This window comes from Litchfieldella anticariensis FP35 = DSM 16096 (genome assembly GCF_000409775.1).
In the GTDB taxonomy this organism is placed as follows: Bacteria; Pseudomonadota; Gammaproteobacteria; order Pseudomonadales; family Halomonadaceae; genus Litchfieldella; species Litchfieldella anticariensis.
Window position 1 is genome coordinate 574,810 of sequence record NZ_KE332377.1, and the last position, 57,671, is coordinate 632,480.

General features: G+C 58.1%; 51 protein-coding genes and 1 tRNA gene (2 of these 52 only partly in view). 38 read left to right on the top strand and 14 right to left on the bottom strand.

Translation table 11 applies throughout. The features are described 5' to 3' along the window. From motA to L861_RS25260, 16 genes are all read left to right on the top strand, one after another. Positions 1-528, top strand: partial view of a flagellar motor stator protein MotA gene (gene motA, locus L861_RS02635; protein ID WP_016415003.1) — the 3' portion only. 348 nt of this gene lie to the left of the window's left edge; only the last 528 of its 876 coding nucleotides appear in the window; the start codon falls outside the window, past its left edge; its stop codon occupies positions 526-528. After that, complete coding sequence (gene motB, locus L861_RS02640; RefSeq protein ID WP_016415004.1) at positions 525-1,466, top strand: flagellar motor protein MotB; 942 nt, start codon at positions 525-527, stop codon at positions 1,464-1,466. Before motA ends, motB begins: the two co-directional genes overlap by 4 nt. A gap of 57 nt (positions 1,467-1,523) precedes the next feature. Beyond that, on the top strand, positions 1,524-3,665 hold the full coding sequence (gene cheA / locus L861_RS02645; protein WP_016415005.1) for a chemotaxis protein CheA: 2,142 nt from the start codon (positions 1,524-1,526) through the stop codon (positions 3,663-3,665). Further along, positions 3,662-4,156, top strand: a complete 495-nt coding sequence (cheW, locus tag L861_RS02650) for a chemotaxis protein CheW (RefSeq protein WP_016415006.1) — start codon at positions 3,662-3,664, stop codon at positions 4,154-4,156. Before cheA ends, cheW begins: the two co-directional genes overlap by 4 nt. A gap of 253 nt (positions 4,157-4,409) precedes the next feature. Next, the gene (locus tag L861_RS02655; protein WP_016415007.1) at positions 4,410-5,735 is read left to right on the top strand and encodes a methyl-accepting chemotaxis protein; all 1,326 of its coding nucleotides are present in this window, start codon (positions 4,410-4,412) and stop codon (positions 5,733-5,735) included. 66 nt (positions 5,736-5,801) lie between these two features. Then, a complete protein-coding gene (locus L861_RS02660; RefSeq protein WP_016415008.1) occupies positions 5,802-8,006 on the top strand; it encodes a methyl-accepting chemotaxis protein in 2,205 nt (734 codons plus the stop codon). Next, on the top strand, positions 8,003-8,878 hold the full coding sequence (locus L861_RS02665) for a CheR family methyltransferase (protein WP_016415009.1): 876 nt from the start codon (positions 8,003-8,005) through the stop codon (positions 8,876-8,878). The genes L861_RS02660 and L861_RS02665 overlap by 4 nt, the downstream gene beginning before the upstream one ends. A gap of 101 nt (positions 8,879-8,979) precedes the next feature. After that, positions 8,980-10,041 carry a protein-glutamate methylesterase/protein-glutamine glutaminase gene (locus tag L861_RS02670; protein ID WP_016415010.1) on the top strand — a complete coding sequence of 354 codons (1,062 nt, stop codon included), beginning with the start codon at positions 8,980-8,982 and terminating at the stop codon, positions 10,039-10,041. Positions 10,042-10,096: 55 nt separating this feature from the next. Next, the gene (locus tag L861_RS02675; RefSeq protein WP_144062947.1) at positions 10,097-10,423 is read left to right on the top strand and encodes a hypothetical protein; all 327 of its coding nucleotides are present in this window, start codon (positions 10,097-10,099) and stop codon (positions 10,421-10,423) included. A gap of 63 nt (positions 10,424-10,486) precedes the next feature. Further along, positions 10,487-10,876: a chemotaxis response regulator CheY gene (gene cheY, locus L861_RS02680; protein ID WP_016415012.1), complete on the top strand. Its 390-nt coding sequence runs from the start codon at positions 10,487-10,489 to the stop codon at positions 10,874-10,876. Positions 10,877-10,913: 37 nt separating this feature from the next. Further along, complete coding sequence (cheZ, locus tag L861_RS02685) at positions 10,914-11,597, top strand: protein phosphatase CheZ (RefSeq protein WP_016415013.1); 684 nt, start codon at positions 10,914-10,916, stop codon at positions 11,595-11,597. 158 nt (positions 11,598-11,755) lie between these two features. Beyond that, positions 11,756-12,928, top strand: coding sequence for a flagellar biosynthesis protein FlhB (flhB, locus tag L861_RS02690; protein ID WP_016415014.1), 1,173 nt, complete (start codon positions 11,756-11,758; stop codon positions 12,926-12,928). Positions 12,929-12,936: 8 nt separating this feature from the next. Then, the gene (gene flhA, locus L861_RS02695) at positions 12,937-15,021 is read left to right on the top strand and encodes a flagellar biosynthesis protein FlhA (protein WP_016415015.1); all 2,085 of its coding nucleotides are present in this window, start codon (positions 12,937-12,939) and stop codon (positions 15,019-15,021) included. Next, the gene (gene flhF, locus L861_RS02700; protein WP_016415016.1) at positions 15,018-17,312 is read left to right on the top strand and encodes a flagellar biosynthesis GTPase FlhF; all 2,295 of its coding nucleotides are present in this window, start codon (positions 15,018-15,020) and stop codon (positions 17,310-17,312) included. The genes flhA and flhF overlap by 4 nt, the downstream gene beginning before the upstream one ends. 1 nt (position 17,313) lies before the next feature. Then, on the top strand, positions 17,314-17,859 hold the full coding sequence (locus L861_RS02705; protein ID WP_016415017.1) for a hypothetical protein: 546 nt from the start codon (positions 17,314-17,316) through the stop codon (positions 17,857-17,859). Continuing rightward, positions 17,856-18,257 carry a flagellar protein FlhE gene (locus L861_RS25260; RefSeq protein ID WP_081645761.1) on the top strand — a complete coding sequence of 134 codons (402 nt, stop codon included), beginning with the start codon at positions 17,856-17,858 and terminating at the stop codon, positions 18,255-18,257. Before L861_RS02705 ends, L861_RS25260 begins: the two co-directional genes overlap by 4 nt. Here the strand turns inward: L861_RS25260 and L861_RS02710 are convergent. Further along, positions 18,251-18,829 (bottom strand): histidine phosphatase family protein, encoded by a 579-nt coding sequence (locus L861_RS02710; RefSeq protein ID WP_016415018.1) that lies wholly within the window; start codon positions 18,827-18,829, stop codon positions 18,251-18,253. The two genes, L861_RS25260 and L861_RS02710, sit on opposite strands and share 7 nt — an antisense overlap. 168 nt (positions 18,830-18,997) lie before the next feature. On the opposite strand from L861_RS02710, the gene L861_RS02715 reads away from it, so the two are divergent. Next, positions 18,998-19,696, top strand: coding sequence for an RNA polymerase sigma factor FliA (locus L861_RS02715; protein WP_016415019.1), 699 nt, complete (start codon positions 18,998-19,000; stop codon positions 19,694-19,696). A 27-nt stretch (positions 19,697-19,723) separates the two neighbouring features. On the opposite strand, the gene L861_RS02720 is transcribed toward L861_RS02715, so the two are convergent. The 5 genes from L861_RS02720 to L861_RS02740 all read right to left on the bottom strand — a co-directional run bounded on the left by L861_RS02720 (position 19,724) and on the right by L861_RS02740 (position 26,126). After that, the gene (locus tag L861_RS02720) at positions 19,724-20,947 is read right to left on the bottom strand and encodes an EAL and HDOD domain-containing protein (protein WP_016415020.1); all 1,224 of its coding nucleotides are present in this window, start codon (positions 20,945-20,947) and stop codon (positions 19,724-19,726) included. A 132-nt stretch (positions 20,948-21,079) separates the two neighbouring features. After that, complete coding sequence (locus L861_RS02725; protein WP_016415021.1) at positions 21,080-22,360, bottom strand: DEAD/DEAH box helicase; 1,281 nt, start codon at positions 22,358-22,360, stop codon at positions 21,080-21,082. Positions 22,361-22,540: 180 nt separating this feature from the next. After that, on the bottom strand, positions 22,541-23,140 hold the full coding sequence (locus L861_RS02730) for a PqiC family protein (RefSeq protein WP_016415022.1): 600 nt from the start codon (positions 23,138-23,140) through the stop codon (positions 22,541-22,543). A 23-nt stretch (positions 23,141-23,163) separates the two neighbouring features. Next, on the bottom strand, positions 23,164-24,825 hold the full coding sequence (pqiB, locus tag L861_RS02735) for an intermembrane transport protein PqiB (RefSeq protein WP_016415023.1): 1,662 nt from the start codon (positions 24,823-24,825) through the stop codon (positions 23,164-23,166). Next, positions 24,822-26,126 carry a paraquat-inducible protein A gene (locus L861_RS02740; protein ID WP_016415024.1) on the bottom strand — a complete coding sequence of 435 codons (1,305 nt, stop codon included), beginning with the start codon at positions 26,124-26,126 and terminating at the stop codon, positions 24,822-24,824. The genes pqiB and L861_RS02740 overlap by 4 nt, the downstream gene beginning before the upstream one ends. Positions 26,127-26,331: 205 nt before the next feature. Here L861_RS02740 and L861_RS02745 point away from each other — a divergent pair, with 205 nt between their 5' ends. From L861_RS02745 to L861_RS02770, 6 genes are all read left to right on the top strand, one after another. After that, the gene (locus tag L861_RS02745; RefSeq protein WP_016415025.1) at positions 26,332-27,321 is read left to right on the top strand and encodes a calcium/sodium antiporter; all 990 of its coding nucleotides are present in this window, start codon (positions 26,332-26,334) and stop codon (positions 27,319-27,321) included. 269 nt (positions 27,322-27,590) lie between these two features. Beyond that, positions 27,591-29,000 (top strand): cytochrome ubiquinol oxidase subunit I, encoded by a 1,410-nt coding sequence (locus L861_RS02750; RefSeq protein ID WP_016415026.1) that lies wholly within the window; start codon positions 27,591-27,593, stop codon positions 28,998-29,000. Positions 29,001-29,011: 11 nt separating this feature from the next. Beyond that, positions 29,012-30,013, top strand: a complete 1,002-nt coding sequence (gene cydB, locus L861_RS02755; protein ID WP_016415027.1) for a cytochrome d ubiquinol oxidase subunit II — start codon at positions 29,012-29,014, stop codon at positions 30,011-30,013. After that, positions 30,010-31,704 (top strand): thiol reductant ABC exporter subunit CydD, encoded by a 1,695-nt coding sequence (gene cydD, locus L861_RS02760; RefSeq protein ID WP_021029091.1) that lies wholly within the window; start codon positions 30,010-30,012, stop codon positions 31,702-31,704. The genes cydB and cydD overlap by 4 nt, the downstream gene beginning before the upstream one ends. Then, entirely contained in the window at positions 31,701-33,455 is a 1,755-nt protein-coding gene (gene cydC, locus L861_RS02765) for a thiol reductant ABC exporter subunit CydC (RefSeq protein WP_016415029.1), read from the top strand. Before cydD ends, cydC begins: the two co-directional genes overlap by 4 nt. Positions 33,456-33,544: 89 nt before the next feature. Beyond that, positions 33,545-34,549, top strand: a complete 1,005-nt coding sequence (locus tag L861_RS02770; protein WP_016415030.1) for an adenosine deaminase — start codon at positions 33,545-33,547, stop codon at positions 34,547-34,549. A 27-nt stretch (positions 34,550-34,576) separates the two neighbouring features. Here the strand turns inward: L861_RS02770 and L861_RS02775 are convergent, their stop codons facing one another. The 5 genes from L861_RS02775 to xdhA all read right to left on the bottom strand — a co-directional run bounded on the left by L861_RS02775 (position 34,577) and on the right by xdhA (position 41,489). After that, entirely contained in the window at positions 34,577-35,200 is a 624-nt protein-coding gene (locus tag L861_RS02775) for a hypothetical protein (protein ID WP_016415031.1), read from the bottom strand. Positions 35,201-35,361: 161 nt separating this feature from the next. Next, positions 35,362-36,693 (bottom strand): guanine deaminase, encoded by a 1,332-nt coding sequence (guaD, locus tag L861_RS02780; protein WP_016415032.1) that lies wholly within the window; start codon positions 36,691-36,693, stop codon positions 35,362-35,364. Positions 36,694-36,729: 36 nt separating this feature from the next. Continuing rightward, positions 36,730-37,617 carry a xanthine dehydrogenase accessory protein XdhC gene (gene xdhC, locus L861_RS02785; RefSeq protein WP_016415033.1) on the bottom strand — a complete coding sequence of 296 codons (888 nt, stop codon included), beginning with the start codon at positions 37,615-37,617 and terminating at the stop codon, positions 36,730-36,732. Continuing rightward, entirely contained in the window at positions 37,604-40,030 is a 2,427-nt protein-coding gene (gene xdhB / locus L861_RS02790) for a xanthine dehydrogenase molybdopterin binding subunit (protein ID WP_016415034.1), read from the bottom strand. Before xdhB ends, xdhC begins: the two co-directional genes overlap by 14 nt. Beyond that, positions 40,014-41,489, bottom strand: a complete 1,476-nt coding sequence (gene xdhA, locus L861_RS02795) for a xanthine dehydrogenase small subunit (protein ID WP_016415035.1) — start codon at positions 41,487-41,489, stop codon at positions 40,014-40,016. Before xdhA ends, xdhB begins: the two co-directional genes overlap by 17 nt. Before the next feature lie 228 nt (positions 41,490-41,717). Between xdhA and L861_RS02800 the strand changes: the two genes are divergently transcribed. The 8 genes from L861_RS02800 to L861_RS02835 all read left to right on the top strand — a co-directional run bounded on the left by L861_RS02800 (position 41,718) and on the right by L861_RS02835 (position 50,739). Next, a complete protein-coding gene (locus L861_RS02800) occupies positions 41,718-42,365 on the top strand; it encodes a TetR/AcrR family transcriptional regulator (RefSeq protein WP_027947484.1) in 648 nt (215 codons plus the stop codon). Between the two features lie 117 nt (positions 42,366-42,482). Beyond that, positions 42,483-43,205 (top strand): GntR family transcriptional regulator, encoded by a 723-nt coding sequence (locus L861_RS02805; protein ID WP_016415037.1) that lies wholly within the window; start codon positions 42,483-42,485, stop codon positions 43,203-43,205. A 35-nt stretch (positions 43,206-43,240) separates the two neighbouring features. Then, entirely contained in the window at positions 43,241-45,682 is a 2,442-nt protein-coding gene (hrpB, locus tag L861_RS02810; protein WP_035567723.1) for an ATP-dependent helicase HrpB, read from the top strand. A 134-nt stretch (positions 45,683-45,816) separates the two neighbouring features. After that, the gene (locus tag L861_RS02815; RefSeq protein WP_016415039.1) at positions 45,817-47,217 is read left to right on the top strand and encodes a c-type cytochrome; all 1,401 of its coding nucleotides are present in this window, start codon (positions 45,817-45,819) and stop codon (positions 47,215-47,217) included. A 3-nt stretch (positions 47,218-47,220) separates the two neighbouring features. After that, positions 47,221-48,981, top strand: coding sequence for a cbb3-type cytochrome c oxidase subunit I (locus tag L861_RS02820; RefSeq protein ID WP_016415040.1), 1,761 nt, complete (start codon positions 47,221-47,223; stop codon positions 48,979-48,981). Then, positions 48,978-49,646, top strand: coding sequence for a cytochrome c oxidase subunit 3 (locus L861_RS02825; protein WP_016415041.1), 669 nt, complete (start codon positions 48,978-48,980; stop codon positions 49,644-49,646). The genes L861_RS02820 and L861_RS02825 overlap by 4 nt, the downstream gene beginning before the upstream one ends. A 15-nt stretch (positions 49,647-49,661) precedes the next feature. Continuing rightward, a complete protein-coding gene (locus L861_RS02830; RefSeq protein ID WP_016415042.1) occupies positions 49,662-50,372 on the top strand; it encodes a heme-copper oxidase subunit III family protein in 711 nt (236 codons plus the stop codon). Between the two features lie 49 nt (positions 50,373-50,421). Further along, positions 50,422-50,739, top strand: coding sequence for a cytochrome C oxidase subunit IV family protein (locus L861_RS02835; RefSeq protein WP_016415043.1), 318 nt, complete (start codon positions 50,422-50,424; stop codon positions 50,737-50,739). A gap of 109 nt (positions 50,740-50,848) precedes the next feature. On the opposite strand, the gene L861_RS02840 is transcribed toward L861_RS02835, so the two are convergent. Further along, positions 50,849-50,925: transfer RNA gene (locus L861_RS02840), tRNA-Pro, on the bottom strand. 294 nt (positions 50,926-51,219) lie between these two features. Continuing rightward, on the bottom strand, positions 51,220-51,588 hold the full coding sequence (locus tag L861_RS02845; RefSeq protein WP_016415044.1) for a hypothetical protein: 369 nt from the start codon (positions 51,586-51,588) through the stop codon (positions 51,220-51,222). A 170-nt stretch (positions 51,589-51,758) separates the two neighbouring features. Between L861_RS02845 and L861_RS24000 the strand changes: the two genes are divergently transcribed. The 5 genes from L861_RS24000 (at position 51,759) to L861_RS02865 (ending at position 56,363) form a co-directional block, all read left to right on the top strand. After that, the gene (locus L861_RS24000; protein ID WP_016415045.1) at positions 51,759-51,932 is read left to right on the top strand and encodes a DUF2970 domain-containing protein; all 174 of its coding nucleotides are present in this window, start codon (positions 51,759-51,761) and stop codon (positions 51,930-51,932) included. Between the two features lie 151 nt (positions 51,933-52,083). Next, complete coding sequence (coxB, locus tag L861_RS02850) at positions 52,084-53,202, top strand: cytochrome c oxidase subunit II (protein WP_016415046.1); 1,119 nt, start codon at positions 52,084-52,086, stop codon at positions 53,200-53,202. Between the two features lie 51 nt (positions 53,203-53,253). Continuing rightward, positions 53,254-54,885 (top strand): cytochrome c oxidase subunit I, encoded by a 1,632-nt coding sequence (ctaD, locus tag L861_RS02855; RefSeq protein WP_016415047.1) that lies wholly within the window; start codon positions 53,254-53,256, stop codon positions 54,883-54,885. 54 nt (positions 54,886-54,939) lie between these two features. Then, the gene (locus L861_RS02860) at positions 54,940-55,506 is read left to right on the top strand and encodes a cytochrome c oxidase assembly protein (protein ID WP_016415048.1); all 567 of its coding nucleotides are present in this window, start codon (positions 54,940-54,942) and stop codon (positions 55,504-55,506) included. Next, positions 55,503-56,363 carry a cytochrome c oxidase subunit 3 gene (locus L861_RS02865; protein WP_016415049.1) on the top strand — a complete coding sequence of 287 codons (861 nt, stop codon included), beginning with the start codon at positions 55,503-55,505 and terminating at the stop codon, positions 56,361-56,363. Before L861_RS02860 ends, L861_RS02865 begins: the two co-directional genes overlap by 4 nt. Before the next feature lie 9 nt (positions 56,364-56,372). On the opposite strand, the gene L861_RS02870 is transcribed toward L861_RS02865, so the two are convergent. Then, entirely contained in the window at positions 56,373-56,564 is a 192-nt protein-coding gene (locus L861_RS02870; protein WP_016415050.1) for a DUF2909 family protein, read from the bottom strand. A 10-nt stretch (positions 56,565-56,574) separates the two neighbouring features. Between L861_RS02870 and L861_RS02875 the strand changes: the two genes are divergently transcribed. Both L861_RS02875 and L861_RS02880 read left to right on the top strand, forming a co-directional pair. Further along, a complete protein-coding gene (locus tag L861_RS02875; RefSeq protein WP_016415051.1) occupies positions 56,575-57,321 on the top strand; it encodes an SURF1 family protein in 747 nt (248 codons plus the stop codon). Further along, positions 57,318-57,671, top strand: partial view of a redox-active disulfide-containing membrane protein gene (locus tag L861_RS02880; protein ID WP_016415052.1) — the 5' portion only. The gene runs 180 nt beyond the window's last position; the window shows 354 of its 534 coding nt (coding positions 1-354); it begins with the start codon at positions 57,318-57,320; its stop codon lies off the right edge, out of view. The genes L861_RS02875 and L861_RS02880 overlap by 4 nt, the downstream gene beginning before the upstream one ends.

Below are 57,671 nucleotides of genomic sequence, written 5' to 3' on the forward strand. Positions count from 1 at the left end.
CAGAACGATCCCATGATCATGAATTTTCTGACCGACTATCTGCGTCTGATGATCAGCGGCAATATGGATCCGCATCAGATAGACGAGCTCATGATGCATGAGATCGAGGCCTTCGAGCATGAGGCCCATATCCCAGCCGATGCGTTGGCCAAGGTCGGCGACGCCCTGCCTGCATTTGGCATCGTGGCGGCCGTGATGGGGGTCATCAAGGCATTGGGCTCTGCCGATCAGGGGGCCGAGCAAATGGGCTTGATGATCGCTCATGCCTTGGTTGGTACCTTCCTTGGCATCCTGCTGGCCTATGGCTTCGTCAATCCCTTGTCCAGCCGTGTCGACCGCCAGGTCAACGAAGCGGTCAAGATGCTGCATTGCATCCGCGTGACCCTGCTGGCAAGCCTGAATGGTTATGCCCCCCAGCTGGCGGTGGAATTTGGACGCAAGGCCTTGCATACCACTGAGCGTCCAACCTTCGATGAGTTGGAGGAGCATGTGCGCTCGGCGAAGGGCACTGGTACGGGGGGCGCATGAGTCAGAACTCCCGCCCGATCATCATCAAGCGCAAGAAAGTCGTCAAAGGCCATTACGGCGGTGCCTGGAAAATTGCCCTGGCGGATTTCATGACGGCGTTGATGGCGCTGTTCCTGGTGTTGTGGCTTCTCTCCACGGCCAGTCAGGAGCAGCTCGAAGGGGTGGCGGAGTACTTTCGCACTCCGCTGGCGTCCGCCGTCGTCGGTGGCAACAAGACCACAGGGAGCACCAGTGCGATTCCCGGAGGCGGGCCGGATCCGGTACATACCGACGGAGAGCGCATGCGCATTGATCTGCGTTCTGAAACCCGCCCCAGTGACGAGCAGCGCTCCTTCATCAATCTACAACGTCGTCTGGAAAGCTTGATCGAGGGCGACCCCCAGCTTCGCGACATGAAGGCCCAGATGCGTTTCGATATGACGCCCGAAGGATTGCGCATTCAATTGGTGGATACCGAACAGCGCCCGATGTTCGAACTCGGTAGCGATCATGTGGAGCCTTATATGCGGGACCTGCTGCGGGCCATTGCGCCGATACTCAATGAGATGCCCAACTCGCTCAGCATCAGTGGCCACACGGACGACATCCCCTATGCGGGGGGAGAACGAGGTTACAGCAACTGGGAGCTCTCCACCGACCGTGCCAATGCATCGCGTCGCGAGTTGGTCGCCGGCGGGCTGGATGCCGACAAGCTGCTGCGGGTGGCGGGCTTGGGAGCGCGCGTGCCTCTGGCCGCAACCGACCCCGGCGCCCCGGTGAACCGCCGTATCGCCGTGGTCGTGCTCGACAGGCGAGCAGCACGGCAGATCCTCTCCGAACAAGGGTTGCCGAGTGGTGCGGTGCCTTCGCCGGCGGGCTCGCCGTTATCGGAGACGCTGCCGCAGACCCCTATCGAACAGTTCACCCAGGGGTTGAAGGAAGGCGTCACCGACGAATGAGCAGCATCATGCTGGGCGGCTGACCCGGACACTACCACCATCATCGCGGGAACGAGCATGGATATCAGCGATTTCTACGAAACATTCTTCGAAGAGGCGGAAGAGCTCCTCGGCGACATGGAGCGGCACCTGCTCGAGCTGGACATTGACGAGCCGGATGCCGAACAGCTCAACGCCATCTTTCGTGCGGCGCATTCGATCAAGGGGGGGGCGGGAACCTTCGGATTCGACGTGTTGCAGCAGACGACGCACCTGCTCGAAAACCTGCTCGATCACACCCGGCGCGGAGAGTTGGCGCTGCGTCGCGACATCGTCGACACCTTTCTGGAAGCCAAGGATATGTTGCACGACCAACTCGATGCCTACCGTAACGGTGCAGAACCCGACCCCGAAGCTTTCGAACGAATCTGCAAGACCTTGCAGACCCTGGCACTGGAGGAGATGGGCAAGAGCGTGGATGGTGGTAGTGATAGTGCCGCTCAGCCCACGGTTGCCGTCGAACCCAAGGAGAATGCCGAGCCTTCTGTCGAGGAGAGCAGCGAGCCTGCGGCTTCCAAGTCGGCGGATGTCGCTGCCGATAGTGGACGATTGTCCGTGGCCCTGATCGACGTGAGTGAAAAGGATCGGGAGACGCTAGTCGAGGAGCTGGGGAATCTTGGCAAGGTTCTCGACCAACAAGGCGACGCCAAGCGCTATGTCGTCGAGTTGGAGACGAACGCGAGCCGCGGCGATATCGAGGCAGTGATGTGCTTTATCGTCGAACCCGAGCAGCTCGAGATTCAGACGGCTGCACCGGCTCAAGCGGTCGTCGATAGCGTGGCTGAGACCCAAGACACTCCTAGCGATGCCAAGCAGGAAGCGTCAGGCGGTGACCCTCAAACGCCGGTTCCAGTGGCGAACAAGCCGCCAGCGGCAAAAACCAAACCCAAGGCAAACAGTAATGCCAAGGGCGGTGGGGGGGAATCGACGTCGATTCGGGTCCCGGTAGACAAGGTCGACCAGATCATCAACCTGGTGGGCGAGCTGATCATCACTCAATCGATGCTCGACCAGACGGCCAGTGAGTTGGACGGTGTTTCTCATGGCGCCCTTGTCAACGGCATGAGCCTTCTGCAACGCAATGCGCGCGACCTGCAGGAAGCGGTGATGTCGATTCGCATGGTGCCCATGGACTACGTGTTCAGCCGTTTCCCACGTCTGGTGAGGGACTTGGCGGCAAAGCTCGACAAGGACGTGGAGCTGGTTACGGAAGGTAAGTCTACCGAGCTCGACAAGGGGCTGACCGAACGCATCATCGATCCGCTCACGCACTTGGTGCGTAACAGTCTCGATCATGGCATCGAGACGCCTGATGCTCGAGAAGCCGCCGGTAAGTCGCGTACGGGCAAGCTGACACTCTCGGCGCAGCATCAGGGGGGCAATATCCTGATCGAAGTGGTTGACGATGGCGCGGGCCTCAATCGTGAGAAGTTGCTGGCCAAGGCACGTTCCAATGGTCTTAGTGTCTCCGACAGCATGAGCGACGATGAGGTCTGGCAATTGATCTTCGCTCCTGGTTTTTCTACCGCCGAGCAAGTCAGCGACGTTTCGGGTCGTGGCGTGGGCATGGATGTGGTCAAGCGCAATATCCAATCCATGGGGGGGCATGTCGAGATTCTGTCGCGTCCCGGTGAGGGGACCACCACGCGCATCGTACTGCCGCTGACCCTGGCGATACTCGATGGCATGTCGATCAAGGTAGGCGAGGAGATGTATATCTTGCCGCTGGGGGCGGTGCTCGAATCGTTGCAACCGACGGCGGAGGATCTCTACGCAATGCCGGGCAACGATATCCTCCTCAAAGTGCGTGACGAGTACCTGCCGGTGATAGCCGTGCAGGAAGTCCTGGATGTCGAGAAAGCCTGTACCGCGCCGACCGACTGTATCGCCGTGATCGTTCAAGGTGAAGGCCGTCGCTATGCCCTGCTGGTCGACGATCTGGTGGGGCAGCAGCAAGTGGTGGTCAAGAATCTGGAAACCAACTATCGCAAGGTGCCGGGTGTGTCTGCCGCCACCATTTTGGGGGATGGCAGTGTCGCTTTGATCCTCGATATTGCCGATATGCACCGCCTGAGCCGAACCAAACAAGAAGCGCGGCAGACCCGCTTGCCTGCCGTGTCTAACAAACCACTGCCTTTCAAGGAGGTAGAACCGTCATGACGAGCACAAACTCTGCCAGTGTCGCCGCCGTGGAGGCTCATAGCAGCGAATTCCTGGTGTTTTCGCTGGGTGAGGAAGAGTACGCCATCGATATTCTCAAGGTGCAGGAGATCCGCGGTTACGAGAATGTGACGCGGATCGCCAATGCACCGGATTTCATTAAGGGGGTGACCAATTTGCGGGGCGTGATCGTGCCGATCGTCGACCTGCGCATCAAGTTTCACCTCGACAAGGTCGAGTATGGTGGTCAGACCGTGGTCATCGTGGTCAATGTCGGCGAGCGTATCGTGGGCATCGTAGTCGATGGCGTTTCCGACGTCATGACATTGACACCAGAGCAGATCAAGCCAGCACCGGAGTTCGGGGTGACGCTTTCTTCCGATTATCTGAGTGGATTGGGCAGTCTCGAGGATCGCATGCTGGTGCTGGTCGACATCGAAAAGCTGTTGACCAGCGAGGAGATGGCCATCGTCGATCACGTGAGTGAGTGAGAGTCCGTTTCCAGTGGCGAGGGGTGCGAAGCACTTCCTCGCTTTTTTGTGGGTATCGGGAGCATGAGCCCTCAAGAAAGTTCATGCCTGGCCGATAACCCGGCATATAAATAACAACGATACGGCCCTGATGTAGCAATGTAGCGGCATGTGTCGGCAAGCGCTGCTCATGTCTAGTCCAGTCTGGCGATGGCGTGTTCCAGACGCAATCGCAGGGAAAGAGCGAGGGGACAGTGTGAAGTTACTCGGTAATATGACGGTGAGGGTCAGTTGGGCGCTGGTATTGGCCGCCTTTTCGCTCTTGATTCTAACGACGAGCGGTTTGGGGGTTTATATCCTAAGTGAAGGCCACGATGCCGTGGCTAGGCTGGCGCCCCATGCCGGCGAGTCTGGGCAAGTGGCGCTGCAAGCTTTCGATATCTTTTCCACTAGAATGCGCTGGGCCATCGTCGGTGTGGTGGTGCTGTCCGTCGTGATGATCGCTGTGGTGCTATGGGGCGTGACCGTCAATGTGATTCGCCCATTGAACAAGGTGGTCGGGCATTTTGGACGTATGGCCGAGGGTGATCTTTCCGAGCGCATCGAGGCGCACGGCAACAACGAGATTGGCAAACTCTATGCCTCCCTGTCGCATATGCAGCGGAGTCTGTCGCGTACCGTGGGGACCGTTCGTAATAGCAGTCAGTCGATTTATCGGGGAGCTCAGGACATTGCTCGCGGTAACAATGACTTGTCCTCGCGAACCGAACAGCAGGCCGCTTCGCTGGAGGAGACAGCATCCAGCATGGAGGAGTTGACCTCAACGGTTGGCCAGAATGCGGATAATGCCCGTCAGGCTAGCCAGTTGGCAGCCAATGCGTCTCAGACAGCAAGCCGTGGTGGTGCGGTGGTTGGTGACGTGGTCGATACCATGCGCGAGATCAGCAGCAGTTCCCGCCAGGTCACTGAGATCATCAAGGTCATCGACTCGATCGCCTTCCAGACCAATATCCTCGCTTTGAATGCTTCTGTGGAAGCGGCCCGGGCTGGCGAGCAGGGGCGTGGCTTCGCCGTCGTGGCAGGAGAAGTTCGCAGCTTGGCCAGTCGTAGTGGCGAAGCGGCCAAGGAGATTCGTGCTCTGATCGAGGCATCCGTTGCCAAGGTCGAGGCGGGGACCGCATTGGTTGACCAGGCGGGTAACACCATGGAGGAGATCGTTGCCTCGGTGCAGAAGGTGACTGACATCATGGATGAAATTGCTTCAGCTTCCCAAGAACAGAGTAACGGCATCAATCAGGTCAATCAGGCCATCACACAAATGGACCAGGTGACTCAACAGAATGCTGGCCTGGTGCAACAGGCGGCGTCGGCCGCCAGCGAACTGGAAACCGAGGTCGCGCGTTTGCGTGAGGCAGTAGCGCAGTTCCGTCTGTCGCAATCCGAAGGGGGCGAGTCATCCCAGGGTCGTGAAGAGGACAGCCTATCTCGCTGGTTGCCCAATCTCGGCGGTGGAACATCACGACCGCGTGGTGGCAAGGCTTCTGCGGCATCGGTGCCGACGACTTCGCCTACCAATGACGACGATTGGGAATCCTTTTAAAAACGATAATGTACCGGCCTGGCCTGTATGCCACCAAGGCCAGTCGCCTCAGCAGGGGGTAGCAACATGCGCAACAACCAGCCGGTGACACACCGGGAATACACGCTTGACGACAACGATTTTCTGATCTCGCGAACGGATCTCAAGGGACGGATCACCTATGCCAATCCTGCCTTCATTACCGTCAGTGGTTTCAGTCATGAAGAACTGATAGGCGCCCCGCACAACTTGGTGCGTCATCCGGACATGCCGCCCGAAGCCTTCACCAATCTCTGGGAAACGCTGCAGGCTGGTGAAACCTGGAATGGCTTGGTCAAGAACCGGCGCAAGAATGGCGATCACTACTGGGTCGATGCCAGTGTGACGCCGATCGTCGAGAGTGGAGAAGTCGTCGGCTACGCATCGGTTCGTATCAAAGCCGAGAGCGAGGCTATCGAGTATGCCGAGCAAGCCTATGGTGCCATTCGCGACGGTCGTGGCAAACAGCTACGCCTGAATCGTGGACGCTTGCAGCGTCGTGGGCTGTTCGGCATGTTCAAGCGCGTGAACATGCGTACCATGCGAGCGCGATTGGCCAGCATGGTGATGATATCGGCATTGCTGTTGACGGCCAGTGGCGGCCTGGGGCTCTATGGCTTGCAGGCGTCCGGCGAGCGACTGCAGGAACTCAATCGAGAGGGTTTGGGGGATGTGGCACGTCTGCAACGCATTGACCAACTGATGACTCAGGGACGGCAGCGTCTGGACCGGCCGGTCAGTAACCCTATGTCGGCGGATGCCGAGAAGGTCGGCGAGGATGTCAGGCAAGTGGTGTCGTCACTGGAGGAGGCCTGGGCTCAGTTCGCTGCTGGGGCCAGTAACCAGACGGCCGAGGTCGAAGCCTTTGGTGAAGGCCTCGATCACTATATTCAAGCTGGCTTGGTCGCTGCGGTGGACAGCCTGGCCAGTGGCGATTTCTATGCCGCCTATGTTGCCCATAACGAAGTATTGAAGGTCGAAGGCGCGGAGCTATCCAAGTCGGTCAATGCCCTGGTTGCTGACAAGCAGGCCGATGCGCAGGCGATGGCTGAGGAGGCGCAAGTCGGTCAACGGCAGATGCTGATGGCCCAAGGAGCATTGTTGGCGTTGGGCCTGGTGGTGATGATCCTGTTGGGGGTCATGACCATGCGCGCCTTGCTCAAGCCGCTGCGTGAATCGATGAACTTTACCCTGCAGATCGCTGCCGGCAACTTGGCGGCTACGATGCCGGCCCAGCGTAACGATGAAGCCGGTCGCCTGATGCGAGCGCTCAATGTGATGCGCAAGAGCCTGGCCAGCATCGTCGGCAACGTCAATAGCGGTGTCGACGTGGTCACGCCGGCAGCCCAGGATATCGCCAAGGGGAACGAGGATCTGTCGTCGCGTACCGAGCAACAAGCGGCTTCGTTGCAGGAAACCGCATCAAGCATGGAGCAGATGACCACCACGGTACAGCAGAATGCCGACAATGCACGTCAGGCCAGTGGACTGGCGGTGGACAATACCAATCGAGTACGCGAGACGGGCGAACTGATGAATCAGGTGGTGGAGACCATGGGGCGCATCACCGAAAGCTCGCGCAAGATGACCGATATCATCAACGTCATCGATTCTATTGCCTTTCAGACCAATATCCTGGCATTGAACGCGTCGGTGGAAGCCGCTCGTGCTGGTGAACAGGGCAGGGGCTTTGCCGTGGTCGCTGGCGAGGTTCGCAATCTGGCGGGGCGCAGTTCAGATGCCGCCAAGGAGATCCGAGCCTTGATCGATGGCTCCGCCAAAGAGATCGACGGCGGTGCCGATCTGGTCAAGCGAGCAGAGGCCTCCATCGAAGAGGTCGTGGCGGCAACGACACGGGTCAACGACATCATGGGTGAGATCACCGCCGCATCCGATGAGCAAAGCGGCGGAATTTCGCAGATCAACCAAGCGATCACTCAGATGGATGAGGTCACGCAGCAGAATGCTGCGAGAGTTCAGGCATCGGCGCACGCAGCTGCCGAACTCGAGTCGCAGATCACGATGCTGGCCAATGCCATCGCGGCATTCCGCCTGCAAGGTAGTGGTCATGAAAGTGTCAAGAGAGTCGCCAGCCAAAAAACCTCGCAATATTCGCAATCCGAGTCTTCCATACCGCGCATTGCGCAAGAGCCGTCGCATATTCACGCCAAAGAAGTGTCGCAACATCGGCAGGCCTTGAGTGGTTCGGCTGCGCACAAAGCGACGACAGCCGATGAGTGGGAGGAGTTTTGAGCAGTATTCCTCCCGACAGCGTTGGCCGGCCCCAGTGGCCGGCCACCGGCACGCTCGAGCGTGATTTGATACTGACGGATGCCGATTTTGCGCGTATCCGCCAGTTGATTTACGAACGCGCCGGCATCGTTCTTGCCGAGCATAAGCGCGAGATGGTCTATAGTCGCCTAGCCAAGCGTTTGCGTCATCACGGAATGACGCACTTCAGCGATTATATAGCGCGCTTGGAACGGCAGCCGGCGGCGCGGGAGTGGGAGGCCTTCACCAATGCGTTGACCACCAACCTGACCGCCTTCTTTCGCGAGGCGCATCATTTCCCTTTACTGGCCTCGCATATCGCCAGCAAGCCGGGGCCGGTGCGCATCTGGAGCGCGGCGGCGTCGACAGGAGAAGAGCCTTACTCCATTGCCATGACCCTGCTAGAGACACTGGGCCCACGTGCGAGTGAAAGTCGGGTGGTGGCAACCGACATCGACACCGATGCTCTGGAGCGGGCTAGTGCCGCCATCTATCCCATGGAGCAGGTGCGCAAGCTCGATGAAACTCGTGTCAAGCGTTTCTTTCTCAAGGGAAGCGGTGAGCGCATCGGCCTGGCGAGAGTGCGTCCGGAAGTGTCGGCGTTGGTCGAGTTGAATAACCTCAACCTGTTGGCGCCGGACTGGTCGATAAAGGGGCCTTTCGATGCCATCTTCTGCCGCAATGTGATGATTTATTTCGACAAGAAGACCCAGGCGAAGATTCTTTCTCGCTTCGCTCCCTTGCTCAAACCGGATGGACTGCTGTTCGCCGGACACTCCGAGAATTTTTCTTATATAAGCGAGGCATTTCGGCTGCGTGGTCAAACGGTTTATGTCTTGGCCCCACGTGGCTGAGTGAGACTTGTTAAAGCCTGGCCAGGTCGTGCCGATATAACCCTTGGAACCGTACAAGAAGCTGCCGACTCGCTGCGTCGACATCGCAAAGGAGATCTAATTTGAGTGCAGCCAAGATCAAGGTGCTGTGCGTCGATGACTCGGCGCTGATACGTGACCTGATGACCGAGATCATCAATGCGCAGGACGATATGGAGGTCGTCGCCGTTGCCCCGGATCCACTGGTGGCACGCGACCTGATCAAGCGCCATAACCCGGATGTCCTGACGCTGGATGTGGAAATGCCGCGGATGGATGGCTTGGACTTTCTCGAACGGCTAATGCGCCTGCGACCGATGCCGGTCTTGATGGTTTCCTCGCTGACTCAAGCGGGTTCGGAGGTCACACTTCGGGCATTGGAGCTTGGCGCTGTGGACTTTCTTGCCAAGCCGTCGCTAGGCATTCGTAACGGCATGCTCGACTACGGTGAACTGATCGCCGAAAAGATTCGTGCTGCGGCACGTTCTCGTCCGCGCCAGGCGCGGCGTGTCGACGCTCCAGCGCCAGTTCCTCTCAAGGCACCGTTGGTGTCCAGTGAGAAGCTGCTGATCATCGGTGCTTCCACGGGCGGCACTGAGGCGATCCGAGCCGTACTCGAACCGTTACCGGCCAATGCACCTGCACTGATGATCACTCAGCACATGCCGGGTGGTTTCACCCGTTCCTTTGCCGAGCGCTTGAACAAGTTGTGTCGCATCACCGTCAAGGAGGCCGAGGATGGGGAGCGGGTGGTGCCGGGACATGCCTACATTGCGCCGGGTGACGCTCATCTCAAGCTGGCGCGAAGCGGGGCCAATTACGTGGCAAGGCTCGATAGTGGCCCGCCGGTCAATCGTCATCGCCCATCGGTCGATGTGCTGTTCGATTCCGTGGCCCAGCATGCCGGACGTAACGCCATAGGCGTGCTGCTGACCGGCATGGGGCGTGATGGAGCACAAGGATTGCTGAGAATGCGCCAGGCAGGTTCCATGACCCTGGCTCAGGACGAAGCGAGCTGCGTCGTTTTCGGCATGCCCCGCGAGGCCATTGCCCTGGGAGGAGCCAGTGAAGTGGTGTCGCTGGAAGATGTCGCACCTCGGCTGATGGCATTGGCTGCGGCATCGGGCCGTGCCCAACGAGTATGACGCGCGGTTTGAACCTCGGATGATAACGATGGTGCAGAGGAAGGAAGACGCCAGCATGATCCATCTACTGCCAATAATCTCATGCTGGACCAGTTGTCCCAGGCCAATGACCGGATCGCCATGGCAGGGGATAGTCTGGAACGCGCTGAGCGCCGCTGTCTCACTCGAAGAGCAGGCGAGCCGCCGGGAACAAGCTGTGTCGATTTTCCGCCTGCCAGGGCTAACACATCAAACGTTGTCGGCATCCGTTGACAAGACACCTGTCTCGCGAGCCTTGCCAGCACGTGCCGAAACCGAGAAGAACGCCTCGAAGCCAGTGAGTGACAAGCGACAGCCAGCGCGTCGCGAAGCTGTGACCGAGGATGATTGGGAAGAATTTTGATAGATGAATATGGCCGGTTTCCTGCCGGCCCTCCCGACTGCCATGACGTAACGAGGAAGACCAATGGCCGACAAGAACATGAGCATTCTGGTAGTGGACGACTTTCCTACCATGCGTCGTATCGTTCGTAGCCTGCTCAAGGAGCTGGGGTTCACGAACGTGGAAGAGGCGGAAGATGGCCAGGATGGTCTGTCCAAACTCAAGACTGGTAACTTCGAGTTCGTGGTTTCCGACTGGAACATGCCCAACCTGGATGGGTTGGAAATGCTCAAGCAGATCCGCGCCGATGATGCCTTGAAGCATCTGCCGGTGTTGATGGTTACCGCTGAAGCCAAGAAAGAGAACATCATTGCTGCGGCCCAGGCTGGCGCTAACGGCTATGTGGTCAAACCCTTCACGGCGGCGACTCTGGAAGAAAAACTCAACAAGATTTTCGAGAAGCTGGGGAAGTAATGAACCCTGAGTCAGCATTAGCCAAGGAGACGCGATCATGAACGGTGATGCGCAACAGTCGTCTGGCCAGGGTCCCGACGATCTGGTCCAGCGGATCGGCCAATTGACGCGCATGCTGCGTGATAGCATGCGTGAGTTGGGACTGGATAAGGAGATCGAGAAGGCTGCCGAAGCGATTCCCGATGCCCGGGACCGGCTGAACTATGTCGCTTCGATGACCGAGCAGGCGGCTGATCGGGCACTAAATGCCATCGATCGGGCGCAGCCCATTCAGGATGAGCTGGGAGCAAGGGCGGAAGCGCTCGATAAACGTTGGCAACAGTGGTTCGAGGATCCTATCGAGCTAAGTGAAGCCAAGGAATTGGTTAGCGAGACCAGGGCATATCTTGGTGAGGTGCCAAGCCGCACGCAAGCTACCAATGCCGAATTGCTCGAGATCATGATGGCCCAGGACTTCCAGGATCTGACGGGACAGGTGATCAAGAAAATGATGGAAGTGATCCGCGAGATCGAACATCAACTCGTGCAAGTGTTGCTCGATAGCGTGCCTGAGGGCGAAGAGCGTGAATCGATGCAGCGGCGTGCAGAGGGGCAGTGGGAGGCTGATGCCAAGAAACGCGAAGAGTCACTGCTCAATGGCCCACAGATCAAGCCTGATGGAGCTGACATAGTCAGTTCCCAGGATCAGGTCGATGACCTGCTCGACGAGTTGGGCTTCTAGGGCCGGTCGCTTCTGCCCCTTGATCTTTCCTTCGCAAAAGCGCGGTAGTCGTGAATTAACGCACGATTACTCGCGCTTTTTGGCGTATCGCCCCTAGCCCCCTTTCATGACAATGGCCAACATCCAGGATTTTCGACCTCAGTGATGTCTTGCAGGCCATGGCTGATCAAAGCAGCGACCAGGAAAAGACCGAACCGGCCACGCCACGGCGCCTCGAAAAGGCGCGTGAAGAAGGTCAGGTTGCGCGATCTCGAGAACTGACCACCTTCATGCTGTTATTGGGGGGAGTTGCTGGTCTATGGTCGATGAGCGCACTGCTTTACGACCAATTGGGACTGGTGATGGAGCAGGCGTTTCTCTTTGAACGTCGTCAAGTCTTCGACCCCATGTCCATGCTGAATCATGCCTGGGCACTTGGTGAGCGTACGCTATTTGCCATGTTGCCATTGTTTCTGTTGCTGGCGGTGGTGGCACTCGCAGCGCCGGTGTTGCTGGGAGGTTGGCTGTTTTCCGCCAAATCCTTGAAGCCACAGATCGCCAAGCTCAATCCCCTGAAGGGGCTGAAACGTATTTTCGGTACCCAGGCGCTGATCGAGTTGGCCAAGGCAATTGCCAAGTCGGTGCTGGTGGGCAGCGTGGCGATGGCGTTCTTGCTGGCCAATAAGGGTAAGTTCATGGGGTTGATGGACCTGCCCATTCAGCAGGCGTTGGCTAATGCCCTGGAACTGGCGGCCATGGCATGTGGCTTGATCGTCCTGGCATTGCTGATCGTGATCTTGATCGATGTGCCATATCAGTTATGGAGCCACGCCAAGAAACTGCGCATGAGTAAGGATGAGATCAAGCGTGAGCACAAGGAGTCGGAGGGGGACCCGCACTTAAAGGCACGTATCCGGTCACAGCAGCAGTCCATGGCGCGCAATCGCATGATGAGTAAGGTGCCGGAGGCTGATGTGATCGTCACCAACCCGACGCACTACGCGGTAGCCCTGCGTTATGACGATGGCAAGATGTCGGCACCGCGGGTGGTGGCGAAAGGGGCCGATGCCGTGGCAGCCAGAATCAGGGAACTGGGTAGTGAGCACCGGGTACCTTTACTGGAGGCGCCGCCGTTGGCTCGGGCTCTGTATCATCATGTGGATCTCGATCACGAGATCCCTGTGGCGTTGTATACCGCGGTGGCCGAGGTGCTGGCCTGGGCTTTCCGTCTCAAGCGGGTGCGTGAAGAGGGTGGCGAGTTACCCGAAGCACCCAGTGAACTACCGGTTCCCGAAGAACTGGATGACCGACGGTCGACCGAGACATCGGCGCCGCGGAACGAGTCGATATAGGAGCCTCGATGAGAGCGCTGACCGATTACCTGGGGCATCGTGACTGGATGGGTGATGTCCGGATGAAACTGCTGGCCGGCCCGATTTTGATCATCATGATCCTGACCATGATGATCTTGCCGTTACCGCCGTTTGCACTGGACTTGTTCTTTACCTTCAATATCGCACTGGCGGTCATGGTGCTGCTGGTCAGCATGTTTACCCAGAAGCCCTTGGACTTCGCTGCCTTCCCCGCAGTGCTGCTATTCACCACCTTGTTGCGCTTGTCGTTGAATGTCGCCTCCACACGGGTGGTGTTGATGGAAGGCCATGCCGGTGGTGATGCGGCGGGCAAGGTCATCGAAGCCTTTGGGACTTTCCTGGTGGGCGGCAACTTCGCTGTGGGCTTGGTGGTGTTCCTGATCCTGGTGATCATCAACTTCATGGTCATCACCAAGGGGGCGGGACGTATCGCCGAGGTGGGGGCACGCTTTATGCTCGATGCCATGCCTGGCAAGCAGATGGCCATCGATGCCGATCTCAATGCTGGCTTGATTGGTGAAGAGGAAGCTCGCACGCGGCGTGGCGAAGTCGCCCAAGAGGCCGATTTCTATGGCTCCATGGATGGTGCCAGCAAGTTCGTGCGTGGCGATGCCATGGCCGGTCTGGTGATCATGGTTGTCAATATCATCGGCGGCCTGTTGATCGGTATGTTGCAGCACGGAATGGATTTCGGCAGCGCTGCACGTACTTACACACTCTTGACCATCGGCGATGGTCTGGTAGCGCAGATTCCCGCTCTGGTGATTTCGACGGCCGCCGGTGTCACGGTATCGCGAGTCAATACCGACCAGGATGTCGGCCAGCAGATGATCAGCCAGTTGTTCGTCAATCCCCAGGTGCTGATCCTGTCCGCCTGTGTCATGGGGTTGCTCGGCATGGTGCCGGGCATGCCCAATCTGGTATTCCTGATCTTTACCGCTGTGCTTGGCGGGTTGGCCTGGTTCCTGATGCGTCAGCAGGAAAACAAGCTGGCCGAGCGGGAGGTCAATGCTGAACCGCCCCCCCCGCCGGAAGCGCCGGAGGCGAGTTGGGACGATGTGCAACTGGTCGATACTCTAGGACTGGAGGTTGGCCATCGGCTGATTCCGTTGGTCGATCACCGGCAACAGGGAGAACTGCTGGGACGAATCAAGAGTGTGCGTAAGAAATTCGCCCAGGATGTGGGCTTCTTGCCCCCCGTAGTGCATATCCGTGACAACCTGGAACTCGGTGCCAATACCTATGCGATCACCTTGAAAGGGGTGGAAGTCGGTCGCGCCGATGCTTTCCCTGGCAAATGGTTGGCGATCGATCCGGGACAAGTCTCCGGTACCGTCGATGGTACACCTACCCAGGATCCCGCTTTCGGCTTGCCGGCGGTGTGGATAGATGCCGGCCAGCGAGAGCATGCTCAAGTCTATGGCTATACGGTTGTCGATGCCGGTACCGTGGTGGCAACCCATCTCAATCATCTACTGCATCGGCATGCTGGCGAGATGTTGGGACGTGGCGAGGTGCAGCAGTTGCTCGATAAGTTGGGAGAAGAGAACAAGTCGCTGGTCGAGGACGTGGTTCCCAAGGCGATATCGTTGACGGCACTGCAGCGTATCCTCCAGAGCTTGCTCGAGGAGGACGTCTCGATTCGTGATATGCGGAGCATCCTCGATACGCTGGCTGAACATGCTGGTCAACAGGGCGATGCCAACGAACTGACGGCGATCGTACGCATCGCACTGGGGCGTGCCATTACCCAGCAATGGTTCGGCAGTCAGCAGGAATTACATGTGATCGGTTTGGATGCCAACCTCGAACAAGTGCTGACACAAGCCATGAACGGCGGAGGAGCACTGGAGCCTGGGTTGGCTGACACCTTGATGCAGCAGGCGGAAGCCGCCTTGCAGCGCCAGGAAGCCAGTGGCGAGCCGCCGGTTCTGGTCGTTCAACACAGCCTACGCGCCTTGCTGGCGCGTTTCCTACGTCGGCGCCTGAGGCACCTGGTGGTGATGTCCCAGGCCGAGATTCCTGATGACCGCACTCTCAGGATTACCAGTCTGATTGGGGCACAACAATGAGTGTGAAGCGTTTCGTAGGCAGCAATAGCCGTGAGGCCATGCGGCAGGTGCGCGCAACGTTGGGTGATGATGCACTGATCCTGTCCAATCGCCGGATCGATGAGGGAGTCGAGATACTGGCGATGGCCGATGACGAGCATGATCGCCTGACGCAGACTTCGGCAACCAGGGCAGTGGCAGCATCCCCGCAAACTGGTGCTGGGCACGCTGTGACGAATGTAGCACCTATGCCATCCGTGGTTGCGCCTTCGGCGGTCACTTCCCCAATGGACTTCGCTGCGCTCAGCGAGCGTTTGCTGGGTGAAATGCAGGATATGCGGGCGATGCTGAGTCGTCAGGGGGGCGGTACGGCGACAGCCTCCACTCCCAGCGTTACCAACAGGCTGCGGCAATGCTTGTGGGGGGCGGGCATCGGGCCGCGCCTGGCTGATGAGTTATTGGCGACCTTGCCGGCTGAGCTTAGTGCTCTCGATGGTGGTGAAGCCGAAGGGAAGGCATGGCTGAAACGCCAGTTGAGTGCGCGCCTCGTCGTCTCTGAGAGCGAGGCTGAATTGCTTGATGCTGGTGGTGTCATCGCTTTGGTTGGTCCCACGGGGGTTGGCAAGACCACCACCACGGCAAAACTGGCAGCGCGTTATGTGATGCGCCATGGTAGCGAGGGTGTGGTTCTGGTGACCACCGATAGCTATCGAGTGGGAGCACATGAACAACTGCGTATTTACGCGCGGTTGTTGGGTGTAGAGGTGCACGCTCTTGATGCCGAGACCCCGTTGGAGGCACTGCTAGAGCAATTGGGAGACAAACGGCTGGTGATCATCGATACCGTCGGTATGAGCCAGCGCGATCAACGATTGGTCAAGCAGGTAGCCCAGCTCGGTAGTAACGGCAAAAGGGTTCGCTTGATGTTGTTGCTGAATGCGGCAAGTCATGGTGATACCTTGGAAGATGTCATTGTCACTTATCGTCGCGCCGCTCAGGCATCCGACAATCGGCTAGTCGATTGCATCTTGACCAAAAGTGACGAAGCGGCGCGGTTGGGGCCTCTGCTTGATGCCGTGATTCGTCATGGATTACAACTGCATTATGTCTCGCACGGCCAGCAGGTTCCCGAAGATCTGTGTCTAGCCAATGCCCACAGGCTTGTCGACCAAGCCTTGGATGTCGATGACGACTCTCCCTTCGCCCCGAGTGTCGATGACCTGGGGGGCTTGTCCAAAGAGCGTAGTCTGCAATCGCTGTCGCGAGGGTTGCTGGGGCAGGGGCGCTCATTGGTCACAACGCTGGAAACGCTGCGCGAGAAGATTGCAGGATTTTCGTTGATGGAGGAAGCCTGGCAGATCGCAGGAACTCCCCGTCAGTATCACCAGTCGGGCATTGTCTCCTTGCAAGAGCGAGTCACGCAGTTGGCCCAACGGCAGGCCAGCCTCGGCGGAGGGCTCACCGTGCTTTGGGGAGTTTCTCGCCTGAGCGGTTGCGATTGGCCTAGCCCGGTACAGGGGCTCGACTCCCAAGGCCGGCTTCTGGGGTTGAACTGGCAGTACCATGCATTACCGGCAGGGCAGGATCAGCGACTGGGTTGGGCTGGCGACTGTCTGGGAGGAGATCGGCATCTGCTGGCGCAGTGTCCGGACAAGGCCGCCTTGGAGTGGCTGGATGCCTGGCAGCTTCCCTGGTTGGCGGCAGTCAAGGGCAACCGACGTATGGTGTACCAAGGGGAGCGCCGCAACTTGTCGCAACTTGCCGAGCTGGCCAAGGGGGGAGAGCCTCTCGTTTGTCGTTTGCGGGGTGCTAACGTGATTGCCGAGTTGTCGTACCTAGGGGTTGAAATGCCCTCCGTGCGAAGGGAAGGACAAGTACAGACGCCGCCCATCGTAGCTTGGTTCTGTCGGCTCAGCGATGCTGACAGCGGGCGGGAAGTGGGGCGTCGCTACTGGTTGTCGTCATGCCATGACCAGGAACAGGCGCGCCAATTGTTAGCAACCGACCTCGTTCATGCCGACTTGCCACTGCTGACCCGTCAAGCCTGGCAACGTCTGGGTCATGCTGGCTTCGCCCAGTGCGATCCGTCGCTACGTTTGCTGCTGGCCGGTGGTTTCGCCGCGGTAGCGCTGCGCCTCGATCAAGATCACGATACTTGGGCGATGGACGTGCGTGCCCAGCTTCTTGCCTTGCAAGGTGGTAAGGCCCAACGCAAGCCTAAGCTTTTGCTCGAAGCCTTGCTGCATCTCTTCACTGCGCGTGATGTTTTCCAGCAAATGAGCGTCAGTGGACAGCGGGTGCTGGGTGGCTGAAATGGGAGAAGGCTCTTCTTTTCTGGGACAGGACCAAGCTGCCGGATTGCGTCGTTGGGCCCGGCAACAGGGAATCGATGTTACCGAGGAAGGTGTGACGAGGGAGTCATCAGCCCGGGAAGAAAGCGTCTGTCGAAAGACCTTGATGGTAGTGGGAATGCCGGATACCTCGACTCGCCAACGACATCGTGTGCAACAGGTGTTGCGGGACTGGCATGTCGCAGGGCAACGCTGGATTGGCGATCCCGACGTTTGGCGCATCGTGGTTCTGGGGGCTGATAGTCCACATGTGCCGATACTGGCTGAGCAGCAGGCACGTTGGGCACTTTGGGTGGAGGGCGACCTCGATGGTTTTCGCCGTGCCTACCGAGTACTCAAGTGTCTCGCTGCTGGCCGTGGGCCCCGGCGTCTGCTGGCGATCCATCCCGGCTTCGTCTCACGCGACGGTTTGCTCAACAATCTGCAACAGGCTGCTGATGAATTCTGCGGCATCGAGCTACTGGTGTTGAATGGTACCGCTGGTGAACGGACGGAGTCTCGGCGATGAGAGGGTATTGGCAGAGTATCGTGTTTGTCATCCTGTGCTTGCTGGCGGTAGGAGTGGCCTGGGGAGCATCAGGAAGCTGGGTTGCCACTGCGCCTGGGGTGCGTGTCGCTATCCCCGAACGTGAGGTTCATTCACAATCGCTATCGACGCCATCTTCGCTTCCCAGCCAAATGCTTATCTCCAAGTTGCGTTGGCGCTTCGATTCTCCACTGGGGCAGTCAATTCAGGCTTGGTTGTGTCATCCTCGACGCTGTATACCGTTATCTTCACCATCGGGTCAAAGCAGGATGCTGGCGGGTCTGTCCGCATCCGCTCCCTTGTACTTTCAGTTTCGTTTACCGCGGGGAGGACAAGCCGTGGAAGTGACGGGATTGCAAGTCATCGTCGACTATCAATGAGATGGTGTCTCCTTATATTCGGTGATGCTGGCTGGAGCGAGTGGGGGGCGGTCGCGATGTGATGTCAATGGTCTGTCTTCCAGGGCGGTGAGCAGTATTTGTAGTGGATCCCCGTGGCTCACCAGTGCAATCGTCTCACCACAGTGTCGTGCTTCCATGTGCTCGATGACCATCTGCATCCGGATGGCCACGGCTGCAACGCTCTCCACACCCAACTGTTGATGGTGGGCATCCTGGGCATCCAATGTCCAGATATCGTGATAGTGGCGGTCGGATTTTCCATCGAGTTCGCCGAAGCAACGCTCACGCAACCGCTTGTCGACTTGCATGGATAGATGGAAGCGTTGGGCAAGATACATGGCCGTCTGAGTGGTCCGTCGGTAGTCCGAGTGCAGGAGAAGAGTCGGCGTGGGCCAATACCAGTCACTGATCAGCTTGTGCATCTGCTGTTCGCCCAAGGTCGATAGTCCATAGTAGGCACATCCATGCGTAGGTGTGCTGACTATGATTCCTGCTTCATTGGCCTGGCTATGACCATGCCGCACCAGCAGATAATGATTTTGCAGGCTCACGATTATTGCTCGAGTGTTTCAAAACTTGAAAAAGCCTCGAATTGGTGGAGCTATTCAAGGCTTGGCCCTATCACCGCTACGTCAATAATGGCAAGTATGACGGGTCGGCATTCGGCCCGCGATATCGGTTTTTCATAGGGCCAAGGTATTGGGCTCGGGGCGAGAAGGATGTATACGGCACAAGGCAAGATCGATCAAGGGGCGTTGCTTGAACAATACCTCCCGGTAGTGCGGCGCCAGGCCTTGGCGCTTCAGGTCAAATTACCGGCGAGTGTGGAGCTTGACGACTTGATTCAGGCGGGAATGGTCGGTCTGCTGGATTGTCTGGCGCGTTATGACACCAAACATGGGGCGAGCTTCACGACCTACGCCAGTCAACGCATCCGTGGCGCCATGATTGACGAACTGCGCAGTCGCGATTGGGTACCCCGTAGCGTCAGGCGTAATGCGCGCGCACTGGATGAGGCTATCCGTCGGCTCGAGCAAAAGTTGGGGCGTGCCGCCGATGAACGGGAAATTGCTGCTGAGCTGGATGTCGGCCTTGAGGAATATTACCAGTTATTGGGTGATGCCAACGGTGGACAACTGCTCCCCTTCGAAGAGCTCGTTGCTGAAGGTGGTGAACCGAGTGATGATGAGAGGGCCCCTCCATCTCCCTTCGCAGCACTGGCCGATGGCGAGCAGCGCGAAAGGCTAGTCGCGGCCATTGAACAGCTTCCTGAACGCGAGAAGCTGCTACTGGGGCTTTACTATCAGGAAGAACTCAATCTCAAGGAGATCGGTGCCGTGCTGGGTGTCAGCGAATCGCGGGTGTGTCAGTTGCATAGCCAGGCGGTGTCGCGGTTGCGGGCGAAGCTGTCCGACTAAAAAAACGCTAGGTTGGCTCTCTTCCCGTCAGATCATTTTCATCATGGCCTGCGTTTCTTTGACGGCCAGCAGATAGCATTCGCGTAATTCTTCGCTAGGGGGCGAAGCCATAGCGTCAGTCTCTAGCTCCTGATAGTCCCGCGCAAGTGTGAGAATGGCACCCAGTGTGCCGCTATTGCCTGTCAGTGCCTGAGCGACACTGTCACTCAATGGTATCTCGTCCAACAGTTCGGCCATCTCGACACCCAGCATGGCGTCCATCAACGAAAACAATCCAGTAGTGAAGGCGTCCTCAGCATCGATGTGGTAGAAGGGGGTGGCCAAGTGTTTACACATGAAGGCTCGGATCAGAGCGTGTTGCATGGTCAGGCGGCAGATTGGGCCGTTCTGGGCCAGCATCACAGTAGCCACCAACGTGCGTAATTCCGTCAAACCCAGCAATTGCAGGCCACGCTTTAGATTGGTGGTCTCACACTGACCGAAATGGCTAGAGTTGGCGCGCTTGATGACGGTCAGATAGAGGTGCGGATCCTGTGCGATCATGTTGGCGATCCAGTCGAAGTTGACCATGTCACGATAGAGTTCGCGGATCAGCTTGATCTGGATACTACTGTTGCTGCGGCGCTGTCGAAGCGGTGAAACCAGGTTCTTTGGACGAGCAAAGAAAAAGCCTTGAAACAGAGAAAAGCCTTGAGCCTTGGTGCGTTCGAAAGTTTCCAGGCTTTCCACCTTCTCGGCCAGCAAGGTACAACCATGCTTTCGGTAGAAAGCCAGGTGTCGAAGATCGTAGGGCTCGACGACATCGACCTTGACGATATCGGCAAGTGTAACCAAGGCAGCGTTGTTGCTATTGATCACGTAGTCATCGAGGGCGATCCGATAGCCTTGCCTCTTGATCAGTTGCAAGGCAGAGATGATCTCTTCATTGGCATCGACGCTCTCGAGCACCTCGATCACGACTTTCTCGGGAGGAAGGGGCAAAAGCTCCGGGCGTTCCAGCCACTCTCTTGACACATTGATGAAGAGCAAGCGATCACCGATCAATTTGTCGAGTCCGATCTCGTATATGGCCATGCTGCTGGCACGGGCTGTGGCAAGTAATGGATCGCGGACCTCGACGCGGTCATCGTGTATGGAGGCACGGTAGAGGAGTTCGTCGGCGAGGTGTCGATAATCGCCATCGCAGATGGGTTGGAGTGCGATGCAATAATTATCGCCAAGGGAGGGCGCAGATTGATCTAGTGTGCTCACGAACCGGCTCCCTCCTGGCGAATGGCTGGTTCTTGGGCCGCCATTGTGCTTGTAATGGTTAGGCGGCCCTACTTTTGACTATAGATGTTACTCCCCGTCTATATAAGTTGACAATCTACTACGGAATCGATATCAGGCCTGCTGAGGGCGGCGACGTGGACGGCGTCGCCGCTGAGGGCGGTGATTGGGGTCAGCTGCTTGTTTTTGGCGCGCATCAGGTGTGCCACGGCTAGCACCTTGACGACGTCGACCGTTTTCGATCGGTTCCGGCTTGGCATTGGGATCGGGCTCGAAGCCTGGCTCGATGCGTTTCTCCAGCGGCCGTTTGATCAGCCGTTCGATGTTGCCGAGAAGTCCGTATTCGTCAATGCATACCAGGGAAATCGCTTGGCCCAAACTGCCAGCACGACCGGTGCGACCGATACGATGGACGTAATCCTCAGCGACATTGGGTAGCTCGAAATTGACGACATGCGGAAGTTCGCTGATATCCAGCCCGCGAGCGGCAATGTCGGTAGCGACCAAGACCTGAAGCGTGCCGCTCTTGAAGGCGGCTAGTGCCTTGGTGCGTGCCGACTGGCTCTTGTTGCCGTGAATCGCCATGGCCGGAATGTCTTGCTTGGAGAGTTGCTCGGCTAGCCGGTTGGCACCATGTTTAGTGCGTGTGAAAACGAGTACCTGATACCACTGATGCTCGTTGATCAAATGAGCGAGGAGGTCGCGTTTCTTCTCGCGATCGACCCGGTAGATGGTCTGATCGATGGTTTCGGCGGTGGTGTTACGACGTGCCACTTCGATCAGTGTTGGGTCGTTCAGCAGTTTACCTGCCAGTGCTTGGATTTCGGTAGAGAACGTTGCCGAGAACAGCAGGTTCTGGCGTTTCTCCGGCAGTAGGCGCAACACCTTGCGAATATCGTGAATGAAGCCCATGTCGAGCATGCGGTCGGCTTCGTCGAGCACAAGGGTCTCCACTTGGGACAAGTCGACATGACGTTGCTGGTGGAGATCCAGGAGGCGGCCTGGTGTCGCGATCAGGATATCGAGTCCTGGACGGATGGCATCGACTTGAGGCTGCTGGCCCACTCCACCAAAGATCACATGAGAGCGTAGGGGGATGTAACGCCCATAGGCTTGGATGTTATCCCCAATCTGGGCGGCCAATTCGCGAGTCGGTGCCAATATCAGTGCCCGAACCTGTCGGGCCTTGGGGCGTGGTCCATCGGCCAGGCGTTGTAGCAAGGGGAGAGTGAACCCGGCGGTCTTGCCGGTACCGGTCTGGGCACTGGCCAATAGATCTCCCCCTTGTAGAACGGCAGGGATTGCCTGGCGTTGGATAGGAGTGGGGGTGGAATAGCCTTGTTCGTCGACCGCGCGCAGAAGTTCGGCGCGCAGGCCAAGGTTGGAAAAGCTCATGCAAACTCCAGAGCATGCGCATCCACCGTTCGCCTACGTGTGTAGGCGTGAGTCCCTGGCCAATGCGCGAAAAAATGGGATGACAGGTGCGGCAGGAGGGACTGGATATGTGCCGCGGGCGTGCATCATGGCAGAAAAACGCGTGATATGCAGTAAAGGAAAGGTTGCATGATGACAATCTCATTGCAATTCGATGATGCGTTCGGCGAGTTGGTCTGCGACTTTGTCCCAACTTTGTCCGAGCGCTCGGACCAGGGCGGGATATCCATCGGCATCCAACTCTGTCTGAGCGTTGAAAGGTTCTTGTGTCAGAAGTTGCCCTTGGCCACCATGCAACTGCCACTGACCACTAGCGACAGCAAGACCATCGTAGCGCCCTTGGAAGCGCTCGACCTCTAGACGTAATGACAAAGCGTCGCTGTTGACGGTGCCAGCGCCGAGCACTCGCGTGTCTGCAAGGCGATTCGCCAAGCGATGACGCAGGCCGCGCTCCAACTGTCGGCCCAATTCTTCGGCCCAAAGATGCTCGCGGGCCTGGTTGAGGGTGATGTCGTCAAGTTGCAGGACAATGCCTTCGCTGTCGAGGTAATTTGCCATGCGTATAGGGCGTACCACCAGGGTATGCGTGGGGTCCATCGTGGTGCGCGGTGCCGAAATCGTATCGAGAGGCAGGGTGTAGCGATAACTGGGTGAGGGAGTCGAGGCACACCCAGTCAGTCCCAGGACTGCCAGTAGCACCGGCGCACAATGCCGCAATACCAGTGAACGGGTGACAATCATACGGTTTGATCTCCTTGTCATTGTCATCGCGGCGCTTGAGGCTCGGGGTCTTCATCGAGACTTCGTTCAAAGATCAAGGCATTGGGTTGTTCGCTCAGGGTACGTGCCACTGGTTGCAAGTCCCGCATCAGCCGCTCCAGGCGTTCCAGGGTACTGGTCAGTTCACGGTAGGCACCGGAACTCGGTGAAAAGCCCTGCAACGTCTGACGCAATTCTTTGAGGGTTTGGTTGAGATTGTCAGGCATTTCACGTGTCGAGGGATCGTCGAGCAGTGCCTGGAACGATTCGCTAAGCTGGCGGACATCGGCAAGCATGGCCTCGGATGTTTGCAGGTTGCGGTCCAGGCTGGAAAGTAGTGGCTCGATTTTCAGGCTATTGAGCTTGTTGAGCAGATTGGTGAGTTGAGCTTCGAGTTGGGCAAAACCACTGGAAGTGGTGGGGAAGACCGTACGATCTTCGAAGCGCTCTGCCACATAGGTATCTGCCAGATCTGGGTGGAAGTTCAGGTCGACGAACAGGGCGCCGGTGAGCAGGTTGCCACTCTTGAGAGAAGCGCGAAGCCCAAGTCCGAACATGCGCTTGAAGCGCTGATCCCACTCCTCGAGGTCAATGGGGCCGTTGTCGTTTGCGCCTGCGATGCGCTGAGGTTCGATACGAATCAGCACTGGGATAGCAAATCGCGGTCGCGACTCCGGCTGGGGAGCCCTGAAATTCCAGGGTACGCTGGCTACCGTACCCACACGCACGCCGCGAAATTCCACTGGTGCCCCGCGCGACAAACCACGTACGGTATCGTCGATCAGCAGGACGTACTCCAGGTAGCGGTTGAACGTGCCTTGACGGGCGCTCTCTTCATCTTCGTAGAGGGTGAAAGTCGCATCGGGATCAACGGAGGCGCCGCGCGGAATGTCCTCGAGGTAGCCAAAGGTCACGCCGCCGCCGACCAGGGCTTCCAATGACTCGAGATTGACATGGATACCCTCGGAGTCAAGGCGCAGGTCGACACCGCTAGCCGACCAGAATCGCGTATTGTCGGTAATCAAGGTGTCGTAAGGGGTTTCGATGAACAGTCGGTGACGCATCCGGCGTGCCTGGGCGTCGAATTGCGCTTCTTCCACACGTCCGACGGTATAGCCCTGATAGGTGACAGGGTCGCCTACGGTCAGAGAATTGCCAAGTTGGCTGATCAGGTTGATGCGGATACCTTGCGCACCGGCAGGAGCGACAGGAGGGTGGTCGAGTACATTGAATTCACGTCGTTCTTCATCGCTTTCCCCAGGCTGCAGTTGTATGTAGGCGCCAGAAAGCACAGTTCCCAAGCCGCTGATGCCTTCACGGCCAATACGCGGCTTGACCACCCAGAAGCGGGTATCTTCGACCAACATGCGCTCGACATCGGGACTCATGCGTGCCGTGATCACCGCATGGTTCAGGTCATCCGACAGCCGTACCTGTTCGACACGACCGACTTCCACGTTGCGGGATTTGATCAGCGTGCTACCGGCCTCGATGCCTTCGGCATTAGACATGCTTAGGGTAATCAGAGGGCCTCGGCTGGTGATATTGTCATAAATCAGCCATAGGCCGATCAGTACGGCGACCACCGGCACGATCCAGATGGGCGATAAACGCGTTTGCCGGCGTCGTATGGCACGCTGAGTGTCATTGGCCTGTTCGTCGGTCATGGCGTTTTTTCCTGCGGGTGGTGAGAGTACCGTGCCTGGGGATCATCCCAGATCAGACGCGGATCGAAGGTCATGGCGGCGAGCATGGTCAGGACCACCACACTACCGAAAGCGAGTGCCGCGGGGCCAGGTGTGATTGACATCAGGGTGCCGGCACGAATTAGTGCCACCAGGATCGACACCACGAAGACGTCGACCATCGACCAGCGGCCGATGAATTCAGTGATCCGATACAACTGAGTGCGGGTGGGGCCACTGAATTCGCTGCTGCGCGGGACGACCAGACACAGCCATGATAGTGCTATCAGCTTGCATACCGGCACCAGGATGCTAGCGGTGAAGATCACGGCGGCAACGGGCCAGGATCCCATCTGCCATAGTTCGATGACACCACCGATGATAGTCGAGGGATGGCTTTGACCCAGCGATGTGGTGGTCATGATCGGATAGACGTTGGCGGGAACGTACATGACCGTAGCGGCGGCCAAGAGTGCCCAGGTGCGTTGTAGGCTATGAGGTCGCCGAGCGTGCAAGGACTCGCCACAGCGTCGGCAATGTCCATGACCATTGGCCTCCAGGCGATTGATCAGCCCACAAGTGGGACACCCTGCCAGGTTTTGGGGCGCGGCTGTCTGACCGCTGCGAATGCCTTCGGGTGCCAGGGGTTCTCCGGCCAGGGAGAACCACATCCAGTCGGCATCGATTGACTGGGTGGTTAGCAGCAGCAGGAACGCGAAGGCACAAAATGCCCAAAAGGAGATGCCGACTTCAATCTGCGCCAAACCGGCGACTTTGATCAAGCTGACCAGGGCGCCGATGATGAAAACGTCGGCCATCATCCAAGGATGAAGGTGAGCCAGCGAGCGAGCGATGCCACGACTGTAGGGGAGAGGAGCATTGCCCAGCAGTCCGATCTGCAGCCACATCACGCCTACCAAATAGACCGCTGGAAGCACGAGGATGGTCAAGGCCACGCCGATGGCAACGAGAGGTTCATGAAAACCGATCAGAGTGGTGACCGTTTGTGTCAACTCGATGCGATTGCTGATTCCGCTGACCTCAAAACTGACGAATGGAAAGGAGACGGCCAGCAGTAAAGCGATCAGCGCGCTGGTGGCCAAGGCCAGACTGCGTTGTACGGGCCGATAGTGGCGTTTGGCCAAGGTATAGCCGCAGCGTGGACAGTCGGCCCGTTCCCTTGGGCGCAACGGTGGCAGTGCGACCACCCAGTCGCATTCATGGCAAGCACGAAGACGCCGCCGTGAGACACGGACTTCGGGGGAATTCGGCTCTACCTCCATCTTGGAGGACTGCCGTGGCTCTTGAGAATGAGTAGGCTCGGACAAAAAACGCTCTCGAAGTATTGGTCGAATACAGCACCTGCATGTCATTATGCCGCTTGTGTTCGTACATACAAACATTCATGCCTGAATGTCGATGCTTTACTATCAGACGCCTGAGTGCACGGCGGCAGGCTGGATATCAACTGCAAGGAAATGATTGTCGATGTTGCTGTCGATTGTTGCCATCGTGGTAGGGCTGATATTGCTGGTGTGGAGTGCTGAGCGTTTTGTTGAAGGGGCAGCGGTGACAGCGCGGCATTTGGGGTTGTCTCCGCTATTGATCGGCATGTTGGTCATGGGCTTTGGAACATCGGCCCCCGAACTGATGGTATCGGCACTGGCGTCGATACAGGGTAATCCAGGCTTGGCGTTGGGCAATGCCTACGGATCGAACATTGCCAATGTCGGCCTGATCCTGGGACTGGTGGCACTGATTTCACCGCTGGCAGTGCATTCTCAAGTACTCCGGCAAGAGTTACCGTTGCTGGGACTGGTGACTTTGCTGGCGGCGTGGCAACTGCGCGATGGCACTATCGTTGCCTTCGAAGCGGGGGTATTGTTGCTGGTGCTCGTGCTGTTCATCGGGCTCAGCATTTGGAGAGCGCGGCAGGCCGGGGCCAGCGAGGATCCTCTGGCGGACGATGCGACGGAAAGCCTGTCGTTCAAGCCAATGTCACTCGCCGTTGGCATCACGTGGACGCTGATTGGCCTGGGACTATTGATCGCCAGCTCTCGCATCCTGGTATGGGGCGCAGTGGACATTGCCCAATTCTTTGGTGTCAGCGATCTGATCATCGGGCTGACAGTGGTGGCGGTGGGTACCTCACTGCCGGAACTGGCTTCGTCGATCAGTGCCTTGCGCCGCCAAGAACACGACCTGGTGTTGGGTAACGTGATCGGTTCCAACTTGTTCAATACGCTGGCTGTGGTGGGATTGGCCGGTGTCATCCATCCGATCGACGTCGGGGGTGAAGTGCTGGCCCGCGATTGGCCGGTAATGGCGACGATGACGCTGTTGATGGCGATCTTCGCCATGGGCTGGCGTGGCCGTCAGGGGCGCATCAATCGTCTGGAAGGCGGTGTATTGCTGTTGCTGTTTCTGAGCTATACCACCTATCTGGTCAATACGGTGATCCAGGCGGGAGGGGCATGATATTTAGCCTTTTGAGGCTGCCCTGTACCTTGTGCCTCTAAGAGAGTGAGGAGTCTCGATTTCTGTATTCCCTCGGGCTGCGGCAATTGACCACAGCCGTTAGCGGCCAAGGTGCGGCAACACGACACAGCCATTGAGACGTGTCATCCTTCCGCTTCCAAGCTCCTGTCGGTAGGCTATTTTACTGATACCGACATCGGGAACCACTGGATAAATTCTTGCGCTGATGTCGCTCGTCGATTTATTCAGTCCTTCCATAGGAGTAGGTCATGGAGCTCGATCCGCTGTTGCTGTCACGAATGCAGTTTGCGTTCGTGGTGTCCTTTCATGCGATATTCCCGGTGTTCACCATCGGTCTTGCGTCTTATCTTGCCGTACTCAACGGTCTTTTCTACCGTACCGAGAATCCAGCTTGGGAACGCTTGGCGGTGTTCTGGACCAAGGTGTTTGCCGTGGTGTTCGGCATGGGCGTGGTGTCAGGCATCGTGATGTCCTTCCAGTTTGGAACCAACTGGAGCAACTTCTCCTTTGCGGCGGCGAACTTCCTGGGACCGATGCTCAGTTACGAAGTGGTTACCGCCTTCTTTCTCGAGGCGGCCTTTCTCGGCGTCCTGCTGTTCGGTCGGGGCAAAGTGCCCCAAGGAGTACACCTGTTCGCCTCCATCATGGTGGCCGTCGGTACCTTCATCTCCGCATTCTGGATCCTTGCCGCCAATAGTTGGATGCAGACGCCGGTCGGGGTCGAGTTGATCGACAACCGCTTCCATATCACCGACTGGAGCGAAGCGATCTTCAATCCCTCCTTCCCCTACCGCTTCACGCATATGGTGCTTGCCTCCTTTCTCACCGGCGGTTTTGTGGTGGCCGGGGTCAGTGCCTGGTACCTGTTGATCGGACGCGATGTGAGGGCCAACAAGAAGGCGCTTTCCATGTGCCTATGGCTGCTGCTGGTGTTGGCGCCAGCTCAGGCTCTGGTAGGCGATTTCCATGGCCTGAACACTCTGGAACATCAGCCCACCAAGGTGGCTGCCATGGAAGGCAATTGGGAGACCAGTTCTCATACTCCCTTGTTGTTGTTTGCCATCCCCGACCAAGCGGCCCAGACCAATCGCTTCGAAATCGGTATTCCCAGCCTGGCTAGCGTGATCCTCACACATCACCCGGCTGGAGTGGTGCCAGGGATCAGTGAAATGCCACCCGAACAGCAGCCACCGGTATGGTTGGTGTTCTGGTCGTTCCGGATCATGGTGGCGCTCGGTTTCCTGATGATTGCCGTCGCCTTGGCAGGGTTGTGGTTGCGCCGTGGCGGTCGAATCTACGAGCATCGCGGTTTCCTACAGCTACTGCGGCTGATGAGCGTTACTCCCTTCATTGCCGTGTTGGCTGGCTGGTTCGTCACCGAGACCGGCCGAGCACCGTGGCTGGTCTACGGCATGATGACCCATGCCGAGGCAGTGACTCCCTCGCTGACGGGGGGCATGGCATTGTTCACCCTGGTCGGTTATGTGGCGGTCTATGCGGTGGTGTTCTGGGCCGGTACCTACTACCTGACCCGGGTAGTGCGCAACGGTATGCAAGAGGGTGGTGAAGAGATCAAAGGCGAAGTGGAACGGCCGATGCGGCCTCTATCGGCCACGCATACGCCTTTCGATGACGTTTCCACCAATCCAAGCAAATAAGGAGCGCCGCCATGGGTGGTATCGATCTAGCATTGATCTGGGCCGTCATCATCGGTTTCGGCGTGATCATGTATGTGTTGATGGATGGTTTCGATCTGGGCTTGGGTATTCTCTATCCCTTTGCCCCGGACGAGGATGCCCGGGACGTGATGATGAACTCGGTGGCTCCGGTATGGGATGGCAATGAAACCTGGTTGGTACTCGGTGGTGCCGGGTTACTCGGGGCCTTCCCATTGGTTTATTCGGTGTTCCTGCCAGCACTCTATATCGGCGTATTCCTGATGCTGGCGGGGTTGATCTTTCGTGGTGTGGCCTTCGAATTCCGCTTCAAATCGCGCAAGAATCGCCACTGGTGGAACCGTGCCTTCTGCTGGGGATCGGCTGTGGCGGCCTTTGCCCAAGGCGCTGTGGTGGGAGCCTATATCCAAGGCTTCGCGGTGGAAGGGTTCGTCTATGTCGGCGGGGCGCTGGACTGGCTGACACCGTTCACCGTGCTCACCGGCCTGGGGCTGATGGCCGGCTATGCACTACTGGGCGCCACCTGGTTGATCATGAAATCCGAAGGCTACATCCAAGCTTGGGCTTATCGCATTACACTGCCACTGCTTGTCCTGGTATTGGCGGTTTTCCTGATCATCAGTCTGTGGACCCCCTTCGTGAACCCGGATGTCTGGGAACGCTGGTTCGGTCATATCGGCGTAATCTGGATCTTTCCGGCCTTGGCGCTGGGCTGCGCGGTAGTGGTCTATCGCTCGGTGCGTCAGCGTCGCGAAGGGCTGCCTTTCGTCGCCACGCTCGGTCTCTACATTTTTACCTATCTGGGTCTGGTGATCAGCAAGTGGCCGGTGATCGTGCCACCGAATCACACCATCTGGGACGCGTCCTCGTCGCCGGAGTCGCAGCTATTCCTGCTGATCGGCGTGCTGTTCGTGATTCCCATCGTGCTGACTTATACCGCCTGGACCTACTGGGTGTTCCGCGGCAAGGTCAAGGTGGGTGAGGGCTATCATTGAGTCCATCGACACCGGAGAGTCACGATGATGGGCTGACGCCGAGGCGCTGGCTGGCAGGTTTGGCGTCTCGCGAGCGGCGCTTACTGCGTCTTGCCGTTTTATGTGGTGTGGTCGTGGGATTGGCCACCATGGTGCAGATGGGGTTGCTGGCCTGGATTGTCAGTGCTTTGCTGACTAGCGGGGCCACACTCGACGAGTTGTCGTGGGCCTTTGCCAGCGCCATGGGAGTCATTGGCGTGCGAGCCATGGCCCAATGGGGGTATGAGGTCACGGCCCAGGAGGCGAGCTTGCGAATTCGCCAGGCGGCCAGGCGAGAAGTTCTCGGGCATCTCGAAGCATTGGGACCGGTACGCCTGGCAGGGCGCCATAGCGCTGGACTCGGCGGGCAACTGGTAGAACAGGTCGAGGCGTTGGATGGTTACTTTGCACGTTTTCTGCCGCAATTGCGCCTAGCCGTCGTATTGCCGTTGACCATCCTGGTGATCGTGGCCTGGCTCGATTGGCTGGTGGCGATTCTGTTGTTGCTGTCGATGCCCTTGATTCCTGTTTTCATGGCCTTGGTGGGTATGGGAGCGGAGCGCCTCAATCGGGAGCAGTTCGCTGCCGTAACGCGTTTGGCGGGTCATTTTCTCGACCGGGTGCGTGGTATCACCACCTTGCAATTGTTCAACTGCACCGAGTCGGCTACCGATGAGGTATATGCCCGTGCCGACGACTACCGGCGTCGTAGCATGCGCACTCTGCGCCTGGCCTTTCTGTCATCGGCGGTACTCGAGTTCTTTGCTTCCGTGGCCATCGCGATGTTGGCGATTTATATCGGGTTCGGTTTGTTGGGCTATATAGCGTTCGGCCCTGCACCGAAGCTGACGCTCTTCAGTGGTTTGACGATCCTGTTGCTGGCACCAGAGTTCTTTCAGCCGTTGCGTACCTTGTCTCAACATTACCATGACCGCGCCGCGGCACTGGGCGCTGCCGATGGCTTGGTGGCGCTACTCAGCGAGCCGCTTCCCGAGCATGTCGGTGAGAGAAGTGACCAGCGCAATACTGATTTAGCGATAGCGGTTGGCTTGGTAGGCGTTAGTGTCCGTCATCCCGGGCGTGGCGACGTGCTGGGGCCACTCGATCTCGAGGTAGCGGCCGGCGAGACCGTTGCATTGATTGGCCCCTCCGGTGCCGGCAAGTCGACGCTGCTACAACTCATTGCCGGTTTCATTGACTCGGAGACGGGGCAGGTCTACGTCGACACCGGGAATGGTTTCGCCTGGATGGATCAGCGCCCTTTTCTGGTGCAAGGATCGATTGCCGATAACCTGCGTTTGGCTGCGCCATATGCCAGTGATGCTCAATTGCTTGCAGCACTCGAACGAGCCGGCTTGCGGGAACTGTTGGCAAGCCTTCCTGAGGGATTGCAAACATCACTTGGCGAACGTGGCGCCGGCCTTTCCGGTGGCCAAGCCCAGCGTGTGGCACTGGCCCGAATATTCTTGTCTCCGGCGCCACTGGTATTGCTGGACGAGCCGACGGCAAGTCTGGATGAGGTTTCCGAGGCATTCGTGATCGAGGGGTTGAAATCGCTCGCCGAGGAAGGGCGAACCTTGGTGATTGCCACTCACCATCCTGCCTTGATGGTCATGGCCGGCTGTGTGGTGCGATTGAGCCAGGGGCGTATCGTCACGGAGCAGTCGGCATGATGCGTGAACACTATCGCCAACAAACCGAGGGTTTACATGGGGCGGCGTGGCGGGAACTCGGGAGCGAGCTGCTGCCTTGGCTACGACGATTGGGCCGGCGTCGCCAACGTCTGCTCGTGGGGGCGATGCTGTTGGCATTGACCCTCGGGGCGGCGATCGGTTTGCTGGCGCTATCAGGCTGGTTCATTACTGCCACGGCCATGACAGGTACCTTGTTGGCGGCGGGAGTGGTGGCCAGGCTGGACATATACGTACCCGGTGGAGGGATCCGCTTTTTCGCTGTGACACGCACCGTGTCGCGCTACTTCGAGCGTCTCTACAATCATGACACCGTGCTGCGCCTGCTGGCCGATCTGCGCGGTGGTATGTTTCGTGTGCTGGCAGGCTTGGATGCTCAGGTACTATCTCGCCGTCGGGCCAGCGAGTGGCTCAATCGTTTGACCGCGGATATCGACACCTTGGACAGCCTGTATCTGCGGCTATTGGCACCACCAGCGGTGGCGCTGTTGGCGATTCTGGTGGTCACCGTGTTGCTGGGGAGCTTCGCGCCTTTGACAGGGGGTGTCGTCGGACTGGCACTGCTGGTGTTGTGGGTCTGGCTAGTGGTCGGTCAAGCTTGGCTGGGGATGGATGCGAGTCGACGACGAGTGGCGACCCTGGATCGTTTACGAGGGCATCTGATCGAACATCTGATGGGCCTTGGGGAGCTGAGGGCCTATGGATCATTGTCCTCGCATCGGCAAGCGATCCTGGGTGAGGAAGACACGCTATACCGCGATCAGCGTTATCTCGGACGAGTTTCCGCCTTGGGCAATACCTTGGTTGGGCTGGGAGTGGGGCTCGCCATGCTGCTTGCGTTGTGGTTGGCGGCGCTGGCATATCGTGGCGAAAACCTGTCGGGGCCGCTGATGGTCATGATGCCGTTGGCAGTACTGGCGCTCAACGAGGCATTTGCTGCACTGCCCGTGGCTTTCACGCAATTGGGAGCAACACGCGCTGCGGCGCGACGCCTCAACGCACTGGAGCGGTCGAGCAGTGCCATAATCGAGGCCGATACACCACGTGCGATGAACGATGATGGCATCGAGTGGCGCCTGGAAGCGGTAAGTCTGCATTATCCAGAGGCTTTGACACCGGCATTGGACAGGGTATCGATGTCGTTGGCGCCGCAAGAGCGGCTTGCCCTGCTAGGGGCATCCGGTGCCGGGAAGTCCAGCGTAGCGATGCTGCTGACCCGGTTGCTCGACCCGGACCAAGGGCGTGTCACGTTGCACGGTGTGGATCTGCGTGAGTTGTCGTTGGAGGCGGTGCGTTCGCGTATCGGCTATCTGACCCAGGGCACAGAGCTTTTTCATGACAGTATCGCGGCCAACCTGCGTTTGGCGTGTCCACATGCTGACGACGCCGAACTGTGGCGGGTACTGGAGATGGTGGAACTGGCCGACTGGGTCGAGCAATTGCCAAGACAACTGGATACGCCGGTCGGTGAAGGAGGTCGCCAGCTCTCTGGTGGCCAGGCGCGCCGTCTGGGGTTGGCGCGCATACTGCTTCATGATGCACCGATAGTGATTCTCGACGAGCCTTTCACCGGTCTGGACAGGTCGCTGGCCAGACGTATCTCGCGGCGGCTCGATACGTGGCTGTCTGGCAAGACAGTGCTTTTTCTATTGCATCAGCTCGATGAAGAACGGGATGCGTCGCTTGGTATCCAGCGTGCGTTGACGCTCATTCAAGGCCGCCTCGAGCCATGACTCGGCTCCCTTTCTGCGTCCAACCGGAAGACTTTGCGCAAACGGTCAGTTTGGATCAGGATAAATCAAAGTTCCGGTATGGAGTGCTTATGCAAGATTTTCTCAAGCGGTTACCCAAGGCCGAGTTGCACCTGCATATCGAAGGCTCGCTGGAGCCTGAGTTGATGTTCGCCCTGGCCGAGCGTAACGGCGTCGAGCTGCCATACGCCTCGGTGGAGGCGGCTCGCGCCGCCTATGCATTCGAGGATCTACAGTCATTCCTGGACCTCTATTATCAGGGCATGGCGGTGTTACGCACTGCCGATGATTTCTTCGACTTGGCTATGGACTACTTCCAGCGCGCACACGCTGAGGGGGTGGTGCATGTAGAGATTTCGTTCGATCCTCAGGCGCATCTGGCACGTGGCATTGAGCTGAGCGTGCAGATGGAAGGGTTAGGTCGCGCACGCCGTCAGGCAGAGCGAGAACTGGGGATCTCCACGGCGCTGATCATGAGTTTCTTGCGCGACTGCCCGGCCGATGAAGCCATGCGAGTGTTCGAACAGGCGGCCCCCTACTGGGAGACCATCGATGCCGTGGGTCTCGACAGTGCCGAACGCGGCCACCCGCCTTCGAAATTCACCGAGGTCTTTGCTCGGGCCAAGGAGCTGGGCATCCCGCGGGTGGCGCATGCCGGCGAAGAAGGGCCGGCCGCTTATGTCCGCGAGGCACTCGATTTGCTTGATGTCTGCCGTGTCGATCACGGGGTGCGTTGCTTGGAGGAGCCGGCCTTGGTCGAAAGGTTACGTGACGAGCGTATTCCGTTGACCGTTTGCCCGCTTTCCAATGTGCGCCTGAAGGTGGTGAAGCATATCGACGACCATCCTTTGCCCAGGCTGCTGGAGGCTGGCTTGGTACTGACTCTCAACTCTGATGATCCGGCTTATTTCGGTGGTGGGGTATTGGCCAATTACCTGGCCTGTGAGCAGGCCTTTGCCTGGGGTAAGGAGACCTTCGCTTCGCTGGCTCGTAATGCCATCGAGGTCGCGTTCATGGACAGTCGTCGTCGCCAGGCCCTGTTGGCTGAACTGGATATGGTTCTGGGTGAGGCATGAACGGAAGCTGATATTGCCGCCGCACGACTAGGTCTCGAGTTCACGCATCCATCGCTGGATCATACGGCGCTCCTGTGCGCTGTTGAGCCGTTGGGTATCCAGGGTGGTAGGCCTGATCGAGCAGGCTTGACCGTCGTCCTCAAAAAGAAAACGCCTTCTGGCACCTATGGGTCTGTCTTCAGGGCCATAGATGGAAAGCAGTCTTATCTCAAGTGACTGGAAGGACACGTCTCCACGGGGTCGGTAGCCGTCCAGGTCGATATGATGTGCCCCTGCAACGCGTCGCACGATATCGTGGAAGGTGTCGACATGCAGATAATCGCCGGATTCCAATGGACCCTGATGGGTCTGATACCGCTGTCGATCTTCATCCTCTGATTGTTGATATTCGCTGATGTCCAGCTTCAGTTCACCATCCGAGGTTTCGAGTACCGCGACGATGCCCTGTACGTAAATCGACTCGGCGCTCATGTTGCTGATAATGCACAAAGAGTGGATGTCCTTGCCCCGGCCTCGGTTGATGAGGATACGAGGTCGGCGTTGTCGTTTGTAGCCTGCATAGAGCAATTGGGCATAGAACAGCCAGACGAATAGAGTGAGAACGCTGGCGATGGCATTGATGGCACTGGCATTTGCACTAAACCAATCCATGTCGGACTCCTTGTCGTGACTATTGGTAGGTAGGATTGGGTGTCGAGAGGTAATGTTCTGGGGGATGTGATCAGAGTGCCTGAAGAAAGCGTTTGGGTAAAAAAAGAGCGGCCGTCGATGACAGGCCGCCCAACAGCGCGAGGCAAGAGAAAGCGGGTGTATCAGTGGGGCGCGGTATCACGGTGATGCACGCACTCTCCGTTCGCCCAAGTGGCGTAAACGGAGCGGTCGTCGCCCAGTATCATTAGCGCGAAGAGCTGTTCGGCAAGGCTACGTGTGCGAGCACTACGACGTGCCAGTAGCGGGGTGGCCTGTGGGTCGAGTATCACGATGTCGGCGTCGCCACCTTCGCGCAGGCTGCCGATATGGGCATCCAGATGCAAGGCGCGAGCATTGCCGAGCGTCAGGCGATAGAAGCCCTGCCAGGCGGTCAACGGTTGGCCGAGCAACTGGCCGACTTGGTAGGCGGCCTTGAGGGTGGCCAGGCCCGAGAGGTCGGTGCCACCACCGACGTCGCTGGCCAACGAGGTGTTGAGCCCGGCCTCGCGGCAAGCCAGGCGGTCGAACAAGCCGCTACCCAAGAACAGGTTGGACGTGGGACAGAAGGCGATGTTGGCGCCAGCAGCTGCCAGACGGCTGCGCATTTCCTGGGTTAGATGGATGCCGTGGGCGAAGGTGCTGCGTGGTCCGACTAGACCGTAGCGTTCATAGACGCCCAGATAGTCCGGGCAGTCTGGAAAGAGTTCGGAGACCCAGGCGATCTCGCCCGAATTCTCGGATAGATGTGTCTGCAGGTGCAGGTCCGGCGCGTTGCGTAGGATCGCGCCAGTGGCATCGAGTTGCTCAGGAGTCGAGGTTGGTGCGAAACGCGGTGTCAGGGTGTAGCCCAAGCGGTCCTTGCCATGCCAGTCGCTAATCAGCCGCTCGCTGTCGCGAATTCCATCGAGCACTGTGTCGGTCAGATCTTCGGGGGCATTGCGGTCCATGAGCACCTTGCCGGCCAGCATGCGCAGACCACGTTGATGGGCCGCAGCAAAGAAGGTGTCCACTGAGACAGGGTGTGAGGTGCAGAACACCTGGGCGGTAGTGGTGCCGACACGCAACTGCTCGTCGAGGAAAGCTTCGGCAACGTTCTCGGCATGGGCACGTTGTGCGAAACGGCACTCCTCGGGGAAGGTGTATTCGTTCAGCCAATCAAGAAGTTGACGCCCGTAGGACGCCATGATGTCGAGCTGAACATAGTGCACATGGCTATCGATGAAGCCCGGCATCATCAGCTTGCCCGAATAATCTACCACGTCGATGCCTTCGGTCAGGTGTGGGGCTAATTCATGGTAGTGACCGATGGCACGAATATGGCCGCCGTCGAGCCACAGAGCGCCGTCATCCAAGTGCAGTACACTACCCGGTTCAGGGCTATCGCCTTCACCAGGGTCGTTGAGAAAACTCAGTAGTGGGCCGCGCAGCACGCGCTGGTGTCGAGCCTCTGTCATGGGGTCTCTCCGAGTGATCTGGTATGTCGTAAACGTTCAAGACGAGGAGCGTTTGGCGGAAGTGTCCGCAAAGACGTCGCGTAGTTTCTCAGGGGGTACGCCGCGGTGATCGTCCTGGTTGCCGGTCGATTTCAGTGTCAGCAGTTCCGCGACCGCGGCAATAGCGATCTCATAGGGTCGCTTGCCTTTGGCACCGGAAATGCCGATTGGGCAACGTACCCGATCGAGACTCGACTGGTCGTGGCCGGCATCACGCAGGCGGCGCTGGAAGCTGGCCCACTTGCTTTTCGAGCCGATCAGGCCGATGGAGGCACAATCGCCACGCGTCAGCAGTGCATCGATCAGCTGACGATCTTCACCATGGTCGTGAGTCATCACCAGTACATGGCTGCCGGCAGGAAGCGATGCTACGGAGCCCCTGAGGTCCGGGCCATCCGGCCCTTGGTCGATCCGCCGACAACTCAAGCGCGGCTGTGAATCGCTCTCTGCGGGAAAGGCGTCTTCACGGCTGTCGAACCACAGTACTCGCCATGGCAGAGGCGCCATTAGCCCAGCTAGCGCCTGACCGACATGGCCGGCACCGAACAGGGCAACATTCATCTCGGCACCGGCGAAGACTTCGATCAACACATGTACGTAGCCACCGCAACATTGTCCGCTGCGCCCACCCAATGGAAAGGCTTCCAGCCGGGTGTCGGTCTTGCCGGTGGCTAATGCCTCGCGCGCCGCATCGATCACCTGGAACTCGAAGGTGCCACCGCCCAGTGTGTCGTAGATCTCGTCGGCGGTGATCACCATCTTGGCGCCGGGTTCACGGGGTGTGGAGCCCGCCGCCCCGACCACACTGGCCAGGGCGTGAGGGCGGGCTTCCAACTGCAGGCGATGCAGCGCTGCGTGCCAGTTCATGGTCTCAGGCGAGGTCATCGCTGGTCTCTTCCACAACTGCGGTAGTGACTTGGCGTTGGCGTAGTGCCTCGGCGGCCATCAGCACCCGTTCCGGCGTGGCCGGGGTATCGAGTCGCGGACATTCGCGGTAGTCGGTCAAGCTCGAGAGGGCATCGCGTAGTGCCGACCATACCGACATGCCGAGCATGAAGGGCGGTTCGCCCACTGCCTTGGAGCGATAGATGCTGGCCTGGGAGTTAGGATGGCCTTGCATCAGCTCGACGTTGAACACCGGTGGCAGGTCGCCGAACGTCGGGATCTTGTAGGTGGCGGGACCGTCGCTCACCAAGCGCCCGGCCTCGTTCCATTTGAGTTCCTCGCTGGTCAGCCAGCCCATGCCCTGGATGAAGCCTCCCTCGACCTGGCCGATATCGATGGCTGGGTTCAGGGAGTCACCGACGTCATGCAGGATGTCCACGCGCGTCACCTGATACTCACCGGATAGGGTATCCACGCTGACTTCGCTGACCGCAGCGCCATGAGCGTAATAATAGAAGGGACGGCCCTTGGCTTTCTCGCGGTCGTAGTGGATCAGTGGCGTGGAGTAGAAGCCCTTGGCCGACAGCGAGATGCGCGACATGTAGGCCGCCTGGACCAGTTCGCCCCATGGGATGCGATGCGCGCTTTCCCCCTCTCCAGCGACCAGTTCGCCGTTCTCGAGGCGCATGCCTTCACGGTCCAGTCCGCCCTGGTCCTTGAAAAAGTGTTCAGCCGCGAAGTCGAACAACCGTTCACGCAACTGCGTGGCAGCGTCGCGAGCAGCCTGACCGTTGAGATCGGCACCGCTGGAGGCAGCAGTGGGCGAGGTATTGGGTACCTTGTCGGTACGTGTGGCGGTGATTCGTACCTGTTCGAGATCAAGACCGAGTTCGCGTGCTACCACCTGGCAGACCTTGGTATGCAGGCCCTGGCCCATCTCTGTACCGCCGTGGTTGATCATTACGCTGCCGTCGGTATAGACGTGCAATAGGGCTCCGGCCTGGTTGAGATGCTTGGCAGTGAACGAGATACCGAACTTGACCGGTGTCAGTGACAAGCCCTTCTTGATGACCGAACTCTTGGCGTTGAACTCAGTGATCTTCTTGCGCCGGGCCCAGTAGTCGCTCTTCGTCTCCAGTTGCGTGACGATGTCGTGGAGCAGCTCGAGTTGTTCCACCTTCTGCCCGTAGTGGGTGACATCACGCCCAGCGCGATAGAGGTTACGCTTGCGTACCGTCAACGGATCTTCGCCGACCTGGCGCGCAATGTCGTCCATGGCCGCTTCGATGATCATCATGCCCTGCGGACCGCCGAAACCGCGAAAGGCGGTGTTGGATGCGGTGTGGGTCTTGGCACGATGCCCAGTGACCCGCACCTGGCCTAGTGAATAGGCGTTGTCGGCATGGAACATGGCACGGTCGACGATGGCTTCGGAGAGATCCGGCGAGTAGCCGCAGTCGCCGATCACGGTGATGTCGCCGCCAAGCAATATACCTTGATCGTCGTATCCTAGACGATAGCGGTTATGGAAGGGGTGGCGCTTGCCAGTGACGCGCATGTCCTCGGCGCGAGGTAGGCGAATGCGCGTGGCACGGCCAGTACGCCTGGCAATGATGGCGGCGATACAGGCCCAAGGTGAAGCTTGGGTCTCCTTGCCACCGAAGCCGCCACCCATGCGACGCATTTCCACAGTCACCGCATGGAACGGGATATTCAGTACCTCTGCAACCAGCTTCTGGGTCTCACTGGGGTGCTGGTTGGAGGTATAAACCACCACGCCTTCGTCTTCGGTAGGCGTAACCAAGCATGCCTGGCCTTCCAGATAGAAGTGCTCCTGGCCGCCGACGAACTGCTCGCGCTCCAGAACATGTGGCGCACCTTCCAGTACCTGCTGCCAGTCGCCGCTCTCCTGTACATGGGTCGGACGGACGAATTCGCCGCGTTCGGCGGCGGCTACCGGGTCGAGGCTGGCCGGTCGTTCGTCGATCTCGACGATGGCTTCCTTCACTGCCAGGCGGGCTGCCTTGTGACTTTCGGCGGCGACGGCGAACAGGCACTGACCGACATAGCTGATTTCGTCGTCGACGAAGATCGGATCGCCAGGGAATACTGGACCGATATCGGTATGGCCCGGTACGTCGATGATGGTGACCACGTCGACCACTCCGGGAGCAGCTTTGACCTTTTCCAGATCCAGACGCGTCAAGCGACCATGAGCGACAGGCGAAAGGCCAAGTGCGATGTGCAAGGCATCAGCCGGAGCGGCCATGTCGTCGATATAGGTCGCGCGGCCGGTCACATGCTTGATGGCGCTCTCGTGGGCGCGAGCACTTCCCGCAGCACGGTGGTCCTCGGCATCGGGGGTACGACGTGCCTGGGACGAGTCCTGGGAAATGTCAGTGAGCGTACGCATCGAGCATCACCTCCGCATCGGTATTCTGGTTGGACGCCGCCACCAGCATCAGGTGCAGGCGTTCGAGCATATTACTGGCTGCCATCTGGCGGTATTCGGCTGCCCCCCTGACATCGGTCATGGGTTGGAATTCGTCACGCAGTGAGCGTTTGGCGGCTTCAAAGGCCTTCACGCAGGGTGGTTGACCTTCGAGGGCTTGTTCGGCGCCAAGTGCACGGCGTGGTATCGCCGCCATGCCACCGAACGCCAGACGAACATCGCGCATTACGCCATCTTCCTGTCGCCAAGCGAACGCAGCCAATACGGCCGAAATGTCATCTTCTCTGCGCTTCGACAACTTCCAGACCTTGAGATTCTGGTCGCAGGAGGGGCGTGGCAGGAAGATGGCACGAATGAATTCATTGTCCTTGAGTGCTGTCTTCTTGTAGTCGAGGAAGAACTCGGCGAGCGGTAGCTCACGTTCGCCATCGGGGCCATCGAGGATCAAGCGTGCGTCTAGGGCCAGTAGCACCGGTGGCGTATCACCGATCGGTGATGCATTAGCCACGTTACCGCCCAGCGTGCCACGGTTGCGGATCTGTGAAGAGGCAAAACGGTGCATCAGGTGGGCAAAGGTCGGGTAGTGAACTTCCAGCAGTGGCTCCAGACGCGAATAAGTCACGGCGGAACCGATCCACCAACCCTCTGGGGTTTCTTCGATGGTATTGAGTTCCGCCACTTGGCGCACATCGATCAGGTCGTCGAGAATCCTCAATTGCTGGGTAGTTTCCAGCCACAGGTCGGTGGCTCCGGCAACCAGCCGTGCCTGAGGGCGCTGGCGCTTGAGCTCACGCAGGGCGGCCAGATCGCGAGGCGCGGTGAAATGCCCTTGGGAGGCAAACTCGGAAGTCGTGGCGGTATTCTGTCGCAACGTGACGATGTTGGCCGCTAGCTCCGGATCGTCGGCCCATACCGGGTGGGTGTCAGGGTACTGATCCATCGACAGTGCGGCATCTCGAATCGGCCGATAGCCGGTGCAACGGCAGAGGTTGCCACCCAGCGCTGCCTCGAGGCGTTCCTGGGTAAGTGGGGCAGGGCAACGACGTTGTTCTTCATGCAACGTGAACAATGACATCACGATCCCGGGCGTACAAAAGCCGCACTGGCTGCCATGGCACTCGACCATGGCGGCTTGGGCAGGGTGTAATGCATCGCCGCGAGATAGGCCTTCAACGGTGACCAGGTGGCACCCTTGGAGTTGATAGGCCGGGGTGATGCAAGCGTTGGCATTGTGGTAACGCAGTTCGCCGCTGACATCGGGCTCGCCGATGGCGACGGTACAGGCACCGCAGTCGCCGGATGCACAACCCTCTTTGGTCCCGGTCTGGCCGAGCTGTGTGCGAAGCAGCTCCAGGATGCTGGTGTCGGGGGAAACGTCAGCGCACTGTCGGCGCTTGCCGTTGAGATAGAAGTCGATCATCGCAGAGTCCGCTATTGTTGTGCTATTGCCAGTAGTCGTTGTGACATTGCCAAGGTATCGTCTCTTTTGACCAAATGGTCAACTTCATTAAAGCGTGGCTCAAAGTGACGAGGAGTGCAAGGGGCAAATACCAGGTTTTTTCACCAGGCCGAGAATGGGTGTGATGGCCCATTGCAGCGTGACGTTGCCTGCGGCAAGCTTGTGGCTTTCCACTCAAGGGCTTGAGTTATGACATCGATGAGCACGCCCGATGCGACGCGCACCCGGCTGCGCAACGAAAAGGCCATTCTCGAGGCGGCGGAACAGGTGTTTGCGCGACATGGGTATAGAGGTGCCAGCGTTCAGGCGATCGCCGAGGCCGCCGGGCTGCCGAAATCCAATGTGCTTTACTATGTCGGCAGCAAGAAACAGCTTTACGTGGCGCTGTTGGAGCGCATGATGACGCGCTGGAATGCCATGCTCGATGATATTAGCGTCGAGGACGATCCGGCGCAGGTGCTCGAAGCCTTCATCCGCAGCAAGATGCAGTTGAGCAAGGAACATCCACAGGGGTCGCGCCTGTTCGCCGCCGAGATTCTGGGCGGCGCTCCCTTTTTACAAGAGTACCTGCATGGGGAATTGCGTGAGTGGGTACGGGCGCGGGCGCGAGTCTTCGAACAATGGGCCGAGCGCGGGTTGATGGATCCGGTGGACCCGGTGTGGCTGATCTTCCTGATCTGGTCGGCAACCCAGCATTATGCCGATTTCGAGTCTCAGGTGTTGGGAATCACTGATCGCGAGGCACTGAGCGACGAAGATTACCAACATATCACCGACTTCTTGTGCCGCGTGATTCTGAAGGGGTGCGGTGTTCGTACGACGGAAGGCGCGGTATGAAGTGACTCGTTGGTTCGGACAATGTCTATTCGATTTTGTATACAATGAATGTCCATCATGGTGGTCAATTGATTCCGAACATGCGATGGTAGGGAAAACTGCCCAGGAATAAGCAAGATGAGCAATAACTGGCATGATGAGGTTCTCGCCGATGTCGAGGCAGGCGTGCGCATCAATGATCGGCATATCGTCGACAGGATTCGCCAGGCGGTGCTAATGCAACGCCTACCTCCAGGAACTCGGCTGCCCGAAGTGGCGTTGGGCGAGATTTTCGGTGTCAGTCGCTCGGTGGTGCGCAAGGCCCTGACCCGCTTGGCCTCGGATCATGTGATTACCCAGCAGCCCAATCAGGTGGCTCGGGTATCGGCTCCAAGCATTGAGGAAACTCGTGAAATCTTCGCTGCGCGGCGTTTGATCGAGGGTGAGGTGGTGGCACTGTTGGCTGGTAAACTCGATCACGACCAATGCCGTACCGTGGCGTCGTACATCGAGGCGGAGTGCCAGGCTCATCTTGATGATGACGAAGCGCAGCGTATCGAGCATTCGCTGGCGATTCATCACTATCTGGCCGATCATTCGCCCAACCGCACCCTGGGGGCGATGCTTTCCGACTTGATCCTGTGTACCTCTATCGTGATTGCGCTTTACAAGCGTGCCGGATTGGCTTCCTGCTACCTTGAGAATGACCATGCCGAGTTGCTGGCGCTGCTCGAGCGTAGTGATGCTGAGGGGGCCCGGCATTGTGTGCAAACCCATCTCACGGCACTGGAAGCGTTACTCGATCTTCGACCCCAAGATAAGTCCATCGATCTGGCGGCGATCTTCGGCAAGACAGGATAGACGCCAGACGGCATACGTGTAGGGGTGAGAGTTTGGTGGTTGCGGTCGAGACGCTTCCCATCGATGCACGACTTGACGATGTGCGTCAGGCGCTGCGTGAGTATTCGCAGGTACTGCTGGTGGCGGAACCGGGCGCCGGCAAGACCACCCGTGTGCCTCCTGCATTGCTCGACGAACCCTGGTGCCGGGGAGGTAAATTGCTGCTGCTCGAACCGCGGCGTGTGGCCGCCCGCCTGGCAGCTCGTTATATGGCTGAGCAGCGCGGTGAAGCGGTGGGCGAAAGTATCGGCTACCGCATGCGAGGTGATAGTCGAGTCGGGCCAACGACCCGCATGGAGGTCGTGACGCAGGGTGTGCTGACCCGCATGCTGCAGGACGATCCCATGCTCGAAGGTGTAGCAGGTATCGTTTTCGACGAATTCCATGAGCGCAGCCTCGAGGCCGATCTCGGTTTGGCACTGGCACTGGATGTGCAGGAGGGGCTGCGCGAGGACCTGAGATTACTGGTCATGTCGGCGACCCTTGATGTCGAAGCATTGCGTTCCGTGCTAGGGGATACGGCACCATTGATCGAATGTCCGGGACGTGCCTTTCCGGTTGAAACCCGTTATCGACCGCTTCACCGCCGTGGAGATACTACCGAGCAGCAGGCCGTCGTGGTTCGCGAGGCGTTGGCCGAGAATGAGGGCGATCTGCTGGTATTTCTGCCGGGAGTGGCGGATATCCGGCGCCTGGCTCGCAACCTGGCAAGGTTGCCCGAGACTGTCGTGGTACATGAACTGCATGGACGAATGACGTTGGATGCCCAACAGCGAGCACTGCGCCGCGATACCCATGGGCGCCGTCGGATCGTGCTGGCTACCGCGATCGCAGAGTCGAGCGTCACGGTAGATGGTGTGCGCACTGTGATCGATGCCGGTTTCGAACGTGTGCCAGTGTTCCAGCCGCGTAACGGTATGACCCGCTTGGCCACCCAGCGCCTCAATCGTGCTAGTGCCGATCAGCGCCGTGGGCGTGCCGGACGCCAAGCCCCAGGGAGCTGCTATCGGCTGTGGGCCGAAGAGCAGCCATTGCCAGCCCATGGCGAACCAGAAATCGTGCAGGCCGACTTGTCGGGTCTGGCATTCGAACTGGCGCGCTGGGGTGTCAAGACTCCCGAGGACTTGCCTTGGATAACACCACCTCCCACGTCTGCCTTGGCAGCCGGGCGTAACTTATTGCAACGTCTGGGCATCCTGGATGAAACACACTCCTTGACCCCGCTGGGGCGCGCCTGTGCCCGCTGGCCGACTCACCCGCGACTGGCAGTGATGCTTGAACGTTCCGAGGAGTGGCAGGCGACTCCGTTGGCATGCTGGTTGGCGGCGCTGTTGGAAGGGCGTGACAGCAGCGATGAGAGTGATTTTGCCGTGCGTCTGGCGCGACGTCCCGATGCTCGAGCGCAGGGAGCGGAGGGCCAGTGGTATCGCGATGCCCGCCGCTTGGCCGATCTGGCCGGTTGTCGTCTGGATGTCGAGGGCGTGACTCCGCTAGGAGAATTATTGGCGCTGGCCTATCCCGAACGCGTGGCGCAACGAATCGAACCGGGGCGCTTCAAACTGGCTAGCGGTGGCCAGGCGGTTCTGGACCCGAAACAGGCATTGGCACATGCCGAGGCGCTGGTGGCGGTGGAACTCGATGGGCAGACGCGGGAGGCGCGGATTTTTCGTGCTGCCGAAGTCGCGCTGTCCCGTCTAGAGGCTCTGTTCCCCGAGACACGCCATTGGCAAGCACGCCTTGAGTGGTTGGAGAATGAAGGTCGCTTGCAAGGCGAGGAGGTTCGCGCCTTGGGTGAATTGATCCTGGAGCGCCGGCCGCTGTCCAGGCTCCCTGAGGATGTCGTGCAGAGTGCGCTAATTCAGGCCTTACGTAAGCGTGGAAGGCTTCCCCTGGATAATGATGCCGAGCAACTGCAAGGGCGGATTGCACTGCTGCGTCGCGAGTTAGGCGACACTTGGCCTGACTGGTCGACGGAAGCACTACTCGACAGCTTGGAAACGTGGCTGGCGCCGCATCTGGTGGGAATTTCTCGACTCGATGCTGTCGAGCGCCTGCCCATGGCGCGCCTGCTGCTTGATGCGCTGGCGTGGTCGCAACGCCAGGCCCTCGACGAATTGGCGCCCACTCACCTCCAGGTGCCAAGCGGCTCCCGAATACGTCTCGACTACCGTCGCGAAGAACCGGTTCTGGCTGTCAAACTGCAAGAATTGTTCGGCTTGGGAGAGACACCGCGCGTTATTGGCGGTCGTCTGCCGGTGGTGTTGCACTTGCTGTCTCCAGCGAGACGCCCGTTGCAAGTGACTCGCGACTTGGCGAGTTTCTGGGCCAATGGCTATCCCGAGGTCCGCAAGGACATGCGGGGGCGTTACCCCAAGCATCCATGGCCGGATGACCCGACGACGGCTATACCGACCGCCGGAAGCAAGCGTCGTTGGTGATGATTGCGTGCCTTGCTTTGGCCACCATTGTGGCCCGGTGCAAGGTGGCATGTTCCATGAGCCATCACTATATTGAGGAGCAACTGGCACTTTTTTTGACGGGACTTCCGCTGGGTGCCTAGGGGGAGCGGCCTATGGCAATGGCGATTGTCTTGATCGTTTTGGCACTGGGGTCGGTCGCCTTTTATTTTTTTAGCCCCTGGAACCTGACGCCCCTGGCATCTAACTGGGGGGCTATCGATGGCACCATTGACATCACTTTCTGGGTAACGGGCGCGGTGTTCGTTGCGATCAACCTGTTCATGGCCGTCGCCATCCTGCGTTACCGTTACAAGCAACATAAGCGCGCCCACTACCAGCCTGAAAACAAGAAACTCGAGGCTTGGCTCACCGCACTTACCACGATAGGTATTGCAGCGTTACTGGCACCGGGTTTGTTCGTTTGGGGAGCGTTCGTTACGGTGCCGGAGGACGCGCATGAGGTCGAGGTGATCGGTCAGCAATGGCACTGGAGTTACCGTTTCCCCGGGGAAGACGGGGAGTTTGGTGCGGTTCGCATGGGTTTGGTCGGCAACGGTAATTTCTTCGGAGTCGATCCCGAAGATTCCCGTGGCCAGGATGATGTCCTCGTCCAGAGTCCACGAGTGTTGCTTCCCATCGATCGTCCGGTGAAAGTGACGTTACGTTCCCGAGATGTCCTTCACAATTTCAAGGTCCCACAGTTTCGCGCCAAGATGGATGCGATACCGGGACAGGCATCCTATTTCTGGTTTACGCCTACCAAGCTTGGTGAATTCGAGGCCGTTTGCGCTGAACTGTGTGGCGTTGCGCATTTTGCCATGCGCGGCAGGGTAGATGTGGTAGAACAGGCAGCTTTCGATGATTGGTTGGCCGAGCAGCCTACTTTTGGCGACTTGGCTGCCCGTGAACCGGGGGATACCGAGGCCGGAGCGGAACTTTACGTTCGCTGTGTCGCCTGTCATGGCCCACAAGGCGGGGGACAGCAGGCCACCAACGCGCCACGGCTTGCTGGCCTGGATGCCGGTTATCTGACACGACAGTTGCATAATTTCCGTGATGGAGTGCGCGGCACCCATGACGGAGATCGCTTTGGTCAACAGATGCGTGCTTTTGCCATGTCGCTGCAGGGAGAGGGCGATATCAGGGATATTGCCGCCTATATCGAAACCCTTCCTATTGAGCCTGCCCGTTCAACCATCACGGGCGATGCCCAGCGCGGTGAGCGGCTTTATCGGACCTGTGCCAACTGCCATGGAGCACAAGGCCAGGGGATGCCGGCATTCAATGCCCCACGACTTGCCGGTATGAACGACTGGTATCTGGTCAGGCAATTGCATCATTTCAGAGATGGCATTCGTGGTCGTCATCCGCAAGATATCTATGGCAGTCAGATGGTCGATATGGCGCAGATTCTGGTCGACGATTCCGCTTTGCGCGACGTGGTGGCGTACATTAGCAGTCTTTCCGAGGCACCGACGGTGACAGGCGGTGATCAGGGGAGCGAAGAGGGGTGAGCCATGGGTGAACGTGAGTACGATGCAGGGTCCTATGTGCCCCCTGCGGAAGTCGAGGAGATGGAACTCGTCCATCCCAAGACGTTCATCGGCAAGTACATCTGGAGCCAGGATGCCAAGGTCATCGCCATCCAATATGGCATCACGGCTACTGCCATTGGTCTGGTCGCACTGGTGTTGTCGATCTTGATGCGATTGCAGCTCGGCTTTCCGAACAGTGTATCGCTGATCGATCCCAGCAGTTATCTGCAGTATGTCACCATGCATGGCATGATCATGGTCGTCTATCTGCTTACGGCCCTTTTCCTTGGGGGGTTCGGTAATTATCTGATCCCGCTGATGTGTGGGGCTCGGGATATGGCCTTTCCCTATCTCAACATGATCAGCTACTGGGTCTATCTGGCCTCGGTGTTGATCCTGGTGGCAGGTTTCTTCATCCCGGGAGGTAGTACGGGGGCCGGGTGGACCCTGTATCCCCCACAAGCGATCAACCCAGGCACGCCGGGTGTCGATGGGGGCATTATCTTGATGCTGGTGTCGCTGGCGGTGTTCATCATCGGGTTCACCATGGGCGGGCTGAATTACGTCGTCACCGTGCTACAGGCGCGTACCCGCGGAATGACACTGATGCGGTTACCGCTGACGGTCTGGGGTATCTTCATGGCCACCGTCATGGCATTACTGGCTTTTCCCGCCTTGCTGGTCGCGGCACTGATGATGTTGCTGGATCGACTTCTGGGTACCAGTTTCTTCATGCCGGAAATGCTGTCGATGGGAGAGACCGCCCAGCGTGAAGGGGGAAGTCCGTTGCTGTTCCAGCACCTGTTCTGGTTCTTCGGTCACCCCGAGGTATATATCGTAGCGTTGCCGGCCTTCGGTATCGTTTCCGATCTGATTGCGACCCATGCGCGCAAGAATATCTTTGGTTACCGCATGATGGTCTGGGCGATCATCATCATCGGTGCATTGAGTTTCGTGGTCTGGGCGCATCACATGTATGTCAGTGGCATGAATCCCTATTTCGGCTTCCTGTTCGCCACGACGACACTGATCATTGCCGTGCCAACGGCAATCAAGGTCTACAACTGGATACTGACCCTATGGCGGGGCAATATTCACATGACGGTACCGATGCTGTTTGCCATCGGCTTCCTGTTCACGTTCGTCAACGGTGGTCTCAGCGGCCTGTTTCTCGGTAACGTCACGGTCGATGTACCACTGTCGGATACCTACTTCGTTGTCGGTCATTTCCACATGGTGATGGCCGTTGCGCCGATTTTGGTGATCTTTGGTGCCATCTATCACTGGTATCCCAAGATAACCGGGCGCATGCTCAACGATACTCTGGGCATGATTCATTTCTGGGTCACATTCCTGGGCACTTACGCTATCTACTATCCCATGCATTTCATTGGGCTCGAGGGCGTACCACGGCGGTACTTCGCCTATGGTGAGACCACTTTCATTTCCGATTCCGTCCAGGCCCTGAATGCGGCGATCACCATTGCGGCGATTATCGTGGCGCTGGCTCAATTGCTGTTCTTGTTCAACTTGGCCTGGAGCTACTTCCGTGGTCGAGAGTCGGGGCCAAACCCTTGGCATGCCACAACGCTGGAATGGCAGACTCCTCACACGCCTCCGCGCCATGGCAACTTCGGAGAAGAACTGCCGGTCGTCTATCGCTGGCCCTACGATTACAGCGTACCCGGGGCGAAACATGACTTCATTCCGCAGAATGTTCCTCCGGAGGAAGTCGAACGATGACCATCACACTGATATTGCTGGCCCTAATAATGGTGACATTCGTTGGTTGGTTGTTCAGTCAATCGATCAATGTGAAGCCATGGGTCGCCGAAACGGGCAAGACCCAACTGCCGTCACCGGTTCCGCACTTCTTTACGGCTCCGCGGGTGGGACTGATGGTGTTTCTAGCGGTTGTTACCTCAGTATTCGCCTTGAGCATCAGCGCATACATGATGCGGATGGAGATGAGTGGTGACTGGCGATCGGTACCGGAGCCAGGACTGCTCTGGTTGAATACTGCTTCGCTGGTTCTTGCCAGCGTGGTACTGCAAATCGCCTGGCGTGCCGCTACGCATGGTAACCGGCAACGTCTGCAGCGGTTTTTGATAATGGGGGGAGTCCTGACGATTGTTTTCGTCTTGGGACAATTCGTCGTTTGGCAGCAACTCAGTGCCGGTGGGTATTACATGGCGACGAACCCTGCCAACGCCTTTTTCTACATGCTGACGGCGTTGCATGCTCTACACCTGCTTGGCGGCTTGGCAGCTTGGGGACGAACCGTAGCCAGGTTGCGCGGTGGCGCCGGGTTGGCACGTGTCCGGGCGAGTGTCGAACTCTGTACCTTGTACTGGCATTTTTTGTTGGTGGTTTGGATCGCGGTATTCGGCCTGATACTAGCGACTTGATGGGAGGACGGCGCAATGGCGGATTCGACTCCTCGTGGTCCGACGTTGGAACCTGGCTGGAAAGGCTTTGTTTCCGACTGGGCTTCCGACCAGCGAGTCTTCAAGAATGTCCCTTGGGGCAAGGCAATGATGTGGATATTTCTGCTCAGCGATATCTTCATCTTTGCCTGTTTCCTGGTCGGTTATATGACGGTGCGAATCTCCACCACCGAACCCTGGCCGGATGCCGGGGAAGTGTTCGCCTTGCATGTTGGTGGTCAGAACGTACCGCTACTGCTGATTGCCATCATGACGTTCATCCTGATCAGTAGCAGCGGCACCATGGCTCTGGCGGTCAAGTACGGTTATGAAAAGAATCGTCGTGCGACCACCATCCTGTTGTTGTTGACCGCTTTGCTTGGGGCCTCCTTCGTAGGCATGCAAGCATTCGAATGGACCAAGCTCATTAGCGAGGGCGTCAGGCCTTGGGGGAACCCTTGGGGGGCCGCTCAGTTCGGGGCCGCATTTTTCCTGATTACCGGCTTTCATGGTACGCATGTCACCTTTGGCGTGATTTTTCTGATCATCATGTCAATCAAGGTAGCGCGAGGGTCATTGGCTACCGGTCGCCCTGGCTTTCTGACCAAACGCAAGGGGCGTTATGAAATGGTCGAGACATTAGGGCTTTATTGGCACTTCGTTGACTTGGTCTGGGTCTTCATCTTCGCGTTCTTCTATCTCTGGTGAAGTGCCGAAACACCATCGCGCGCGGTGGTTGAGTACTCAGGAGGGCGATATGGCTCATGCGGAAGCTCAGCAACACCCCCTTGGCATCTATCTGTGGGTATGGTTGGCGTTGTTCGTGCTTAGCGTATTTTCTTATCTGGTGGACTATGTCGGCTTCGAGAGCTACCTGAAATGGTTTCTGATCACGCTGTTCATGCTCTTGAAAGCTGGCCTGATCATCGCCGTGTTCATGCATATGGTTTGGGAGCGGCTGGCGATCATCTGTGCGATTCTGGTTCCGCCAGGCGTGTTGCTGGTTCTCATGCTTTTGATGGCGCTGGAAGCCAACTATACCTTGTTCAGTCGGTTGGAATATTTCCTGCGCTAAAGAATGGCGTATGTTTCAACCCCACAGGGGGATCTCGCTCTCTTTCTCCTGCCAACGAAAAAACCGCCACTCGGAGTGATCCGTAAGTGGCGGTTTCTCTTGCTATTCCTGGTCGGAGCGACTGGATTCGAACCAGCGACCTCTGCAACCCCATTGCAGCGCGCTACCAAGCTGCGCCACGCTCCGCACCGAGTTCTCGAAACTATGCTTATCCGAACTATGCTTATCCGAACTATGCTTGTCGGCAAGCTGTGTCCCAAGAACGAGGCGTATCCTACCTTGAGCCGCCGGAAATGAAAACCCCTTTTTGCGCTTTTCATTCAAGTGCTTGTTGGAACAAGGCGGTATGATGGTGGGGAAATGAATGAAATGGGGGCGCTTCTGTTCGGGGGAGCGGAGCAGGGAAGGGAATGGTGTATTACGAAGAGGGGTAGCGCGATGTGCAACTACCCCTTTGCTGCTCATACATGGCAAACGTCATCAAATCTCTTCCCATAACTTCTGTCGGAACTCGCTCGATAGCTCGGCGACTTTTCCCATCCGTGAGAGGTGCGCATTGGCCACTTCCTTGACCATATCGTTATAGCACTCGCCGAGCATGGCGGGGTTCTTGAGTGACTCCTGCTCCATGAAGCATTTGGCCATCCGTTCACTGGACGAGGCGCAGGCCATCAAGAACTCGGCCTCGTGATGCATAGCGTCGCTGACGGTTTCCATCCATGCCAGCTGCATGCGAGCCATGGGAGTTGCAGCATCCATCCAATGTTGCATCCACCATTCGATGACTGGCTGAGAGGCTTCCAGTACAGGCTCAGAGGCAGAAGCAGCGCTGTGCGTTGCGGTTGGCATGATGAGATCCTCACTATGGTGTCAAGTGCATCCATGAGTATAGTGGGCGAGATTGGCCACGATTGTTGCGAATCGTTTCCGCGCACTGTTTTCTTGATGTGCGACAAGCTATGAGCAACACAGTTGCGGCGCGTGGCCCTACGATCCTTGCTTTGCACGGGAGTCAGCCAATGTGGGAAGTGATCAAGTCAGTATTGGCAGCATTCTTCGGTGTGCAGAAAGAACGGCAACGTCAGCACGATTTTCAGCATGGCAAACCAGGGGCCTTCATCGCGGTGGGTATCGTCATGGCGGCAGTACTAGTGATGCTGGTAGCCGCCGTAGCCATCATGGCTGCTCGCTGATGGTGGCAGGCCTTAGCGTTGATACTTTCGTTTAGCAAACCGATGAGCGAGCTTGTCATCGAGCTTGCAATCCTTTTCTATAAGCGTTAAAGACACGCCTAATATTGCCTCACAGCCGCGTGGCTGGCACGACAATGACAAGGAGGGGCCGATGCGCAAGACGCTCGCTTGGATAATGGGGGCGGGATCTTTCCTGGGATTGGCGTCATCAACCCTGGCCAATGGCTGGAACATGCCGGCAGGTGTTACTGATGTCAGCCGAGAGATCTATTCACTGCACATGACGATTTTCTGGATTTGTGTAGTGATTGGCATCGTAGTATTCGGGGTGATGTTCTATTCCCTGTTCCGCTATCGTCGCTCACGTGGCGCCAAATCTGCCAACTTTCACGAGAACACGTCCGTCGAGGTGGTCTGGACGGCGGTTCCTCTATTGATCCTAGTGGGTATGGCGTTGCCGGCTACCGCGACGCTCAAGAGGATGTACGATGCCTCCGAGGCTGATCTCGACGTCATGGTGACCGGCCAGCAATGGCGTTGGCATTACGAATATCTGGGCGAGAACGTGTCTTTTACCTCGAGCCTCAGTACGCCTCGGAGTCAGATCAATGGGGAAGAGGAAAAAGGCGAGAACTATCTGCTCGACGTGGACCAGCCTCTGGTGTTGCCCGTTGGCCGCAAGGTGCGGTTCCTGATGACGTCCGATGACGTCATTCATTCGTGGTGGGTTCCTGATCTTGCCGTCAAGCAGGACAGCATTCCTGGCTTCGTCAACGAAAACTGGGTTCGTATCGAAGAGCCGGGAATCTATCGCGGGCAATGTGCCGAGCTGTGCGGCAAGGACCATGCCTTCATGCCGGTCGTCGTGCGTGCGCTGGAAGGTGATGAATTCGATTCTTGGCTGGCAGAGCGCCGGAAAGAGGCCGAAGCCGAGGCCAGCGGTGTCGATCGTGAGTGGAGTATGGATGAACTGATGGAGCGTGGTGAGCAGGTGTATGGGGCCATTTGTGCAACTTGTCACCAGCCGGATGGATCGGGAGCCGAGCCAACCTTCCCCGCTTTGGCGGGTAATGAAGCGCTTCTCAATGATCGTGACCGTCATATCGATGTGGTACTGAACGGTGTCTCCGGAACGCCAATGGCAGCCTTCCGCAGTAACTTGAATCCTGTGGAGCTGGCAGCCGTCATCACCTATGAACGAAATGCCTGGGGAAATGAGAGTGGGGATGTGGTGCAACCGTCGGAAATTCAGGCGCTGCTCGAGCAGTAGCGCATGGCGGGACGTTCCTCTGGGTATTCTTGACAGGATAGGAGATTGCCGATGGCCTCGAACTTGCCACCCAAACCGACTCTCGAACACAGCACCACAACCAGTGGTGGTCTGGCGCATGAGCATCATGAGCGCCCGCGTGGAATGTTGCGTTGGCTGCTGACTACCAATCACAAAGAGATCGGTACGCTTTACCTGATCTTCTCATTGACCATGTTCTTCATCGGCGGCATTTTCGCGCTGGTGGTGAGGGCCGAACTCTTCCAGCCCGGGCTGCAACTCGTGCAACCTGAATTCTTCAATCAGATGACCACCATGCATGGATTGATCATGGTGTTCGGTGCCGTCATGCCTGCGTTCGTGGGCTTAGCCAATTGGATGGTGCCGCTGCAGGTGGGGGCGCCTGACATGGCCCTGCCTCGACTAAACAACTTCAGCTTCTGGCTGCTTCCGGTGGCCTTTACCCTACTTTTGTCGACCCTATTGATGCCGGGAGGCGGTCCTAACTTCGGCTGGACTTTCTACGCGCCGTTGTCGACGACCTATGCACCGCCATCAACGACTTTCTTCATTCTCTCGCTCCACATGGCAGGGATCAGCTCGATCCTGGGTGCCATCAACATCATTGCTACCATTCTCAACCTTCGTGCCCCCGGCATGCGCCTGATGGATATGCCGCTGTTCGTATGGACATGGCTGATCACGGCATTCCTACTGATTGCGGTAATGCCGATTCTTGCCGGGGTCATCACCATGATGCTGATGGACATCAATTTCGGCACCAGTTTTTTCAATGCTGCAGGGGGCGGGGATCCGGTGCTGTTCCAGCATCTCTTCTGGTTCTTCGGGCACCCCGAGGTCTATATCATGATCCTGCCGGCGTTCGGTATCGTGTCGGCGATCATTCCCACCTTTGCCCGCAAACCGCTATTCGGATATGCCTCGATGGTCTATGCCACAGCATCCATCGCCATTCTGTCGTTCCTCGTCTGGGCGCATCACATGTTCGTTGTCGGCTTGCCGCTGGTGGCTGAATTGTTCTTCATGTTCACGACCATGCTGATTGCGGTACCCACGGGAGTGAAGGTGTTCAACTGGATCGCCACGTTGTTCCAAGGTTCGATCACCTTCGAGACTGCCATGCTGTTTGCGCTGGCCTTCGTGGTGTTGTTCTCCATCGGTGGGTTTTCCGGGCTGATGCTGGCCATCGCGCCGGCGGATTTCCAGTACCACGACACCTATTTCGTGGTAGCCCATTTCCACTATGTGCTGGTTCCTGGCGCTATTTTTGCCATCATGGCCGGTGTCTATTACTGGTTGCCCAAGTGGACGGGCCACTACCCCGATGAACGCTTGGGGCGCTGGCACTTCTGGATGTCAGTCATTGGTGTCAATCTGACGTTCTTCCCCATGCACTTCTCGGGGCTAGCCGGCATGCCGCGGCGTATACCCGACTACGCACTCCAGTTCGCTGATTTCAATATGGTATCCAGTGTCGGCGCCCTCATGTTCGGTGTCTCACAGTTGCTGTTCGTATGGGGTGTCATCAAATGTGTCCGCGGTGGTGAAAAGGCCCCCGCCAAGGCCTGGGAGGGGGCCGAGGATCTGGAGTGGAGCGTACCCAGTCCAGCTCCCCTGCATACGTTTGACACACCACCGGACTTCAAGCCGGTTACTCACTGACAGCACCCGTTATCAAGGCGCTGCCAATTCCAGGCAGCGCAGGGGAGTCACGCCATGAACCCGGTACAGCGTACGGTCTTTCGGACAGTGCTTGCCTTGATGGGAATGTTCGCCTTTGCTTTTGCTTTGGTGCCCCTCTATGACGCCTTTTGTCAGGTCACGGGTATCAACGGCAAGGTAGGTGATCAGCCGCGTTCGATCGCCAACGAGGAGGTGGACACCTCGCGCTATGTGACGGTGCAATTCATCACTCGTTCTGGAAAGGGAATGCCTTGGCAATTGGAGGTGGAGCATCGTCAGATGCGTGTACATCCCGGCCAGCCTACCGAAGTCAATTTCGCTTTCAGCAATAATAGCGGCAAGGCCTTGACAGGACGTGCGGTACCGAGTGTGTCGCCCTCTCAGGCTTCCCTGCATCTGCGCAAGGTTCAGTGTTTCTGCTTTGAGGAGCAGCATCTGGAGGCTGGAGAGCGTCTGGAAGCGCCGCTTGTCTTCCAACTGACGCGGGATTTGCCTCCCGACATCAATACGGTAACCCTGGTCTATACCCTATATCCCGTGACGGACTCCCAATCACAGCTACAGGCACAGACATCGCCTGTTCGAGGAGGTGGCGTATGAGTGGTGGCAGCTACTACGTTCCTGAAAGCAGCAAATGGCCGGCGTTGGGTTCCCTGGCAGTGGGTACCATGATGGTCGGTCTCGGTGCATTGCTGGTGCATGGTCGAGGTGCGCTGGTCATGACGCTGGGGCTGGTTGCCGTGCTGTCCGTCATGTACCTGTGGTTCCGCGATGTGGTGCATGAATCGCGTCGAGGTCTCTACGATGCTCAGATGGATCGTTCTTTCCGCTGGGGGATGGGGTGGTTCATCTTTTCGGAAGTCATGTTTTTCGCTGCTTTCTTCGGCTCATTGTTTTACGTGCGTACCTTCGCTGTCCCTTGGCTGGATGGAGAGGGAGCCAAAGGGGTGGCGGCATTGCTGTGGCCGGATTTCACCGCAAGCTGGCCATTGCTGAACCCTCCGAGTGCTGATATCAGTGGACCGCACGAAGCGGTCAGCCCTTGGCAGTTGCCATTGGTCAATACGTTGTTCCTGGTCAGCTCCAGCATCACCTTGACCATCTCTCATGAAGCCCTGAAAGAAGGCTATCGGCTAACGGCAAGAAACTGGCTTATCGGCACCCTGGTTCTTGGAATATCCTTCCTCGTGGTGCAAGGGTTCGAATACTACGAAGCCTATGCTCATTACGGTCTTACCCTGCAAGCAGGGATTTATGGCTCGACCTTCTTCCTGTTGACCGGGTTTCATGGTCTTCACGTCACCATTGGTGCCATCACGTTAGCGGTAATGCTAGGCCGTATCATCAAAGGGCATTTTACTCGTGACGATCACTTCGCCTTCGAGGCTGCTGCCTGGTACTGGCACTTCGTCGACGTGGTATGGATCGGTCTGTTTTTGTTCGTCTATGTATTCTGACCCGTCACCTCAATTGCCGAGATCGCCGAGGTAGAAGCCATACAGCAGCAACGCGATCAATAAACTGGCCAAGGCGACACGCACCTTGAGCGATATCAGTACCCGACGTGAACGACTATGGTCGCGTAGCAAGAATCCTGCGCCTGCCGCCAGACTGGTGAGCATGGCGAGAAAAACCAGGGCGATCAACGCTTTTAGCATGAGGGACTCCGTGAAGCAGCATGTGATCAGTTCAAGCAAGTGCAGGCATCATGTCAAGCGTTTGCATGTCTGGTGGGGGTTCTGGGGGCTGGTGCTCATCGTGGGGGGTGGTTTGGGCATATGGCAGTGGGATCGTGCCGATGAGAAGCGTGCTTATCTGGCCCGGCTGGATGCTGCCCCCGTCCTCGAGGCGCCATTGATGAAGCCACCCGAGGGGGCGCGCATTGTGTTGAAGGGGAAGTACTTGGCCGAGGAGACCTATTTTCTCGATAACCGGGTCGTGGAGGGTCGAGTCGGCGTGGCTGTCTTGACCCCCTTGCGGGGAGAGGATGGACGTCTGTGGCTGATTCAGCGTGGTTTTTTCCCCACAGGTCCGTCTCGCGCGGAGCCGAAGGTGGACACACCCACTGGAACGGTGCGAATTAGCGGCCAATGGCAACCGGCACATGATGATGCTTTGGTATTCGGTAGTAATCAGGAAGGTCGCCGATTGCAGAGTATCGACTTGGCAACATGGTCGTCACTACCCGCGTTCGCTCATGATGGCTGGGTGCATCTGGAGGAAGGCGGCGGTGGTCTGATTCCTTGGTGGCAACCCAATGTCCTACCTCCCGACCGGCATTTGGGGTATGCATTGCAATGGTGGGGATTGGCGCTGGCCGCGTTAGTGGTCATGCTGCTGGGGGGAAGGCATCTGCGTCGGGATGAGATACGAGGAAGCTCTTCTATCGCGAAAGAAGGAGAAAGTGATCGATGACATCGGCCGGTCGTCAACGTTTCAAGCTGCTTGCCCTGATGGCGGTATTTGCGATGCCGCTGCTGATCGCCTGGGTAATGGTTGAATGGCGAGTCGGGATTCCCGAGCAAAGAACCGCCCATGGTGAGCTCGAACCCAATATTCCACCATTATTGGAGTGGCCTTTACGTGAACCGCGCCCGGAGCATGAAGAGGGGGACTGGATCTTGGCCTTCGACTGTTCCACTGCTTGCGAGGAACGGGCCGATCGGTGGTGGCGACTGCACCGGGCGTTGGGGCGTGAAGCTCCTAGGCTGACACGTTTGCGAATTGGTGCTGCTAATGGACCTTTGCCGGGCGAGATTCTAGGG

Coding starts and splice junctions, on each gene's coding strand:
- L861_RS02835 (WP_016415043.1), top strand. CDS start 50,422: ATGGCTCATGCGGAAGCTCAGCAACACCCCCTTGGCATCTATCTGTGG.
- xdhA (WP_016415035.1), bottom strand. CDS start 41,489: ATGATCGACTTCTATCTCAACGGCAAGCGCCGACAGTGCGCTGACGTT.
- xdhB (WP_016415034.1), bottom strand. CDS start 40,030: ATGCGTACGCTCACTGACATTTCCCAGGACTCGTCCCAGGCACGTCGT.
- L861_RS02750 (WP_016415026.1), top strand. CDS start 27,591: ATGGAGCTCGATCCGCTGTTGCTGTCACGAATGCAGTTTGCGTTCGTG.
- L861_RS02675 (WP_144062947.1), top strand. CDS start 10,097: ATGATCCATCTACTGCCAATAATCTCATGCTGGACCAGTTGTCCCAGG.
- L861_RS02800 (WP_027947484.1), top strand. CDS start 41,718: ATGACATCGATGAGCACGCCCGATGCGACGCGCACCCGGCTGCGCAAC.
- L861_RS02770 (WP_016415030.1), top strand. CDS start 33,545: ATGCAAGATTTTCTCAAGCGGTTACCCAAGGCCGAGTTGCACCTGCAT.
- L861_RS02705 (WP_016415017.1), top strand. CDS start 17,314: ATGGGAGAAGGCTCTTCTTTTCTGGGACAGGACCAAGCTGCCGGATTG.
- cheY (WP_016415012.1), top strand. CDS start 10,487: ATGGCCGACAAGAACATGAGCATTCTGGTAGTGGACGACTTTCCTACC.
- xdhC (WP_016415033.1), bottom strand. CDS start 37,617: ATGACCTCGCCTGAGACCATGAACTGGCACGCAGCGCTGCATCGCCTG.
- cydB (WP_016415027.1), top strand. CDS start 29,012: ATGGGTGGTATCGATCTAGCATTGATCTGGGCCGTCATCATCGGTTTC.
- guaD (WP_016415032.1), bottom strand. CDS start 36,693: ATGACAGAGGCTCGACACCAGCGCGTGCTGCGCGGCCCACTACTGAGT.
- L861_RS02740 (WP_016415024.1), bottom strand. CDS start 26,126: ATGGAGGTAGAGCCGAATTCCCCCGAAGTCCGTGTCTCACGGCGGCGT.
- L861_RS02725 (WP_016415021.1), bottom strand. CDS start 22,360: ATGAGCTTTTCCAACCTTGGCCTGCGCGCCGAACTTCTGCGCGCGGTC.
- L861_RS02815 (WP_016415039.1), top strand. CDS start 45,817: ATGGCAATGGCGATTGTCTTGATCGTTTTGGCACTGGGGTCGGTCGCC.
- L861_RS24000 (WP_016415045.1), top strand. CDS start 51,759: ATGTGGGAAGTGATCAAGTCAGTATTGGCAGCATTCTTCGGTGTGCAG.
- L861_RS02655 (WP_016415007.1), top strand. CDS start 4,410: ATGACGGTGAGGGTCAGTTGGGCGCTGGTATTGGCCGCCTTTTCGCTC.
- L861_RS02775 (WP_016415031.1), bottom strand. CDS start 35,200: ATGGATTGGTTTAGTGCAAATGCCAGTGCCATCAATGCCATCGCCAGC.
- L861_RS25260 (WP_081645761.1), top strand. CDS start 17,856: ATGAGAGGGTATTGGCAGAGTATCGTGTTTGTCATCCTGTGCTTGCTG.
- cydC (WP_016415029.1), top strand. CDS start 31,701: ATGATGCGTGAACACTATCGCCAACAAACCGAGGGTTTACATGGGGCG.
- L861_RS02820 (WP_016415040.1), top strand. CDS start 47,221: ATGGGTGAACGTGAGTACGATGCAGGGTCCTATGTGCCCCCTGCGGAA.
- L861_RS02830 (WP_016415042.1), top strand. CDS start 49,662: ATGGCGGATTCGACTCCTCGTGGTCCGACGTTGGAACCTGGCTGGAAA.
- pqiB (WP_016415023.1), bottom strand. CDS start 24,825: ATGACCGACGAACAGGCCAATGACACTCAGCGTGCCATACGACGCCGG.
- cheZ (WP_016415013.1), top strand. CDS start 10,914: ATGAACGGTGATGCGCAACAGTCGTCTGGCCAGGGTCCCGACGATCTG.
- coxB (WP_016415046.1), top strand. CDS start 52,084: ATGCGCAAGACGCTCGCTTGGATAATGGGGGCGGGATCTTTCCTGGGA.
- flhB (WP_016415014.1), top strand. CDS start 11,756: ATGGCTGATCAAAGCAGCGACCAGGAAAAGACCGAACCGGCCACGCCA.
- L861_RS02715 (WP_016415019.1), top strand. CDS start 18,998: ATGTATACGGCACAAGGCAAGATCGATCAAGGGGCGTTGCTTGAACAA.
- L861_RS02845 (WP_016415044.1), bottom strand. CDS start 51,588: ATGCCAACCGCAACGCACAGCGCTGCTTCTGCCTCTGAGCCTGTACTG.
- L861_RS02860 (WP_016415048.1), top strand. CDS start 54,940: ATGAACCCGGTACAGCGTACGGTCTTTCGGACAGTGCTTGCCTTGATG.
- L861_RS02805 (WP_016415037.1), top strand. CDS start 42,483: ATGAGCAATAACTGGCATGATGAGGTTCTCGCCGATGTCGAGGCAGGC.
- L861_RS02865 (WP_016415049.1), top strand. CDS start 55,503: ATGAGTGGTGGCAGCTACTACGTTCCTGAAAGCAGCAAATGGCCGGCG.
- cheW (WP_016415006.1), top strand. CDS start 3,662: ATGACGAGCACAAACTCTGCCAGTGTCGCCGCCGTGGAGGCTCATAGC.
- flhA (WP_016415015.1), top strand. CDS start 12,937: ATGAGAGCGCTGACCGATTACCTGGGGCATCGTGACTGGATGGGTGAT.
- L861_RS02825 (WP_016415041.1), top strand. CDS start 48,978: ATGACCATCACACTGATATTGCTGGCCCTAATAATGGTGACATTCGTT.
- L861_RS02730 (WP_016415022.1), bottom strand. CDS start 23,140: ATGATTGTCACCCGTTCACTGGTATTGCGGCATTGTGCGCCGGTGCTA.
- ctaD (WP_016415047.1), top strand. CDS start 53,254: ATGGCCTCGAACTTGCCACCCAAACCGACTCTCGAACACAGCACCACA.
- flhF (WP_016415016.1), top strand. CDS start 15,018: ATGAGTGTGAAGCGTTTCGTAGGCAGCAATAGCCGTGAGGCCATGCGG.
- L861_RS02745 (WP_016415025.1), top strand. CDS start 26,332: ATGTTGCTGTCGATTGTTGCCATCGTGGTAGGGCTGATATTGCTGGTG.
- L861_RS02870 (WP_016415050.1), bottom strand. CDS start 56,564: ATGCTAAAAGCGTTGATCGCCCTGGTTTTTCTCGCCATGCTCACCAGT.
- L861_RS02660 (WP_016415008.1), top strand. CDS start 5,802: ATGCGCAACAACCAGCCGGTGACACACCGGGAATACACGCTTGACGAC.
- cheA (WP_016415005.1), top strand. CDS start 1,524: ATGGATATCAGCGATTTCTACGAAACATTCTTCGAAGAGGCGGAAGAG.
- motB (WP_016415004.1), top strand. CDS start 525: ATGAGTCAGAACTCCCGCCCGATCATCATCAAGCGCAAGAAAGTCGTC.